Origin of the sequence: Novipirellula aureliae, assembly GCF_007860185.1 — a bacterium.
Lineage (GTDB): Bacteria > Planctomycetota > Planctomycetia > Pirellulales > Pirellulaceae > Novipirellula_A > Novipirellula_A aureliae.
In genome coordinates this window covers 57,672-115,342 of the sequence record NZ_SJPY01000005.1, presented here as the reverse complement: position 1 = coordinate 115,342, position 57,671 = coordinate 57,672, and the positions used below count along the sequence as shown (strand labels likewise).

44 protein-coding genes and 1 tRNA gene (2 of these 45 cut by a window edge) are annotated in these 57,671 nt (G+C 53.2%); 28 read left to right on the top strand and 17 right to left on the bottom strand.

Annotated features, from left to right (window positions below; all coding sequences use genetic code 11):
- Nucleotides 1-780, bottom strand: the 5' end (the start) of a protein-coding gene (locus Q31b_RS15365) for a serine/threonine-protein kinase (protein ID WP_231617653.1). Its footprint begins 2,817 nt before the window's first position; only the first 780 of its 3,597 coding nucleotides appear in the window; it begins with the start codon at nt 778-780; its stop codon lies off the left edge, out of view.
- 93 nt (nt 781-873) lie between these two features.
- The gene (locus Q31b_RS15360; protein ID WP_146600575.1) at nt 874-1,617 is read right to left on the bottom strand and encodes an RNA polymerase sigma factor; all 744 of its coding nucleotides are present in this window, start codon (nt 1,615-1,617) and stop codon (nt 874-876) included.
- 260 nt (nt 1,618-1,877) lie between these two features.
- Between Q31b_RS15360 and Q31b_RS15355 the strand changes: the two genes are divergently transcribed.
- The 15 genes from Q31b_RS15355 (at nt 1,878) to Q31b_RS15285 (ending at nt 19,042) form a co-directional block, all read left to right on the top strand.
- A complete protein-coding gene (locus tag Q31b_RS15355; RefSeq protein ID WP_146600574.1) occupies nt 1,878-2,357 on the top strand; it encodes a CBS domain-containing protein in 480 nt (159 codons plus the stop codon).
- Entirely contained in the window at nt 2,354-3,094 is a 741-nt protein-coding gene (locus tag Q31b_RS15350; protein ID WP_146600573.1) for a ZIP family metal transporter, read from the top strand. Before Q31b_RS15355 ends, Q31b_RS15350 begins: the two co-directional genes overlap by 4 nt.
- Nucleotides 3,095-3,297: 203 nt before the next feature.
- The gene (locus Q31b_RS15345) at nt 3,298-3,804 is read left to right on the top strand and encodes a hypothetical protein (RefSeq protein WP_231617605.1); all 507 of its coding nucleotides are present in this window, start codon (nt 3,298-3,300) and stop codon (nt 3,802-3,804) included.
- 154 nt (nt 3,805-3,958) lie between these two features.
- Nucleotides 3,959-4,504, top strand: coding sequence for an endonuclease/exonuclease/phosphatase family protein (locus Q31b_RS15340; protein WP_197171596.1), 546 nt, complete (start codon nt 3,959-3,961; stop codon nt 4,502-4,504).
- A gap of 62 nt (nt 4,505-4,566) precedes the next feature.
- A complete protein-coding gene (locus Q31b_RS15335) occupies nt 4,567-4,809 on the top strand; it encodes a hypothetical protein (protein WP_146600571.1) in 243 nt (80 codons plus the stop codon).
- A 409-nt stretch (nt 4,810-5,218) separates the two neighbouring features.
- Nucleotides 5,219-6,565 (top strand): magnesium transporter, encoded by a 1,347-nt coding sequence (gene mgtE / locus Q31b_RS15330; protein ID WP_146600570.1) that lies wholly within the window; start codon nt 5,219-5,221, stop codon nt 6,563-6,565.
- Between the two features lie 192 nt (nt 6,566-6,757).
- Entirely contained in the window at nt 6,758-7,075 is a 318-nt protein-coding gene (locus Q31b_RS15325; RefSeq protein ID WP_146600569.1) for a Rieske (2Fe-2S) protein, read from the top strand.
- Between the two features lie 136 nt (nt 7,076-7,211).
- Nucleotides 7,212-10,058, top strand: a complete 2,847-nt coding sequence (polA, locus tag Q31b_RS15320) for a DNA polymerase I (RefSeq protein WP_146600568.1) — start codon at nt 7,212-7,214, stop codon at nt 10,056-10,058.
- 355 nt (nt 10,059-10,413) lie between these two features.
- A complete protein-coding gene (locus tag Q31b_RS15315) occupies nt 10,414-12,063 on the top strand; it encodes a glycoside hydrolase family 172 protein (RefSeq protein WP_231617604.1) in 1,650 nt (549 codons plus the stop codon).
- A 70-nt stretch (nt 12,064-12,133) separates the two neighbouring features.
- On the top strand, nt 12,134-12,439 hold the full coding sequence (locus Q31b_RS15310; protein WP_146600567.1) for a hypothetical protein: 306 nt from the start codon (nt 12,134-12,136) through the stop codon (nt 12,437-12,439).
- 507 nt (nt 12,440-12,946) lie between these two features.
- A complete protein-coding gene (locus Q31b_RS15305) occupies nt 12,947-15,016 on the top strand; it encodes a S1C family serine protease (RefSeq protein ID WP_146600566.1) in 2,070 nt (689 codons plus the stop codon).
- Nucleotides 15,013-16,260: an SHD1 domain-containing protein gene (locus tag Q31b_RS15300; protein ID WP_146600565.1), complete on the top strand. Its 1,248-nt coding sequence runs from the start codon at nt 15,013-15,015 to the stop codon at nt 16,258-16,260. Before Q31b_RS15305 ends, Q31b_RS15300 begins: the two co-directional genes overlap by 4 nt.
- 185 nt (nt 16,261-16,445) lie before the next feature.
- Nucleotides 16,446-17,051: a DJ-1/PfpI family protein gene (locus Q31b_RS15295; RefSeq protein WP_146600564.1), complete on the top strand. Its 606-nt coding sequence runs from the start codon at nt 16,446-16,448 to the stop codon at nt 17,049-17,051.
- 52 nt (nt 17,052-17,103) lie between these two features.
- A complete protein-coding gene (locus Q31b_RS15290) occupies nt 17,104-18,474 on the top strand; it encodes a sensor histidine kinase (protein ID WP_146600563.1) in 1,371 nt (456 codons plus the stop codon).
- Between the two features lie 52 nt (nt 18,475-18,526).
- Nucleotides 18,527-19,042 carry a hypothetical protein gene (locus tag Q31b_RS15285; RefSeq protein WP_146600562.1) on the top strand — a complete coding sequence of 172 codons (516 nt, stop codon included), beginning with the start codon at nt 18,527-18,529 and terminating at the stop codon, nt 19,040-19,042.
- On the opposite strand, the gene Q31b_RS15280 is transcribed toward Q31b_RS15285, so the two are convergent.
- Nucleotides 19,039-19,947: a hypothetical protein gene (locus Q31b_RS15280; RefSeq protein ID WP_146600561.1), complete on the bottom strand. Its 909-nt coding sequence runs from the start codon at nt 19,945-19,947 to the stop codon at nt 19,039-19,041. The two genes, Q31b_RS15285 and Q31b_RS15280, sit on opposite strands and share 4 nt — an antisense overlap.
- A 386-nt stretch (nt 19,948-20,333) precedes the next feature.
- Nucleotides 20,334-24,020, bottom strand: a complete 3,687-nt coding sequence (locus Q31b_RS15275; RefSeq protein WP_146600560.1) for a secretin N-terminal domain-containing protein — start codon at nt 24,018-24,020, stop codon at nt 20,334-20,336.
- A gap of 364 nt (nt 24,021-24,384) precedes the next feature.
- On the opposite strand from Q31b_RS15275, the gene Q31b_RS15270 reads away from it, so the two are divergent.
- The 5 genes from Q31b_RS15270 (at nt 24,385) to Q31b_RS15250 (ending at nt 26,698) form a co-directional block, all read left to right on the top strand.
- Nucleotides 24,385-25,389, top strand: coding sequence for a sugar phosphate isomerase/epimerase family protein (locus Q31b_RS15270; RefSeq protein WP_146600559.1), 1,005 nt, complete (start codon nt 24,385-24,387; stop codon nt 25,387-25,389).
- Nucleotides 25,390-25,419: 30 nt separating this feature from the next.
- Entirely contained in the window at nt 25,420-25,623 is a 204-nt protein-coding gene (thiS, locus tag Q31b_RS15265) for a sulfur carrier protein ThiS (RefSeq protein WP_146600558.1), read from the top strand.
- A gap of 118 nt (nt 25,624-25,741) precedes the next feature.
- The gene (locus Q31b_RS15260) at nt 25,742-26,056 is read left to right on the top strand and encodes a hypothetical protein (protein WP_146600557.1); all 315 of its coding nucleotides are present in this window, start codon (nt 25,742-25,744) and stop codon (nt 26,054-26,056) included.
- 46 nt (nt 26,057-26,102) lie between these two features.
- Entirely contained in the window at nt 26,103-26,576 is a 474-nt protein-coding gene (locus tag Q31b_RS15255; RefSeq protein ID WP_146600556.1) for a hypothetical protein, read from the top strand.
- 39 nt (nt 26,577-26,615) lie between these two features.
- Nucleotides 26,616-26,698: transfer RNA gene (locus tag Q31b_RS15250), tRNA-Ser, on the top strand.
- A 113-nt stretch (nt 26,699-26,811) separates the two neighbouring features.
- Here Q31b_RS15250 and Q31b_RS15245 read toward each other — a convergent pair.
- The 4 genes from Q31b_RS15245 to Q31b_RS28280 form a co-directional block, all read right to left on the bottom strand.
- The gene (locus Q31b_RS15245) at nt 26,812-28,401 is read right to left on the bottom strand and encodes a tyrosine-type recombinase/integrase (protein ID WP_146600555.1); all 1,590 of its coding nucleotides are present in this window, start codon (nt 28,399-28,401) and stop codon (nt 26,812-26,814) included.
- 109 nt (nt 28,402-28,510) lie between these two features.
- Nucleotides 28,511-29,686 (bottom strand): hypothetical protein, encoded by a 1,176-nt coding sequence (locus tag Q31b_RS28285; RefSeq protein WP_197171594.1) that lies wholly within the window; start codon nt 29,684-29,686, stop codon nt 28,511-28,513.
- A 760-nt stretch (nt 29,687-30,446) separates the two neighbouring features.
- Nucleotides 30,447-30,956, bottom strand: coding sequence for a hypothetical protein (locus Q31b_RS15235; RefSeq protein WP_146600554.1), 510 nt, complete (start codon nt 30,954-30,956; stop codon nt 30,447-30,449).
- 15 nt (nt 30,957-30,971) lie between these two features.
- Nucleotides 30,972-31,208 (bottom strand): hypothetical protein, encoded by a 237-nt coding sequence (locus Q31b_RS28280; RefSeq protein ID WP_197171592.1) that lies wholly within the window; start codon nt 31,206-31,208, stop codon nt 30,972-30,974.
- A gap of 82 nt (nt 31,209-31,290) precedes the next feature.
- On the opposite strand from Q31b_RS28280, the gene Q31b_RS28275 reads away from it, so the two are divergent.
- The 6 genes from Q31b_RS28275 (at nt 31,291) to Q31b_RS15205 (ending at nt 39,445) form a co-directional block, all read left to right on the top strand.
- Entirely contained in the window at nt 31,291-31,542 is a 252-nt protein-coding gene (locus Q31b_RS28275; RefSeq protein ID WP_231617603.1) for a hypothetical protein, read from the top strand.
- Between the two features lie 67 nt (nt 31,543-31,609).
- Nucleotides 31,610-34,057 carry a heavy metal translocating P-type ATPase gene (locus Q31b_RS15225; protein WP_146600552.1) on the top strand — a complete coding sequence of 816 codons (2,448 nt, stop codon included), beginning with the start codon at nt 31,610-31,612 and terminating at the stop codon, nt 34,055-34,057.
- 259 nt (nt 34,058-34,316) lie between these two features.
- Nucleotides 34,317-35,753 carry a TolC family protein gene (locus Q31b_RS15220; protein WP_197171733.1) on the top strand — a complete coding sequence of 479 codons (1,437 nt, stop codon included), beginning with the start codon at nt 34,317-34,319 and terminating at the stop codon, nt 35,751-35,753.
- Between the two features lie 195 nt (nt 35,754-35,948).
- Nucleotides 35,949-37,439 (top strand): copper oxidase, encoded by a 1,491-nt coding sequence (locus Q31b_RS15215; protein ID WP_146600551.1) that lies wholly within the window; start codon nt 35,949-35,951, stop codon nt 37,437-37,439.
- A 77-nt stretch (nt 37,440-37,516) separates the two neighbouring features.
- Nucleotides 37,517-37,795, top strand: a complete 279-nt coding sequence (locus Q31b_RS15210; protein WP_146600550.1) for a metal-sensitive transcriptional regulator — start codon at nt 37,517-37,519, stop codon at nt 37,793-37,795.
- 201 nt (nt 37,796-37,996) lie between these two features.
- Nucleotides 37,997-39,445 (top strand): PP2C family protein-serine/threonine phosphatase, encoded by a 1,449-nt coding sequence (locus Q31b_RS15205; RefSeq protein ID WP_146600549.1) that lies wholly within the window; start codon nt 37,997-37,999, stop codon nt 39,443-39,445.
- Nucleotides 39,446-39,722: 277 nt separating this feature from the next.
- Here Q31b_RS15205 and Q31b_RS15200 read toward each other — a convergent pair whose 3' ends face one another.
- The 8 genes from Q31b_RS15200 to Q31b_RS28270 form a co-directional block, all read right to left on the bottom strand.
- Nucleotides 39,723-44,924: an ATP-binding protein gene (locus tag Q31b_RS15200; RefSeq protein ID WP_146600548.1), complete on the bottom strand. Its 5,202-nt coding sequence runs from the start codon at nt 44,922-44,924 to the stop codon at nt 39,723-39,725.
- Between the two features lie 174 nt (nt 44,925-45,098).
- Nucleotides 45,099-45,365 (bottom strand): hypothetical protein, encoded by a 267-nt coding sequence (locus Q31b_RS15195; RefSeq protein WP_231617601.1) that lies wholly within the window; start codon nt 45,363-45,365, stop codon nt 45,099-45,101.
- Nucleotides 45,366-45,401: 36 nt separating this feature from the next.
- Complete coding sequence (locus Q31b_RS15190) at nt 45,402-45,689, bottom strand: hypothetical protein (RefSeq protein ID WP_146600547.1); 288 nt, start codon at nt 45,687-45,689, stop codon at nt 45,402-45,404.
- Nucleotides 45,690-45,866: 177 nt separating this feature from the next.
- Nucleotides 45,867-47,027 (bottom strand): hypothetical protein, encoded by a 1,161-nt coding sequence (locus Q31b_RS29035; RefSeq protein WP_231617600.1) that lies wholly within the window; start codon nt 47,025-47,027, stop codon nt 45,867-45,869.
- 107 nt (nt 47,028-47,134) lie between these two features.
- Nucleotides 47,135-50,731 carry an efflux RND transporter permease subunit gene (locus Q31b_RS15180; protein ID WP_146600546.1) on the bottom strand — a complete coding sequence of 1,199 codons (3,597 nt, stop codon included), beginning with the start codon at nt 50,729-50,731 and terminating at the stop codon, nt 47,135-47,137.
- On the bottom strand, nt 50,724-51,260 hold the full coding sequence (locus Q31b_RS15175) for a four helix bundle protein (RefSeq protein ID WP_146600545.1): 537 nt from the start codon (nt 51,258-51,260) through the stop codon (nt 50,724-50,726). Before Q31b_RS15175 ends, Q31b_RS15180 begins: the two co-directional genes overlap by 8 nt.
- Nucleotides 51,257-53,248 carry an efflux RND transporter periplasmic adaptor subunit gene (locus Q31b_RS15170; RefSeq protein ID WP_146600961.1) on the bottom strand — a complete coding sequence of 664 codons (1,992 nt, stop codon included), beginning with the start codon at nt 53,246-53,248 and terminating at the stop codon, nt 51,257-51,259. The genes Q31b_RS15175 and Q31b_RS15170 overlap by 4 nt, the downstream gene beginning before the upstream one ends.
- Before the next feature lie 407 nt (nt 53,249-53,655).
- On the bottom strand, nt 53,656-54,210 hold the full coding sequence (locus Q31b_RS28270; RefSeq protein ID WP_231617599.1) for a hypothetical protein: 555 nt from the start codon (nt 54,208-54,210) through the stop codon (nt 53,656-53,658).
- A 133-nt stretch (nt 54,211-54,343) separates the two neighbouring features.
- Between Q31b_RS28270 and Q31b_RS15155 the strand changes: the two genes are divergently transcribed.
- On the top strand, nt 54,344-56,056 hold the full coding sequence (locus Q31b_RS15155; protein WP_146600542.1) for a TolC family protein: 1,713 nt from the start codon (nt 54,344-54,346) through the stop codon (nt 56,054-56,056).
- Nucleotides 56,057-56,109: 53 nt separating this feature from the next.
- Here the strand turns inward: Q31b_RS15155 and Q31b_RS15150 are convergent, their stop codons facing one another.
- The gene (locus tag Q31b_RS15150; RefSeq protein ID WP_146600541.1) at nt 56,110-56,664 is read right to left on the bottom strand and encodes an RNA polymerase sigma factor; all 555 of its coding nucleotides are present in this window, start codon (nt 56,662-56,664) and stop codon (nt 56,110-56,112) included.
- 173 nt (nt 56,665-56,837) lie between these two features.
- Between Q31b_RS15150 and Q31b_RS15145 the strand changes: the two genes are divergently transcribed.
- Nucleotides 56,838-57,671: the 5' portion of an APC family permease gene (locus Q31b_RS15145; protein ID WP_146600540.1), read on the top strand. 492 nt of this gene lie beyond the right edge of the window; only the first 834 of its 1,326 coding nucleotides appear in the window; it begins with the start codon at nt 56,838-56,840; its stop codon lies beyond the right edge, outside the window.

The following is a 57,671-nucleotide window of genomic DNA, read 5'->3' as shown; positions in this document are numbered from 1 at the left end:
CTGGCCCACCGTGGTCAGCTCATCCTCAACGGTCGGTTCGCTGGCGATACGTGCCAAGCCAAGATCCAAAATCTTGACCTCCCCATCGCGAGTGACCATCAAGTTGGACGGTTTCAAGTCGCGATGAACCATTCCGAATTCGTGAACATGAGCCATCCCCAAAGCGGTTTGATGGGCTAGTCGACAAGCGTTCTCGATCGACCACTGGCCAGTCAACCGAGACAATTTATTGCAGTCGAGGCCATCGACGATCTCCATCACCAAGAAGTGAACGCCATCGACCTCACCACCATCGGTTGCCTGGACGATTGCGTGATGACGAAGCGAACCGACGGCCTGCATCTCTCGTTGAAAACGGGCCACTCGACCGCCATCGTGTAGCAGACGAGCAGGTAAAACTTTGATCGCCACTTCACGATTTAGTCGTGTATGGATCGCTCGGTAAACGGTCGCCATTCCGCCGCATCCGATTGGCTCGATCAGCTCATAATCTCGCAGTTTGACGGATGGAACCATTGACTTGGCTGCTGATTCGCTCCAAGCTGCCACGGCACCCTGGACAGCACGTTGATACGCCTCTGACTCGATTTCATCGTTAATATCGGGCCTACGTAGTGATTCGATCAGCGTATCCGATTCGCCATCGAGAGCGGAAATCGTCGCCTCACAATGTTCACAGGAATCCAAGTGTTCCGCGATTCGATGCCAATCGTCGCCCGACACATTTCCCAAAAGATAATCAATCAGTTTGCTTTGGGTCGGGCATTTGGGTGCAGTCATCACGGTTTATTTCTCCACAGTGAATGATATATCGTACCAGATCGCTACAATTCAGATCGCTACAATCAATCACGTAAAGGTGTGACAGGAAATTTACCGATCCACATCCAACTCGGCACGCAGCCGCCGCAGCACCCTCGACTTGGCTTGCCGAACACTATTGGGCGACAAGTTCAATTCGCGAGCAACCTCGTCGGTCGACTTCTGCTCAACCACGGACAGATAGAATGCTCGCCAGGTTTGCGGTTGGAAATCGCCTTCGATCAATTGCATCGCTCGTCGATAGAGCGAATCGACTTCGCTTCGATTGATCGGTGAAGCATTCTCATCCCAATTGTCAGGCAAATTGTCAGTCCAACTCTCGGGAATCTGGCTCATCCGGTTCAGTTCAGTGGAACCGCCCCGAGCGATCTCGCGTGCCACGTTTCTACGAAAATGATCATTGATCTTGTTGCGTGTGATCGTCCATAACCAAGCGCGGAACTTGCCCTTTGCCGCCAGATCAAAACGGCGAATTGCGCCGGCAACCGCCATGAAAACGTCCTGCATGACATCGGCGGCATCATCGTGCGATAGCCCACCTCGAACCGCCCAGCGGTACACCATCACACCATATAAATCCACCAAACGAGACCAAGCGGTCTGGTCGTTCGCTTGGACTCGATGAAGGAGAGATGCCGACGTCGCAAAGGACGATGGCGTCGACTGCTTGGCGTCGCCAGGAAACGTTTGCATCGTTTGAATCGGGTTCGCGGATGGAGAAATGAAGACGCTATGATAACCGGAATCATCGATGGGGCTAGCGCGGTGGTTGATTGACCCTTGCTGGATCAACATTTTGCGGACGCTTCACCCCAGACAGCGGTAAGAAAGACCATTGGCCAGGAAGAACTCCAGTGATCGCCATGCTCATAAACGTGTGCGAAAACGACACTTAGGGTGTGCGGATGTGGGCAACTTTGGTGTCGACAAACATATTCGTTTCCTCCGTATCAATAATATTGCTGGCGGCATGATCATTGCAATGTTGCAGTAACGAAGTCTTGTTTTGCCACGCTAGGGGGCATGAGTATGATTCTGTTTCGGAGGTATCGAGAATGAACGCCGAAAAACAAAAACTGCAGACGCATGTTGAAGAATTCATGCAGCGAGACCCGCGGAAAGTTATGGAGAGCGACACCGTGTATGATGCAATCGAGATTTTGAAGCAGAATCAGATTTCGGCGGTTCCGGTTGTTGACAAATCCGATTGTCTTGTAGGAATTTTGTCGGTCAGTGATTTGCTTGGGCGTCTCCAAACAGCTAGCCAGACACTGAAAGTGGACTTTCCGATGTATGAGGACTGCTTCTGGGTTAGCGAGATGATTCAGCATACATTTGGTACCGACAAGGTAGCTACTGCGATGACGCCCGTTCCTGCAACCGCTGCGCCCAATGATACACTTCAACAGGTGGCGAAGTTGATGTTGGAAAACCATGTGCATCATGTACCGATTGTAGGCGAACAGATGAGCTTGTTGGGAATCGTTTCGAGCTTTGATGTCGTTCGTTTGGCCGCTGATGGGGGCCTAAGTTGACGACACTCGCATGGATCGTGGTCTCTAGCATCGCAATGAGTGTGATCTCATTAGTGGGTACGGTGACGCTGGTAATCAAAAAGGAGACACTCGACAAGTTACTCTTGCCGTTGGTTGCCTTTGCCGCGGGGTCATTGATTGGCGGTGCGGTACTTCACATGATTCCTGAAGCCGTAGACAAGATGCACAATTCTCTGGCGATCTACCTTTGGTTGTTGGCTGGTTTTATGCTGTTCTTGGCATTAGAGCAATTTCTGCATTGGCATCACACTCACAACGCAACAGCGGACGACACGCCTCCGTTGACCTACTTGATTTTGATTGCCGACGCAATTCACAATCTGATCGGAGGCATGTTTGTCGCCGCCAGTTTTATGGTGGACGTGCGTTTGGGCATCACTGCATGGTTAGTTGCCGCGGCTCATGAAGTACCCCAAGAACTCGGCGATTTTGGAGTCTTGGTGCATGGCGGATGGACAACAACGAAGGCATTGATCTTCAATTTCTTTTGCTCGGCGACCTTCTTGGCGGGAGGCATTTTGGCCTACGCGGTGTCGGACCAGATCAATGTTGTGTTCTTGGTTCCGTTCGCGGCAGGAAACTTCTTGTACATCGGTGCTGCGGATTTGATTCCCGAGATCAAACATCATCACAGTATCAAGACAAACGTACTTCACTTCGCAGCGTTTAGTCTCGGGATCGGTTTGTTACTTGCCGTAAGATTAGTGGGTGGGTGAATGAAACGGTTATTGGTGAGGCAGCGACAGGATCAAACGGAACCGTATTCGCACGGTCACTTGTGCGTCGCACGGTCACTTGTGCGTCGCACGGTCACTTGTGCGTCGCACGGTCACTTGTGCGTCGCACGGTGGTCGCCACCGTGAAAATCAGATAGCGCACGGTGGAAAGCCGCCGTGCTACAAAAATTAGGAGTATTCAAATGAGTACGACAACGAGCGAAGATTCGAAATTTGGGCATTGTTTATGTGACACGGATGCACATCGAATGTCACATCATTGGCAGATTGGGTTGCGTGTCATCTTGATGGGCTTAATCGTTGCGACGATTCTATTGTTTCTGTTTCTTCGCCCAGCAGCGTATCTAGCTGCCTTGCCGATCCCAGTCGTCTACGTGGCTTTGGCCTTGGTCAATTTTTGCGAACAACGGTCGCGGAGATCGGAACTGCGCAGAACTGGCCAAACGGAAATAGCCGACGAAGAGATCGAGTTGGACGCCGAAACCGCTGGCATTGCAATGGCATTAAAGATTTTCACGGCATTGGCAATAGGAACCTTTATCCTTGCTGCCGCTTTTTTTGATTGGGCGATTGTTGGTATTGCTGCTGCAGCGACTTTTCTACTCGCAATTTTGATCAATCTACCGTTCATCTTCGTTGGGATCTCAGAAGCAGAACAGGATGAACGTGAAAAGCTTGGACGGCAATAGATTTAGGGGAGCGACCACGTCCGGAGCAAGCTAGGAATTCTTTTCGTTCATGGATGTCACAAGCGTTGGCTATAACTGCTTGATGTCTGAGTTTCATCGTTCGTCTATTTTGCTTCAGCCGGGCTTGTTCCAGTTCGGACATCCTTACATAACGATGCATACAGAAGTCCGAGGGGATTTTGGAATCGGAGTGTTTTCTCGGTTTCCGATGGAGGAAGTCGACCGCTTTACATTAAACACCGATATCCAATCGATCGCCGCGACGATTCAGGTGCCAAACGGGCGCTCGTTGCGATTGTATGCAACTCACCCTTTGCCACCGATCGGTGAAGTGCAGCAGCGATTACGAAATGAGCAATTGACACAACTAGCGACTCGTATCAAGGCGTTTGGTTCGAAACAGGTGGATTCACCGATTGTATTGTTGGGTGATTTCAATTTGACACCATGGTCGCCACACTTCAATGAGCTTCAAACCGCCACTAAACTGCAACGAGTGGGAAGCCGGTTTGACCTGACTCCAACTTGGTATCGTTATCCACTGTTCCCGTTTGGTCTCGTCATCGACCATGTGATGATCAGCAACGATATCGTTTGCACTGAGCATCGAATTGGTCGGTTGACGGGATCGGATCATCGCCGTGTGAGCGTTGTTCTCGATACGTTAACGTATCAGGAGAAAAAGGCTCGGCGTCAATAAAGCACTTGACGCATTTGACATGCTTAATCGAGAAAGGTTGCCCATTTCGACACTTCTCGCTGATGGCCGCCATTCTTCCCCCCCAAACGCAGTTTGAAGAGGGGCGTGCGGTGATTGCTGACCCGTCGGAACAAGTGGAGGACGGGCAGTTGTGCGAAAAACTCGCTGAAAGCTCGTTATTCGCGGTCGACGAGTGCTTCGTCAAAAATGGAACTTTCGAGGTTGCGTTTTGCTGTGACTGTGGATTCCAGCCGCAGAACTGGGGCGGGAAGCTCCCGTCACGTAATACCGCACCTGAAAGTTAAATCTGGACAAAGCATTCGTTTCGCCATGAGGGTAAAAGTTGGTGTGATTAGCGAATAAAGTCTTCATTTTCACATAATTCGAGCAGCGAATCCTAGAAGCAGCGAACCCTAGAAGACGTCTTCGTTTGGAGTCGTTTGGAACCCTACGATTTCACAGGACCACTTTGTTATTCATCCTCGTGTCCTCCCAAACGTCGGGTTGCCCAAAGAGCCGGCTACGGAGGGCGAGGCGTCGATTGTGATTGATCTGAAATGATTTTGCGGGCAAAGCGATTTGTGGCAAGGGAGGATCGATGCGAGCGAGACGATCGTTGCGTGACTCTGTTTCGATGGTATCATCTGCACTCTCCTCCTCGAAGGGAGTTGCTCGATACTCAATTTGCTGCCCGGATATCCTCGTAATAACTCAATGAATTTAGCCGAAACCGATACTGCCGATTCCGACCTCGTCACCGCCCAAGAGAATGCAGAGGAGCTTCGGGGGTTGATTGAATCGGATGCTGTCAACGACGCCGCGGTCGTACTTGACCGCATGCCTGAAGAGGAACGGTCGGCAGCGGTTGGCGAGTTGCCGACCGAAGCGGCAGCCGATTTGATCGAGCATTTGCTGGAACAGCAGGCGGCCGAAATTCTCGAACAGCTTACTCCTGACGTTGCCGCATCGATTCTTGAGGAATTAACAAGTGATGTGAGAGCCGACTTGATTGCGGGGCTCGATGCTCAATCCGCCTTCGATATTCTGCAGGCAATGTCACCGGTGGAAGCGGAAGAGACAAAAGAGCTGTGCCGCTACGAACCGGACTCCGCAGGTGGTTTGATGGTTACTGAATTGTTGGCTTTCGAGTCGACATCGACCGTCCAAGCCGTCTTTGACGATCTCGCCGAGCACAGCGAGGAATATCGTGATATCGATGTTCAATACAGTTTTGTTGTTGATGGAAAGCGGTTGGTAGGCGTGCTGCCGATGCGAGATTTGTTTCTCGCCAAGAGATCGACTCCGCTCTTCGAACTCATGATCAAGGATCCGATTTCCGTTACCGACAGGACCCAGCTAAGCGCTTTGGAGGACGTCTTTGACAACCACAGTTTTCTTGGCATCCCGGTTGTCAACGAGTCCCAAGAATTACTTGGGGTTGTTCAGCGGTCGTCGCTTGAGCATGCGATAGCAGCACATGACCGCAGTGACTATTTGAAATCGCAAGGGATTATTGGCGGTGAAGAGATTCGTAGTCTGCCGGTATTCGAACGGGCTCGTCGGCGGTTGTCGTGGCTCAGCGTCAATATCCTGCTCAATATTCTCGCCGCCAGCGTGATTGCGATGTACCAGGACACACTTTCGTCCGTGATCGCACTGGCCGTTTTTCTGCCGATTATCTCTGACATGAGTGGTTGTAGCGGGAACCAAGCCGTCGCGGTCAGTATGCGTGAGTTGTCGCTCGGGCTGATCCGTCCGGCTGAATTGATGCGAGTTTGGGGAAAGGAGATTTCCGTGGGAGCGATCAACGGCATGTGTCTCGGCATGCTGGTTGGAGCCGCAGCGTTTTTTTGGAAGGCCGACGTGATGTTAGGAATCGTTGTCGGTGGAGCCTTGTGCCTCAACACAATGGTTGCCGTTTCGATCGGTGGAATGGTTCCCCTCTTGATGAAACGGTTCCATTTCGATCCAGCGATCGCGTCCGGCCCGATCTTGACAACCGTTACCGATATGTGTGGCTTCTTTCTCGTGTTGAGCATGGCCAGTGTACTTTTGGTTTAACGTAAGAGTTGGGAGCAAAGGAGTTGGGAGCAAAGGAGTTGGGAGCAAAGGAGTTGGGAGCATTCGCTATGCCACTTGGCTCTTCCTGCGTCTCGCGGAATCGCTCGAAGGCTCCACCCCAGCCATTGCAGCGGTTGGTTCTGGTTCGGTACACTTTCTTCAACCCATATTCCCCAACAACGAGCGAACCAAATGACGAAGAAGTGGATCGATGTTGCTGCATCGGAAGATTGCTCGGACGGAGCCGGTATCGAAGTGATTGCGGATAGCGAAATCATCGCCGTTTTCCGTCTCAATGGTGATCTATTTGCAATCGACGGCGTTTGTGCTCATCAAGGCGGCCCGGTCGCTCAGGGCAGGGTCGAACATGGCTGTGTCACTTGTCCGTGGCATGGATGGCAATACGAAATCCCGACCGGGATTCAAACGATCAATCGTAAACCGTTACAGAAAACCTTTCCTGTTCGCGAGCGTGAAGATCGGATCGAAGTCCAGGTTGAAATTGATTAAGAGACCCTGTTTAACCGCGTGTCCAGCGGGCCGCATACGTTTTTTGGATCGTAGGGGAGTGCCCACACGGTCTCACGATTTTCATGCCGAATCGCGGGGCGTTGCTCACGCGGTATAGCTTTTTAAAGAAGACTCTATGACCCTCGATCTATTTCCCGAAGACGATACCGACGACGACCAAACGGCGGAAAGCTCCGTCCCCGAGTGTGCCGAAAAAAAGCTGTTTTTGCTCGACGGTATGGCGTTGACATATCGAGCGCACTTTGCGCTCGTACGTAGCCCTCGATTTACCTCCGGTGGGGTGTGTACCTCAGCCGTGTTCGGAGTTCTTAACACCGTTCTCGATCTAATCAAACGCGAAGAACCGACTCATTTGGCAGCCGCGTTCGATACCTCCGATCCAACCGCTCGTCACGAGATGTTTCCGGAGTACAAGGCGCAGCGTGATCAGATGCCTGAGGACATCGCCATCCAATTGCCGCTGATCGATCGTTTGTTCGAAGCGATGAACATTACGACGATTCGCAGACCGGGTTACGAAGCGGACGACGTGATTGGTACTTTGGCACATCAAGCCGCCGATAGAGGTTACAAAACTTGGATGGTAACCCCCGACAAAGATTACGACCAATTGGTTACCGACGATATCTATGTTCTGAAACCCGGCCGAAAGGGAGGCGATGCGGAAATCTTCGGTGTTCAAGAGGTCTTGGATAAATGGGACATCGAGCGAGTCGACCAAGTTATCGATATCCTCGGATTGATGGGCGATGCCTCCGACAATATCCCGGGAGTCCCCGGCATCGGTCCCAAGACGGCTCAAAAACTGATTGCCAAGTACGGTTCCATCGACAATTTGTATCAGAATCTCGATGATCTGAAGGGAAAACAGAAACAGAATATCGCGGAACACCGTGATCAAGCAGCGATGAGCAAACGGCTGGTGACGATTCAATTGGATGTGCCACACAGCGTTGATATCGAATCACTGGCGTGGAAGTCGTTCGATACCGAAGCTCTCAAGGCATTCATGATCGAATTGGAATTCGATGCCATTGGTAAGCGTGTCTTTGGCAAGACGTTTTCAGCTGCGTCCGCCAGAGCAGCCGTGGTCCGAGAGAAACGGGAATCCGAGATTCAAGCTTCGTTATTTGACGAGCCTGTCGGGGAAAAGACGATTCACGATGTACCTCATCAATACATGACGATCCGCACTGCTGAACAGCGTGCCGACTTGATCAATCGATTGAAGCAACAGAAATCATTTTGCTTTGACACCGAAACCACCTCACTTGACGCTCGCGAAGCGATCCCACTTGGCATCTCATTTTGCATCGAACCTCATCAAGCCTATTATGTCGTTTGCCCAAGTGATGCCAATGAAATGCAATCGATGATCGATGAGTTTCGTCCGCTTTTCGAAGATCAATCGATCGAAAAGGTGGGCCACAACTTAAAGTATGACATGACGTTGCTACGGTGGCATGGCATCCAGGTTCGTGGCGAACTGTTCGACACCATGTTGGCTCACGCCATGAAAGAGCCCGAGATGCGTCATGGGCTCGACTACCTTTCGACGTTGTATCTCGGTTATCGTCCGATTCCCACTAGCGATCTGATCGGCCCCAAGGGGAAAGACCAGATAAACATGCGGGACGTCCCCATCGACCAGGTAGCCGAGTACGCTTGTGAAGACGCGGATGTGACCTTCCAAGTGGCGTCGGTGTTGCGTTCGGACTTGGAACAATCCGAAACGCGTGATGTTTGCTTCAACATCGAGTTTCCATTGGTGCGAGTATTGGTCGATATGGAGTATGAAGGCATCCGGCTCGATACCGAAGCGTTAGGCGAGTACAGCGACCACCTTGGCGGGGAGATCGAAGATCTTCAAAACAAGATTTTCGCAGCAACCGGGCACGAGTTCAATATCGATTCGCCCAAACAATTGGGGGTCGTGTTGTATGAAGAGCTTCAATTGGAAGACAATCCAAAGAAGACGGCCACCGGGCAATACTCGACTCGCGAAGCGGAATTGGAGCGACTTGCCAATCGTCATCCCATCATTGCTGACATATTGGACTACCGCAACGCTCGGAAGCTGAAGTCGGTTTACGTCGATCAATTGCCGTTGGCGGTCAATTCACGTACCGGTCGCTTGCATACTCGATACGATCAGATTTGGACATCGACAGGACGAATTCAATCGAACGATCCAAACTTGCAAACCATTCCTGTGCGAAAGCAACGCGGACGTGAAATCCGTGCCGCGTTCGTGCCACGTGACGAGAACCATTTGCTTCTCTCAGCGGACTATTCGCAAATAGAACTTCGCGTGATGGCGGAACTCAGCGGTGACGAAGCGATGCAAGATGCGTTTCGTAGCGGAGAGGACATCCACAGTGTCACTGCCAGTAAAGTCTATAAAGTCGAACTCGATGAAGTGACTCGTGAAATGCGAGACAAAGCCAAAACGGTGAACTTTGGGATTATCTACGGTATCTCTGGTTTTGGCTTACAACAACGCTTGAACATCCCTCGTAGCGAGGCGAACGAGCTCATCAAGAACTACTTCGACAAGTACCCCGGCGTCCAACAATACATCGACCAAACGATTGCTTTTGCTAAAGAACATGGGTACGTCGCGACTCAATCCGGACGTCGACGGTATATTCGCGACATCAATTCGCGTAACCGTACCGTCGTCAGCGCCGCGGAACGATTGGCAATGAACAGCCCCATTCAAGGTACCGCTGCCGATATGCTGAAGTTGGCAATGATTAACGTTCATCGAGCCCTCCGCGATGGCAAGTTTGAAACCAAGATGCTGTTAAGTGTGCACGACGAAATCGTCTTCGACATGTTGAAATCGGAACAGGCCGCGGTGATGCCAGTGATCGAAGCGGCAATGAAATCGGCGATGCCGATGAGCGTTCCAATCGTCGTCGAAATGGGTATCGGAAAAAATTGGTTAGAGGCCCACTGATCGGCGAAGCGATTGAGGAGCTAGCGTTCAGAATGCCACATTCCCATCCTGGAGCGCTCAAAGCATCATCCGATGGCGTCGCAGCGCCGCTGTCGAATGGGGGGGAGTGGATTTCGCTTCCGATCCGTGCATAATAAAAAAATTCTGCTACGAGCGCTTTGTCACAACGAAGAAGCAGGGTAAGCATCTTGCGTGGCCGTGGCTTCCCGCCGCAGCTTACGGAGGCAAGATGCCCCAGCCACTAGTTTGCCAAGCCAAAATCAAGCTCTGACAAAGCACTCGTGAAGCGGATTGCGGTTAGGCTATCCGCTGCCCAATGTCCTCCGAAACGATACCCCTTGAAAGTTTTCGAACAATGAAATCCTTTTTACCGATCGTAGTGTTCACGCTTTCCAGCATTGCATCCACTTCGATGACATGGGCTGCCGAAACGGTAACCATTGAGTCGCTGCTTCAAGAAATGATCGACCGTGATGCGGTTGCACGGTTTCCTGCAACCGATTTCCGACTCAAACAGGCCAGCAGTTACAACCGCGCTTCCCAAACACCGGAAGAACCCAAAGGCTGGTTCAACAACTTTGATCGGAACACGAACAATCAGCATCACAATTTCGTGCGGATGGAAGAGGTCGACGGACGGAAAGAATGGGTAGTGATGGAAGAACAAGGATCCGGTGCCATCACTCGGATTTGGGTCCCTTGGCGTGGTCAGCAGAATCCCAATTCGAAGATCATCATTCGCTTCTACCTCGATGGTGAAACCGAGCCAGCCTTGGAGGGCAACATGTTCTCTCTGTTCCAAGGCAAGGGGCTAGTGCCATACCCTTTGGCCCATGAGTCGTTACGGTCAGCGGTTTCGTTCTTTCCGATCCCCTACGCCAAAGGGTGCAAGGTAACGATGTCCGATCATCCCTTCTTCTTTCAGTTCACCTACCGTGATTATGCCGAAGGAACTCAGGTCAAAACGTTCACGAAGCAGGATTTCGAAGCTGCCAAACCGCTGATTCAGTCCACGTGCAAGACGCTGCAAAGCCCCGATTCTGGAACCCACCAAGAAGTTCGATCGGGCGGCAAGGCGGCGGATGTCCTATCGAAATCCGCCACTTTAGAACCGAATTCAGAGGCAGCGTTAAGGCTCCCCTCGGGCGAAGCCGCCGTACGGAGGCTCTCCGTGAAATTGGGCAGTTACGAGGATCCAGAGGTCACTCGCTCCGTTGTACTCAAGATCGATTTTGACGGCAAGGAAACGGTGTGGTGCCCGATTGGAGACTTCTTTGGTTGCGGTATCGGACTGAACCCGTTCCAGGGGTGGTATCGCACGGTATCCGACGATGGCACCTTGACCAGCCGCTGGGTAATGCCCTACCAGGAAAACGCTACCGTTGCAGTCGTCAATCTTGGCGAGCAACCGGTTCAGGTGGACTTGTCCGCGACTGTAGGCGATTGGGATTGGGATGATCGCAGTATGTACTTTCATGCGGGCTGGCGCGGCCAGTATCCGGTCCCGACTCGACCCTACTCGGATTGGAATTACGTTTCACTCAAAGGGCGAGGTGTTTACGTGGGGGACACCCTGACGATTATGAATCCAGTTGCAAAATGGTGGGGCGAGGGCGACGAAAAGATCTTTGTCGATGGAGAGAGTTTCCCGTCTCTGTTTGGAACCGGAACGGAGGATTACTATGCGTACTCTTGGGGTGGAATCAGTACCGATTTTTATGAGCACCCCTTCCACGCCCAGCCGTTTTGCCATCAGTACAATAAGCTGAACCGCAAACAAGACGCCGCAGAGAGAAACACGCAGGGTTACAGCACCGAAACACGGACGCGAGCATTGGATACGATACCGTTTTCCAAGTCATTGCAATTGGATATGGAGGTCTGGTCCTGGAACGATTGCGACATGGGCTACGGCGTGGGGATGTACTGGTATGGCGATTCGGAGACTGCCTCCAACCGCCAACCCGAGCCCGTCGAGGTGCTCAATGTACCGCCACTGCCGTGACTCAAACGAAGGGATCTCTTCGATAAATGCGTGAAAGAACAACGGGCGGTTCGCTTTACAAAAAAAGCCTATGATCGCTATCGAGGGGCGAGAAGAATCACGCGATTCTCTTCATCGGTCGATTCAACCTGGTAAAATCAATCCGTTCGGTAACGTCTTCGAGCCACCCTTTGTAGCCTGGGATCACTTTCGATTCACCATTGCGAACACTTCACTTTCACCTGCTACGCTGCGGGTCGCAAAGTCCGCATTTGCTGCTTACATCCAGGGCAATCTATTTGTGGAACATCGTACGGCACAGGACGCCCCGAACGTAGAGCAAACAACCGGAAGAGTCGTGGCTATCGGCCTGCTGATTTATTCGTTTAACGCTTAGCCGAAGGCGTCAGCTTTTCCATAAGCGGTCGCCTATGGCTTGGCGTTAAACAATAAGTCGAGTCAAACCGATTAAATCAGCAGGCCGCTATCGCCAAACGCCAGATCAAGCCGCACCGATCAAGCCGCACCGATCAAGCCGCACCGATCAAGCCGCACCGATCAAGCCGCACCGATCAAGCCGCACCGATCAAGGTGAGCCGAATGATTCATCGCGGCGTTGATTGGCCAAATGCGTGATCGTCTGCCGTTTCGCCCACAAGCGAGTACGATCGCCGTTGCGTTTGTCTCGCCGTTTGTCTCGCCGTCTGTCTCGCCGTCGCCCCGTATGCAAAACGCAATAGAATCAACGATTAATACCCACTCTCAAAATCTGCTACAATCTGGACGGGGGTAAGAATCTTTCGTGGCTGTGGCTTCCAACCGCAGCGTACAGAGGCAAGATGCCCCAGCGACTTTCTAGCAATCCTAAAATCAAGCTGTGAGAAAGCACTGAGGCTACTTTCCGATGCAAAACAATGAACCCGTGGAAGTAGAGATGACGAGGAACACGACTCGCGACAACCGAAAGACTTTGGTGCTGCTCGTTATTACTGGCTTCCTTCTATTCGCCCTACTCGGACTGGGGCTTGTCTCGTTTGCGGGATGGAAGCTCTACAGCATTCTTGCTGAGGGTCATTCGCAACAAACGCCATTGCCGTCTCGCCAGACTACCGCGGAAGTGGTTCACGCGGAGGTGCCGACGGTTGAAGAAGCCGATGCAGAACCCGCTTCATCGTCGCAAAGCACTCCTGAGAACGCCCCTGAACGTATTGGCAAAAGCGCTCCGATAGGTACGGTTGATTTAGCTCGTTCCGACGACCCCATCGCCTCGGATGGGACGGACATTCGTCTATCGAACGACCTTCCCGCGCTCGGGCCCAATGTTCCCGAATCACTCGAACGTACCGAATCAGCTATCAAGTATTCCTGGGACACTGACAGCAAACTGGCTTACGATTTCGAGATTGAAGCCCAATTGGGTTCACGGAAAATTGGATATCGTGGTCGCAACACATTTCAGGAAACAGGCAAGCCGCCGAAAGACTTAGCGGCGGAGCATCAACTCGACGCCGACCAGAGGGACGTCGGCACAGGAAGTGGGTTTGTGATTCATCCGCAAGGCATTGTGGTGACGTGTGCCCATGTCGTGAAAGGTGCAACGAGCATTCAGGCATTGATTGGGGAATTGTCGCTAGATGCGACGGTTATCAAACTGGATCTTGCGAATGACCTGGCCGTGCTTCGGCTCGACGAGACCGGACTTCCTTATTTAAAGCTTGCCAATTCGGATCATGTTCGGTTGGGACAGGAAATCCGTGCGATCGGTTATCCATTGTCCGACGTTTTAGGCGAATCGATCAAAGTAACCAAGGGAGAGGTCTCGGGACGTGGTGGTCCCGATGGAGTCGACGGATTGCAACTCGATGCGACCGTCAATCCAGGGAACAGCGGTGGACCGTTGGTCGATGATTCGGGACGACTTGTCGGCGTCACCAGTTCACTACTCTCTGGGGCTGGTATCTCGGAAGTTGGGTTCGCAATCCCGTCGAACAAGGTGATTGAGATTGCCAAAGAATTGGGCGTTCCCGTTGACGTTGATGATCTAGCCAATCCAATGCCAGGCCCCGACATTGTTGATCGGGTCCGTCCTGCAACCGTGTTTCTAAAAGTCACCACGGGACCTCGCGGTGTCGGGATGGTTCTACCGCGTGAACTGGAGTACTCAGGCTACTGGTTTGAAACGGCCGTCTCGAATAGTGGGATCTTTCATCCCGCGTCCACTAACAACGGGCATTTTTCAGGAAAGTTGCTGGTCGATGCGTCGGGTGAAATGCTAGACGACAGCGCCGAAGGAATGCTGCCGTTAATGCTCGGCAGGGCCTGTTCGGTTGGCATCGAAATGTTACCGAGCACGGCACCGGGCCGCACGGTTTCGAGTGCTCTCGTATTGATCCCGTTACCAGATAGCCAACCTCGAAATTCTTCGCTCGGCCCTTATGAGTTCGGCGGCTACACATCACGCAGCCGTCCACCTTGGATGCGGCATCCCCCCCCAACATCGACGACGTCCAAAGTCTTACTGGGTACCGAATCGACAACTGTCGTGCTCGGCAAAATACTACCTGACGCGATCGAGGTAAAGAAGTCTTATGCGCTGAGGGTGAATGGTGAGTCCGAGGACTCATTGCCACTCTGCGTGATTGGATCGGGAACCGGGAAATTTGATCCTCGCTCAGGCCGGATGTTGGACATGGATTACAAGATGACGATCACGGTGAATCAGGACAACGTCACACTGCAAATTCCGGTCAAAATGAACTATCGACTCGTCGCTGAATCGGTGCTGGCAAAAGAACGTCTAGCGAGTCAACAGCGGAAGCAAGCTAGAATGCAAGAATCATCGAGTACTTCGAAGAACTCCGCGTTTCGGTCGCAGCCGACGACGCCTTCCGCTGCTGTGGAAGATCCGCCGTTCCAAAGTGTCAAGGCGGTATCCGAGTCAACCAATTTGAACCTATTCGACCCAGACCAATGACGGCCGCCCCAATGATTCGAGTCTTTACGACCATCTACATCGTCGCTCTTTCTTTCGTGCCTGCTGCGCTCGGTCGAACATGGACCGACCAGACAGGCCAGTTCAAAGTCGAAGCGGAACTGGTCACGGTGCGCCAAGGCAAGGTCTATTTAGAAAAGTCCGATGGCCAAGTCAGCTCGGTGCCGCTCGAGAGGTTGAGCAGTGCGGACCTTACCTACCTTGCTGGGATCCCCAAATATGAATCGCAGGTTAGGGCCCGCTTGCCAAAAAGCAAGTTGCTGCAACCTGCGTCATCGCCAGCTCAGCCAAAGGTGACGGTCGATATCGATGAGCTGACACGATCAGGGTCGGTTGGCCAATTTCGGTCGGATCGTTGGGGTTACAAGGGGTTGGCGTTTTCAAACGATGGTGCGTACTTAGTGACTCTCGGCAGTGACAATGTCACGGTGATGGACATCGAGGCATCAACCAAAACGCTGTACAAACTCGATGGCGGCAGTCGGTCTGCTTTAACGTTTTCGCCCGATGGCAAACGGTTACTTGCCGGCGCCTACGACGGCAATGTTCTGGTTTGGCAGTTTGACGGCAAGGGCGAATTGAAACCGGAGCGTCAATTTTCGATTTTCAAAGGAGAGATCAAATCGATCGTCGTGTCGCCGGACAACCAACATGTCTTGACGACTCATTCGTCATCCGTCGCTTGTCTTTGGGATATTGATACCGGCAAAGTGCTAGCCCGATTCAACGACTTCAATTTTGGCTCGTTGGGTGCAACTCGCTTCAGTCGTTATGGCGGGCAAGCGATTGTCACCGATGGCCAAATTGCAGCAGTGATTGACATAAATAAACGCAAAATCATTCAAAGGACGTCGCTATCGAGAGGTAGTGGACAATCGGCCGCGATCTCGTCCGATGGAAGCTTGATCGCATCGGGGCGAACCTACGACATTCACTATTTCCAGACCCAATCTGGACAGCAGCCAAGTACCAGCAAGGGAAAAGAGATCGCCTGGTCCGCCTCCTTTTCACCGAGTGGGGAACTGCTCGTTAGCGGTGGTTTAGGCAAGGTTTCCATTTGGGACACGGAAACAGGAAAGCAACTTCGAGAGTATCCCATGGGGGACAGCGGCTATGTCAAATATGTCGCATTCTCCCCCGATGGTCTTCACTTTGCTGCGATCGGCGCCCCGATCGGAAAACTGGTCGAAGTTTTCCGGCTCCCCAGTCAAGAGCACGAGCACTAACGACCTCGTTGATGTTTTCTGCTGCCGTCTGGCGGCTTGCCAGTATGGTTTCTACACTGGTGGCTCGCTACGATGATTCCGTCATGAAACCCCCGACCACAATGGTGACGAGAATCGATTGGGGACCGATTTGGCGGATGAAAACAAACGACCATTGAATGAAACAAGCACGTGAGAGAAACAGGATGACGACAAAAAAAATATTAATGTTGGTCGGTGATTATGTTGAAGATTATGAGGCAATGGTCCCTCTACAAATTCTACAAACCTTTGGCCATCACGTATCCGCCGTTTGTCCTGGCAAGAAGGCGGGCGATAGTGTTGCGACCGCCATTCATGATTTCGAAGGGGACCAAACCTATTCGGAAAAAGTGGGGCATCGCTTCGCAATCCATGCAGATTTTGACTCGGTTGAGGCCAAGGATTTTGATGCCTTGGTCATTCCTGGTGGCCGGTCGCCTGAGTATTTACGCCTTAACCCAAGGGTACTCGATATCGTTCGTCATTTCTTTGCGGAGAACAAGCCAGTGGCAGCGTTATGCCACGGTGCTCAAGTCCTAGCAGCCGCGGGGGTGTTGGCTGGCCGCCAGTGCAGTTGTTATCCGGCGACGAGTCCGGAAGTGACATTGGCGGGAGGGACCTTTGTTGAACCAGCCGCGACGATGGATTCGGCTCATGTGGACGGCAACTTGGTGTCGGCCCCCGCTTGGCCCGCCCATCCGGCATGGATGCGAGCGTTCCTGGATTTGTTGGATGGCCCGATTGACGTTCATAAAGAGCCTCGTCACTAGCCCGGTTGATACCTTGCAAATCCGAGGCTAACGCCTAACGGCTCCGCATGAAATGGAAAAACTCTTAAATATGCACGGTGACCGCGAACCGGAAGATCGAACGGTGCAGCAACGGGAACCCACTTGGTTTTCGGCAATGACGGTTTGCTCTGCCGGCTTGTTCGCGATCGTTTTGTTGGCCGCATTTTTCTTGTCAAATCGCCTACCCTTTTCGGTTTCCTTTTTGACATTGCTAACGATGGCCGTTGCTACGGGCGTGTCGGTTCGAAAGTTGAATGAACAGCATATCGGGTCCCTGCGGCGGCAGCGGCAAGAGGCGTTTGAGCGAAGCGATGCCGCCCATCACGAATTGAGTTCGGTGAGAGCTTCCGCCAGCCAAGCCACAATGGCGTTAACGAAGATGCGTGACGGCGTGGTCGTTTTGTCGCCTGAATCCGCAATATTGCTTATCAATCCATGGGCTCGTCGCTTGTTAACGTTATCGCCCGATGGTTCCTATCACAATCGCTCGTTTCGTGAAGTGGTACGCATTCCCGAATTAACGAGAGCAGTCGATGCCACGTTTGCTGGGCAAACGCCTCAAAAGGTGTTGGTCGAAATTGTCGACGGCGTCGTCACTCGGCCAGTGAAAGTGCGGGTGGATCGAATCACGTCCGACGCTAATTCCAACGTTTTGATGATTCTTCGAGATGAAACCGAAGCACAGCAAATCGAGGCGATACGCCGTGACTTTATCGCAAACTTATCGCATGAGATAAAAACACCCTTGGCTGCGATCAAAGGCTATGCGGAAACAGCACAAATGGCGATTGACGACGACCCGGGGGCGGCCGTCCACTTCATGGGACAAATTCACGGTCAATGCGTCCGACTCGAACGGCTGGTCGCCGATATGATGCAACTCGCCCGCGCTCAAGCTGGTCGAGAACATCTTCATTTCAAAGTCGTGTCACTGCCGACCGTGATTGCGGAGTCATTGCGATCGAATCGGCCAATTGCTGAAGCGAATCAAATCACGCTGGCCATCGATCCCAATTTACAAGAAACCCCCGACCCGCCCTCAGTCGTCGCTGACCACGAAGCGGTTTTGACGATCGTGAACAACCTTGTCAGCAATGCCATTCGCTATACGCCGCATGGAGGCAGCGTACGATTGGCTTGTCGCGAAGAGGCAGAACATTGGATACTGAGCGTTTCCGATACGGGCGTCGGTATCGCGGCGAACGAACAAAAGCGGGTTTTCGAGCGTTTTTATCGAGGCGAAAAGACACGTGAGTTGGCTGCCGGTGGTACCGGCATCGGGTTATCGATCGTTCGTAATCTAACACTGGCACTCGGTGGCGAGGTCTCTTTAAAAAGTGTTCCCGGAAAAGGATCGACCTTCGAGATAAAATTGCCCGCTTCCACTACACTAATAGCTTGACCCTGTACTCCCCAACCCTATTTCTTTGGCAAACTTAGAAAGTCTAACTGTTATGAAAAACGTAAACCGATGTTTCGTTATCTCAGTCATGTCTACCGCATTGTTGAGCGGTTGTTTCGATGCTAGCACAACGACGGAGGATTCCAAATCGCCCTCCAATGGTGTCACAGCCGAGGAGGCGACACCGCGAGAAACGATTGGAAAGAAAACGCAAAACGTCCTCGATCTGAAGCAAGCTTTAGCGGACGGAGCGGTCTTGGCATCGACCAAAATCGAAGCAACCAATCCGCTTGGGCAAAGTGCTGATGCCTACCGAACGACCGTTGCCAAGGTCGGTGGGATGGCAGTGACGCAAGCGATTCAAATTCGAAATGCACAAAGTATCAAAGACCCCAAGCCCTTGACCTACGACGAATTCATGTCGGAGATCATCAAAAAGGGCGAACCAAACGGCATCTCGCTACCGATGTTACCGTACTACCAAGAGTACGCGTGGGACTTCGACGCGCAGGCATTGGTCGTTGTCGACTTTCCTGCGCGAAAGGAAGCTCGCGAGCAGCAACGTTAACGAATCGGCTGCGTCGCACTTGCTGGCAACACGGTGGAGGAGGACTGTCCCCTTGGCTGGGCAGTCGACGGCGCCATGAGGATTTCGTGGGATGGCGTCGACTCGTTTGCGGCGATCTGAGTTTGATTGCCGTGTTCGAAGCCATTTGGAAATTGGATCGACGGAATTTGATCACGACCGTTTTGCGATGTGCGACGACGCTTAATCGTTGTTGTCGTCAATCCGCTCGTGCGAGTGTTGACACCCGTCGATGCTTGCTGATACGCCTTGAATTGTGGCGACAAGTAGTCTTGTGATTCAGCAACCTGGTTCAGCTCCGACTTAACACCTGGCAGCATCACCATCGCGGGTATTCCTTGCACCAACTTAGGAAGTTCAGGAGTTTTGCCATCCGCTTTCAACTCCTCTGCCTGAGGTGCAACGGGTTTGAAGGATGCGACCAGCGATATCCGGCGTGGTTCGCCACCAACGGCATCCCAAGGGATCCAAACGCTATAGGACGCACCTAGATCGGTCGTGCTGAAGTGACGAGTGAATTGCTCGGGAGTGAACTCGTAGCGTTTCACAGCAGCCTCTGGGTTGGGATTATTCTCATCAAACCCATGCACAATCAATGTCCCTTCGACGGGAACGGGACGTGACCTCTCATCATAGAAGAAGATCCGACCGCCAAAGCCACGGGTCGCGGTGCGGCCGGTTTGCATGAGCGTATCAGGGGTCCAAGTGACAGCCATTTTGACAGGATTCGGATAGGGCTCCGGAATTTCTTCCTTCTTTTTGTTCCAAAACATCCGTTCAGAAAACGACTTCGTTGGCTTCTTGTCGGTAACCGAAGTGCAACCGGTTGTACCTATGAGAAACGCCAAGGCGATAGTGGTGGTCAGTATTTGAGTTGTATACTTCATGATCGATTCCATGATCGAGGAACGCGGTTCGAGTTGTTGTTATGTGGCTTGCGAATTTGCGGGATTCCTACAAAGGGTGCTACATTGATTACCCGATGAGGAGTTTTTTGGTTGCGATTACGCGTGCCAAATGCACGGTAGTTTGTCGCCCCGGATGTGAATCTGGGGCTTGTATTCCGTTCTTTTCGTAACTCCCACTTTGGAAACTGCGTAAGAACCGGCCTGGAACATGCCGTCCCAATCGAGACTTGGAGAGCTGATTGGAATCAGCTCTCCGGTCTTATACCCAGGGCCAAATACCCGGCATCGATTCAGGATTACGGATTGAACCGCAACTTCAAAACCGATGCCTAGGGTTATCAATGAGCATCATTGCCCCTTGCGATCTAATTCCCGGATGCACCGAGTCGCACTGGAGCGGCCGACTTAGGTTTTTGAATAACTTCCTGCCAAGTGGCTTGGCTCAACGCTGACGGTTTAGCCGCATTGGATTGATCCAATGGATTAGGATTCTGGACAGGTGGAGCCAAAAGTTCACCTGAACCCTGAGAGGAGGAACCATTCGGGAACGGATTCATTCGTTGTCCTGAGGCCTCCGCGGGTACCGGTATTCCTGATGAGGAGGGTGCCGTGTACATTCCGTTATCCTGATACTCATGGTACGGCTGTGAACTCGGAACGGTCCCCGATGGGCGGTTCATAACACCTGCATCGATTGCCCCAGATGGAACGCTCGAGTTCGAGTCGTTCAGAATAACCGACGGAGCGGAGTATTCAGGTGCATAGGCATCCTCGGGATAAGTCGATGTTTCGAACTGATCAACGGTAGGTTGCAAATCGGGATAAATCGTTCCGCCGGTTGTTGGTCCCCAAAGACCATAGCCCCCGCTCAGTCCGACGTCTCCGTGCATCTCGACGACGTCCGCTAGGCACCAGCTCATCCGACTCGATTCGACGGTCTTGACATACTCAAGATCCTCTTCGCCGGTGACCAACATTGGCGTCATCACAATCAACAACTCACTTCGTTCCTCGAATTCACGGTCATACTTGAAAAAGTATCCCAGTAGTGGGATGTCCGCCAAGTAAGGTACTCGGCGACTTTGATTCGTCCGTACCTTTTGGATCAACCCGCCGAATATGACGGTTTGACCGCTATAGGAAGCGACGGTTGACTGGGCCGTTGTCCGCAGGATGTCGTCGATGGTTACAGTTCCTCCGTCACCGGTAGGAATCGTCGTTCCGCTATTTTCATCTCGAGCCGAACGGGTGGCGTCAATGTCCATCACAATCAACCCGTCCGCGCCAACGCGAGGTCGGACATTCATGATCAGACCGACTTCGATGTCTTCCGTCACGACCTGAGTTCCAGAAATACCATTGTTAATGACACCCGTCACTCGTGCAATTTGGCGGCCGACCTGGACGAAGCCTTCGGTATTATCCATCGTCATGATTTGTGGACGACTAAGAATCTGTAGCCGTTCCGAATCCTGCAAAGTCCTCAGTAGCAAACTGACCGATTCACTTGCGGCACTCAACACAAATCCTCCGTACCCCAACGATCCATTTGATGCACCAACGCCAAAGCTACTAAGACCTCGGCCAGCTACATTCTCTTGTCCGAACGAGTTGACATTGGGGGTGCCGTTGCCGTTGAAGAGAAATCCAGGATCCGATGAAGCGCCCGCACCGGGGATCGCACCAGAGGCAACACCTCGGTCGAACATCATCGAATCTTGCAACCCCACTTCGCCTCCGATCTCGAAGAAGTCGCCTAAGCGAACTTCCGCTAAAAGGACTTTGATCAAAACCATCGGTGGTCGTCGATCAAGTTTGTCGATCAGGCGTCGAACATCTTCATACAGTCGAGGTGAAACGCTAAGCAGCAAGCTATTGCTGACGGGTTCCGCAACAACAATCAAATCGCGATCGGGAAGGTCAAACGGACCGAGACCGCCTTGTTGAAATTGTTGGATCGTGTTCAGACGAGTCGAACGCTGTGAAACGTAGTCTTGGATCGCAGCAGCGATATTTTCAGCATTTTGATGTCGCAGCCAAATCACTTCGGTAATCCGTTCGGAAAAGCCCTCGGTATCGAGTCTCAGTAGAATGCTCTCGACCACTTCCAGATCATCTCCAGAACCGCTGGCGATAATACTGTTGGTACGCAAATCGGTACTGAACCGCAATGGAACGAGCGAGCTTTCGCTACCGCTTGTCGTCGAAGGAAGGCCGCCCAAGTTGCCGGCTCCCACGCTGGTTCCACTCGTTGCCGCTTCGGTACCAAACAACTGTTCTAAAGCTGCCGTCAATTGCGTCGCATCGCCGTTTTCGATGGTGAATACTTTCACGAGTGAATCGATTCCGGGTGCTCGGTCCAATTGGCTTATCAGCTCGGCGATAAGCGCCATGCTGTTCGCAGGAGCACGTACAACGATCGAGTTCGCTCCGGGATCGGCGGTTACAACGGAACCGGCCAGAATACCTGAATCCAAAACCCGGCCACCCTCTGCATCGAGTGCAACGATCGACACGCTTGAGGAAGGTGGTGTAATGTTTCCGTCGCCGTCAAAGTCGCTTTCACCGCTAATCGCTTCCTGGATGATGGGAGCCAAGTCTTCGGCGATCGCGTTGTTGAGCGGGAAGATCTTGATTTCACTCTTGGCCGATACATTTTGAACGTCCAACTCGTTGATCAATCGGATCACTTCACTCATGTCGCGAGGTGCCGCAGCAACGATCAATGAATTGGTTCGGTAGTCAGCCAAAATGCGAACACGCGTTCCCAAGGCAGGCCGCAACTCGTCATCCTCGCCTGGACGAACCGTGAAGAATCCTCGGATTGTTTCCTCTGCATCCGAAGCCGATGCGTGCTTTAACCGGAAAATCCTGAGTCGGCTTGCACTATCGATCGGCTGATCCACTTTGGCAATCAAATCGCGAACGTTGTTGATCGCTTCGGTTCGTCCGATCAATAGCAAGGCATTTGGCGCATCGAGCGCTGTGATACTGACTTCGCCTTGACGAGCCGACAACACATCGCTGTAGAGTTGTGCTAATAAGGTGGCGACCGCATTCGAATCGGCATGTTGTAACTCGACCACCTCGATATCGGGCCGAGTGACTTCGCTTTGCTTTTCAATTTCCTTGATGACATCCATGACACGTTGCACGTCTCGTTTAGCACCACGGATGATGATTGTACCGAGTTCGGGAACGAACTGAATTTGCGTATCACCAATCACTCCACTGCCACCGATGGTAACCTCTTCGGTCACTTCGCCCTCGATGTTCGGAACCGTGCTGGCTTGTGGGGCTGGTGTCGAATTCCCAGCTGCTGCATCCTGTTGGAACAGTGCATTGGTCAATGAATTGTTGGCATCTACCGGAGTCAAGTGACCGTTGGCTGAGCCGTTGGCTTCGAGGTCAGCCAGGATGCGAATCGCACGCTGTACCGGTGCCGCTTCCGCATTTTCAAAGCGAAAGAGTCTCATCACGTCTGACTGGCGTTTTGCTGGCGAATCGATCGTTTCGATAACCTCTCGCCATCCCGCTTGTGCACTGTTCGGGGCCGTTACCGTAACCTGATTGTTTCGGCGATCGACTTCGACGGTAGTGCCTTGAAGCGGCGTCGCATGAAGCTGGAAGGATGCTCGCTCGCCATTGCGGCTGGTGGTGATCGGCAGCGGTGTGCCAGCGATCTGTTTGAGGTCGTCCTCAAACTGAGCCCACGAACGATGATGCAATTGGACTTTGACGGGACCCAACGCCGATGCCTGACGAACGGTCGACGATGACAACAATGTTTGAACATCCGCCGCAATCTGCTGTTGTGCAGACGCGGGGGCCATTACCACCAATTGGTGGTTGGGCGCATCAGGTGAGATAGTGATACCGGGAACCTCTCGATATCGGATGCTCAACCTTGTGGCAATTGCTTGAACTTGGGAACCGGGAATATTGAGCTTCCTCAGTTCCGGCCTGCCCGATGTTTCGGCCATCACGTTTGCTGACGCAAATCCCACAGTGAGCCAAAGGGCGGCAACAGCAGATAATGTAACATGTCGCATTCGCGAGCACCTTTCCTAGGCTTTGTCCAAAAAGGGGTCTGACCCTTGATTGGACTTTCGTTTTATCAACAGTTTTTTTAGCTTGTCGCTATTGGGTCAGACCCCATATCGGACAAAGCGTTCCTTAAGCGAATCAAACTCGTGGTCAGGATGGTCGACCTTTTTGTCAACTTTGACGACGAAACAATCCGTTCCATGGGTTTTATCGTCGATATCGCTACAATCGCTACAGTCGAAATAAGCAGAAAGCTACGGATAAACATTCCATTGCGATGGACCGTTGCATACGATCCAATAGAACGGCACAATGGGAGCCATACGTTGACCCAATCCCACCTTTCGATTCCTTACGGAGACAACTGCAATGGCGCGACCTGTCACACTATTCACTGGCCAATGGGCCGACCTTCCCCTCTCCGAATTAGCACCAATGGTTGCCGAGTTTGGCTATGATGGCATCGAATTAGCCTGCTGGGGCGATCACTTTGAAGTCGATCGCGCGATGGCAGAAGACGATTACTGCGAAAAAAAACGGCAATTGCTTGACGACACCGGGTTGCAATGCCATGCGATTAGCGCTCACTTGGTCGGCCAGGCGGTTTTGGACAACATTGACGCGCGTCATAAAGCGATTTTGCCCGATTGCGTTTGGGGCGACGGTGATCCCCAGGGTGTCAATGAGCGAGCATGTGAAGAACTGAAGCAAACCGCCCGCGCAGCTCAAAAGTTTGGCGTCGGCGTGGTCAACGGGTTTACCGGCAGTAGCATTTGGCACTTACTGTATTCATTCCCCCCGGTGCCACCGAGCATGATCGATGACGGTTTTGCCTTGTTAGCAGACCGCTTCAACCCGATTTTGGATGTTTTTGGCGAATGCGGAGTGAATTTTGCCCTGGAAGTTCATCCCACCGAAATCGCCTTCGATATCTACACCGCACAAAAGGCCCTCGAAGCACTCGATCATCGAAAAGAGTTTGGCTTCAATTTTGATCCCAGTCATTTGATTTGGCAGGGAGTCGATCCCGTTGAATTCATTCGAGCCTTCCCCGATCGAATTTACCACGTTCACATCAAAGACGCGATTGTTACTTTGGATGGTCGCAGCGGGATCAATTGCAGCCACTTGAATTTTGGTGATTCACGCCGAGGATGGGATTTCCGCAGCCCAGGTCGAGGAGCAGTGAATTTCGAAGAAATCATTCGAGCGTTGAACGAAATCGAATATGCCGGCCCCCTCTCGATCGAATGGGAAGACTGTGGCATGGAACGTTGTTTCGGTGCGAAGGAAGCATGTGAATTTACCAAGAAACTCGACTTTGCCCCCAGCAACATCGCATTTGACGCGGCGTTTGATGAAGGTAAAGCCTAGATACCAGCCTAGATACCAGGGCAATTCCCAATGATAAGCATTACCGTCAACGGTCAACCCGTTGAAATCGAAACGACGATGAGCGTCAAACAAATGCTCAACACCATCGAAGTGCCGCCAAACTATTTAGCCGTTGAAGTCAACGCGGACGTCGTTGTCCGCGAGGATTATGCAACGACGATGATTAATGACGGTGATGAAGTGGAACTCGTCACGCTTGTCGGCGGCGGCTGATCAATCGATTTTTTGCCTTGGACTTCGCAAAGACCTTGACGGTATGCCCCAAAATGCTTTAACACATCGATTATTGAGTCAACACTCCCTTTCAAAATCAACCTATCGAGGACCGTTCATGTTTCGCATTTTATTGATGGCTGCCGCTTTTGGGCTTTTGTCGTCTGGTTTGGCTACCGCGGATGAGACCGTTCGCTACCAATGTCCAGAGTGGAAAGCAAAACATATTCATGACGAAGCCAAGGCGGATACGATCGAAAAGACGCTCAAAAAACTCAAATGCGAAGTCGAGCGATCCGAACACAATGGCCATATCGACTTGAAGTATCGCTGCAAAGAATGGCACACATTGAAGCTCGATACGCATGATGAAGCACACAAGTGGGAATCTTGGCTAAAGGCATTCGGCTTCAATACCGAACACAAACACTAGGGGTTCTTTTCGTAGCCTCTTGTCCTCTTGAGTTGTCGAGATACTTTTGATTTCACCGATTACATCCGCGCGTTTGGCAATGCAAGCTGCTTCGTTAGGTTCGCAGGTTGTAGGTCGTGTGGCCGGCGAGGTCGTGGGGGGTGTCGAGAAAACGATCGATCGTTTTGAGCAAGTCCTCCAGGGACCGTCTTCGAATCATGCCGCCGAAACGGATGCAGTCGAATCCTCCTTTGCCCATACTCAACGGCCAAGTGAGGGTAAGCTGCAAAGCATGATTAACGACTTCTCGGAGGCGGTGAGAAAAGAACTCGAATCGATTGGGATCGCCGCGAACCCACCCGTCGAGTTAGCGGTCCCGTCTGATGGTGACTTGCGGGTGACGAATGACCACCCCGACGCGGCTCGGATTGAAACCGCCCTATCTGGAAACAGAGATATTTTGGATCAATGGAGACAAATTCGCAACGTTTCAGGCGTCAATCGGATCATAGTTTCCGAGGCGAGCGGTGCCTCCGCTTGACGAAATCAGTCAATGTTGTGAATAATAGTGCAATCGAACGGAGGATAAGCGAATTGGCAAGCAGGTTGATTCGAAATCAATTGCCCCGTAAGGGGTTGCGGGTTCGAGTCCCGTGTCCTCCGCTTCTGTCAAAACACCCTCAAAAACCCCGTGTTTTTGGGGGTGTTTTTTCTTGGCACACCGCGGTGTGCCACAGGTGTGCCAAGATCGTTGTCTTGAAGCCGATTTGGCTTGCTCAGTTCGCTTCTGCAAGGTTGTCACCTTCGCCTTTATCTTTCTCGATTTCGGATGTGTTGGGTTCGATCCCAATCGGCGGCAACTGATCCATCTTTCGACGCGACTCCTCGTCGCTGAGATGATAATAATGACGAACCATCTCACTGTCGGCGTGACCAAGCCATTCCATCACAATACGTTCAGGGATGGCTGTGTTGGCGCAGACGCTGCAAAAATAGTGTCGCAGACTGTGCAGTCGGCCGTCCTCGAAGCTTCGTTGGCCAGCGAATTTTTTAGGGAAACGCGGTGAGAGTTTTTCAATTACTTCTCGCACCAGAATGTTGCGAACAGTGTCCGGTTTGAGTCGGCCACCTCGCGGCCCCCGGAACACATACGTATCGGTTTGCGGTAGCGACTGGAGCAGCACTTGCAATTCGGTTCGGAGTGGGATGTGCCGACTCCGACTACTCTTTGTGGTACGACGGTCGTTTGCGCGCTGACCAGAGAATCCGCTTTCATCGGCGATCGTCAAGGTACGGTCGCTGAAACGAATGTCGGACCATTTGAGAGATGCAAGTTCACTGATACGCAGGCCTGTGCATGCGAGGGCGACAATGACACTGTATAGCCAGCCTAGATCTGTCGAGTTTGCGCAATGTTGAAGCATCGAGTTGACCTCTTCGCTGGTATAGCAGTAGGCACGCTCGCATTCTGCTTTGCGTAGTTTCAACTTCAACGGCTTCCGGTCGATGTGCCCTTCCCTGCAAAGCCATTTGAATGCCGTTTTGAGCAAATTCAACTCTCCATAGATCGTCTTTCGCGCGTAGCCTAAATCGTCGAGGTGCTTGGCATACTCCGCTAGGGTTCTTTCGGTAACCTGATTCCATTCTGAAATGCGTTCCGATGGAGCAAATTCCAAGAATTTGTCGAGAATCGCCCGATATCGCTTCCGCGTACTGGGTTTCGTGCCTCCGACCAAGATCGGACGTGCGTTGTGGGCGTCGAAGAGTTTGCGACCAGCCGACAGGGCCAAGCGTTTGTCGGCAGGATTTGATCTCGTTCGCGGTACTAGTCCCAAGTTTTCGGCCTGGATACGATCAAGTTGATGGAGATTGGCAATCGCCTCATCTCGATCTTTGGTTCCAAGCGACGTTCGTTTCAGACTGGCTCCATTGGAACGGCCATCCGCATACCAAACGCCGCTTGAACGCTGGTAAATCGGCCAGTCGAAAAACTGGCATGGATATTTTTCGGGCTCGTCGCCCTTTGATTTATGTTTAGGCATTGCTACCTCCTTCGTTAGTGTTGCGCAAGGATTCATCCACGCCGGAATTTTGCCCGGCAGCGGATTGGCGGCTTCCTCCTCGGGAATGCCGTCTGGATCGCGTGCATCCGAATCCGGTAAAGGTTGGAATGGGGTGCCGAAATTCGCAGAGTAGAGTTCGCGTTCGGGAATCCAAACGCGGTAGCCCTTCTTGCGCTGGACCTTGGTAAGCAGTCCTTGATTGAGATACCGATCAACGGTGGACTTGCTGACGAAAGCGCGTCTGGCGAACTCTTTTGGAGACAGGCAGCCTTCTGGGCGGTCTGAATTGCTTGCAATTGACATCGAATCAGATCGTTCTGAATCGTTGGTCGTTCATGCCACGACCTGGAGCAAGGAAACAACGTGGATTCCTTACTCTCTGCCGACCGTCACTTAAGCCGAAAGCTATTTTTCAGAGTTCGCCCAAGTAGTCTCTTCGGACATCGTCTCGCGAACGCAGGTAGTTGATGGCATTACAAATTTCAGCTTCATCAAGGTCCTGCTGCGGGCCGAATTCAATTTCAACTTGGTCGATGATTTCCCCATCGGTGAGCCCGTCTTCGATGAGCTGACAGATGCGTGCGCAAATCACTCTAAGATCCGCTGCCGGTAGTGGTGCTGTTGCCGTATCGAGAAAATCTGCATCCTGCTGCACCGTCGAGAAATCGACATCGTGCTGCTGCGAATTGGCTCGCTTTAGTCTTTCGCGGCACACAGGACTGATGGTCAGCCCCATGAACCCAGATAGCTGTTGGAATCCCATGACAGAATGCCAGTTCTCGTTTGAGAATTCGTGTCCGGTGATCAGGAAGAATGCTCGGTGGTACCACCTTCTGATCGTGGATTCGTCCTTACTCAGCACACGCCCGACTTCGGCGAACGACTTTGCACCATCACGATTGTATCGCCCTCCACCGAATCCCTCACTCAAATCCCACGCTCGAAGATAGTTGGAATAGTCACGTGGACGGTCTCGGCTAGGTTCAAGATTGAGTTGCTCTCGCCAATAGTTCTGGCACCGCGCCATATCTTCTTGCCATTGTTCTCGTGGAGCGACTGGGCTCACAACATAGAACGGTCCCGGCATAACCGCCTCCATTTCTGGTTCCACCGAATTGATAATCTCTGCAAACGCAATTAATGCTTCGTTCGTGTCAAGTGCGCCATCCTTGCCATCCGCGAGACGAGTGAAACTCTGGGCAACTTGACGAAGCGAATCGGACGAAAGGTGTTTTCCGATCAACCCGAGCATCATCTTTACTGTGATTGGCTGCAATGCGTTGCAATGAAACAGGCCACTGGGGTCCATCGCCGACAATTCCGCAAAGGACAGCGCCGGGTCAACTGGCTCGGAAACAACACGAATCGCATTGCATGCACTGATGACGTCTTCGATTTGCCGTAGCTCTTGCCATGAGCCTGGCGGTGACATTTCCTGCGATGCTTGATGGACCTGCCAGAGTTGGAGATACACTGGATGCCGCCGCGTTACCTCCCAACGAAACTCGACCGTCAAGCGATCGAGATGCCGCTCTGGACGTCGCAGCATTTGCCTCACGAACTCGATATCTGAAAGATTGTCAGTCAATTTTCTGTTTACCTAAGTTCTCGAAGCTGCAAGTTTGTTTCGTTCAAGCTAAAGGCCCTCAAGTATCTGGCGCATAAACGGCGGCCATTTAGATGCCGTGAATCACAATATGGAAGAGCTAAGTTCTCCTCACCATATATGCCACGTTTTCGGCTTCAATTTAGATGATTTTAGTGCTTTTGAGTTAGCCTGGACGAGGCAATACGAAGGCAGGCTATCACCTCAGATGTGTCCTTTGTCAGCTCACGCATGAAAGTGTTGCGTAGCTGGGCAAAGATACTCCCCGAGACGACGTCCAACGCAACTTTTCGGTTTTCTTTCCAGAATGCCCTTCTCTCGGGAAAACACGAATTGCCGCGTCCGTCAATAAACCAGCAGGTTAACAGAAAATGCTCGCGAAAGGGACGGCTTAGGAAAGTTTTCCGGAAGGCACGAAGAACAGAGATACTGGTTTCCGTCGAGGGATTGAGCATGCGATCGGCCGCCGATCGGCTGGGGGTATCGGAAGCGACGGTTTGCTATCACGTGGCAAACATCCGTCGGCTTCCCGAGAAGCTTGTCGAGTGGCTCGAATCAAAAGAGGCCGAAGAATTTTGCGACATTTTGCTCGAACGACGACTTCGGAAGATTGTCCAGCTTCAAGGTTCGGAGAAGAGCTTGGCGATCAACGATGTTCTATTTCGTTACCACCAGAAATCGGGCTGTGATTCTTCAATCAACAGTCTTCTTCTTATGGAGAAAGAGTTAGGGCGGATAGTGTTCAGCTCTGTACTATTCCGAAGCAGGCCGGAGCGTCGGTTTCGTTTGAAATCGCCATACGCTGTTGTCGTGGTTCCGAATGCTGCGAGCGCCCATCAATCATTTCGCCGATGATATGGTGAACACTGGAGAAAACGCCAAGCGAGCCATGCTGCATCAAGTGAACAAATGACATCGAAAACCCGTGGAATAATGTCGATCGAGATTCGGCCGCTGGTTCGTTCTCCAAAACTCCGCAAATCGCCGAAATCGGAAAATCCTTCGCGTCATCATCGGTGTCCGCGAATCTCCAGTTTGTGATCGCGGTATTGACCGCCTCAAGCCAAAACGCGTAGGCGGTGGTTTTCTCGCTATTGTGAAGCAGAAGTGCATCTCTTGCTCCATCCAGAACACCCGATGCAAAGGCTCGATGCAGATCGTCTGATTGCCATGTCCTTCCCAGCCAATCATCCAACGTCTGGCAATTCAATTTGAGGTAATCGACGTTCGGCGAACTTGGTGTAGAAATCATGGAACAACCGATCCGCTACCCAATTATGTAAAATGACTTGGGAAAACACACCGCATCGGTTCGCGCAAAAATCATGTCAAACTCCTTTGGAATGACTTCACTTTCAACGCAGTCAATATGGCGAATAGCGTGCTTCATCACGTGCGAGTTTGCTTCCTCATCCATCAGCATCCAGGAGTGGCGTGGACCGTGGCCGTTCACATCAACCGGCCATTGACGAGCAGCTTTCTTGGCACTTGCGGCAGCACTCAACGCACTTGTCCATGTTGCCGACCTTTTCGCAGCTATCTGCACACGCTTTGCAGATTTCCGCGCAGGCCCGGCAATAGAGTGCGTGGTTGTCGCTGTTGCGACTCATGAAGTCGACGCAGGCCGCACAGGCGGCGGTGCAATCGAGCATCAGTTTGACGTGCGTCTGCTCGACGTGATCGGCGCCTTCGGACAAACAGTGCCTGGTCAGCATGTCAGCACAGGTCGTTTGGCACTCATGGCAGTTTTCGATGCACTCTTTCATGGATGCGGTTGCAGTACTCATTCGTTTCTCCTTTGGAATTTTGCTAATACGGCCCCGTTGCCGCTACCTTAGCGGTATGCAACTTGCATACCACTATGGGGTATATTAGAGAATGACTTTTTGACCGACTGGAGAAATCATGGACCACGCCGAAAAGCACAAGACATCGCTGCCCGTTGCCGCTACGCCGACAAAGATCGACCCGGTTTGTGGAATGACTGTTCCGGCGGATAGCCCACGATCGACCGAGTATGACGGCGAGAATTACGTTTTTTGCAGCAATGGATGCTTGAAAAAGTTCCAAGATGATCCAGTTGGGGTGCTGGCAAAGCGATCACAGAGAGAGGCATCGAGCGGTTCGTCTTGTTGCGGTGGAGACGCAGCGGTACAGATTCGGGAAACCTCGAACAAGTCCTCGTGCTGCGGTGGTCACTCATCGACCAAGGCGAGCGATTCGCCGGCGGACCCAGATGCTATTTACACCTGCCCGATGCACCCTGAAATCGAGCAGGTTGGGCCAGGCGATTGTCCGATTTGCGGGATGGACTTGGAGCCGAAGGTCGTCTCGATGGATGACGAGGGTGAAGATAAACAGTACGCCGACATGAAACGTCGCTTTTGGGTTGGCGTTGCGTTGTCGGTGCCATTGCTCGTGATCGCGATGGGGCCGATGGTGGGTTTGCGGATCGCGGATTGGATGAGTCAAAGCGTCTTTGGCTGGTTGCAGTTGGCTCTTGCGACGCCGGTTGTGTTCTGGTGTGGATGGCCATTGTTGGTTCGTGGAGCCAAGTCGTTTCGCACGATGAACCTAAACATGTTCTCGTTGATTGCCGTGGGAACGTTGGCGGCCTATCTGTTCAGTTTGGTCGTCGTTTTGCTTCCGGGTGTGATCCCAGAAGCCTTCTTCGAGAATGGTGTCCCGCCTCTGTATTTTGAAGCGGCAGCAGTGATCATTACGTTGGTGCTGCTTGGGCAAGTGTTGGAACTGCGAGCACGCCAGCAGACGGGCGGAGCGATTCGCGAACTCATGAAGCTTGCTCCCGAGACGGCACATCGAATCACAGACGATGGCGAGGAAGACGTCTCGCTCGATTCAATCCACAAGGGCGATCGGTTGCGAGTTCGTCCTGGTGAGAAAGTTCCGGTCGATGGGAAAGTTCTTAGCGGGTCGAGCAGCGTCGATGAGTCAATGTTGACGGGCGAGCCGATGCCGGTGAAGAAAGTGGAAGGCGACGAGATCACGGGCGGGACATTGAACCAGACCGGTGCGCTCGTGATGGAGGCCATCGGTGTTGGCGGGGATACGGTTCTGAACCGTATCGTGCAAATGGTTGCCGACGCTCAGCGAAGTCGCGCCCCGATTCAGAAACTTGTCGATGGGGTCGCTCGATACTTTGTGCCGGCGGTGATCGTTTGTTCGATTCTCGCGTTCATCGGATGGGCTATGTTTGGTCCGGAGCCGCAACTGGCTCATGCGTTCGTAGCGGCCGTTGCAGTGTTGATCATTGCTTGCCCGTGTGCGTTGGGGCTGGCAACGCCGATGTCGGTGATGGTCGGCGTTGGCCGCGGTGCCAAGGAAGGCGTATTGATTAAGAACGCGGAAGTCCTCGAAGTCATGGAGAAGGTTGACACGATCGTCGTCGACAAGACCGGCACACTGACCCAGGGACGACCGGAAGTGACGGGCGTCGAGACGTTTGGTGACTGGAATGAGAACGATGTGTTGACGTTGGCTGCGGCGGTCGAAGCGCAGAGCGAGCATCCGTTGGCTCAGGCGGTCGTTCGCCGAGCGAAGGCGGATGAGTTGCAGCTTGTGGAGGCAAGTGAATTCAACAGTATCACCGGTGGTGGCGTTCGCGCTCGCGTCGATGATCATGATGTCTTGATCGGCAAAGCTGACTTGTTGGGCGAACAAGGCATCGAGGGCGTCGATGCAGGACGAGAGAAAGCAGGATCGCATCAGGCCGAGGGTGCGACGGTTGTGTTCGTGGCGATCGACAAAAGGTTGGCGGCAATTCTCGCGATTACTGACCCGATCAAGGAGAGCACTTCGGCAGCGCTAACGACATTGCATGAACTGGGATTGAAAGTCGTGATGTTGACCGGTGATGCCGAGCCGACTGCGAAAGCCGTCGCATCGAAACTTGGCATCGACGAGTTTCATGCTGGGGTTTCGCCCGAGGAAAAGCATGACTTCGTTCGTGAGCTGAAGAAGCAAGGCAAGACAGTTGCGATGTGTGGCGATGGGATCAACGACGCTCCTGCACTCGCCGAAGCGAACGTTGGTATTGCCATGGGCACGGGGACAGGCGTTGCGATTGAGTCCGCTGGTGTCACACTCGTCGGCGGCGATCTGCGTGGAGTGGCTGCGGCGGCGATTTTGAGCCGTAAAACGATGAGCAACATTCGACAGAATCTGTTCTTCGCCTTCATCTACAACGCTTTGGGAATTCCGGTCGCGGCCGGGTTGCTGTATCCGATCTTCGGTGTGTTGCTCAGCCCCATGATTGCAGCGGCGGCGATGAGTTTTAGCAGTGTGTCGGTGATTGCGAATGCATTGAGATTGCGGGCAGCCAAGCTCACATAGTTCCGGTTGGTCGATTTGCGACCAGCGCATAGGCTCGGTAGACCGTACAACTGGAACCCCTTCCCGCAAATGAGTTCGAGAAAGTCCGCTGCAAAGTATACCCCTCGCAGGTATCTTGCCGATCTAAAAGGCAAGCCGACATGCCGCTGCTCAGATCAAAGGAGTGATTTCAGTGCGATCGTTTTTGTTCAAGTCTGGACTTACAGTCATTGCGACTGCCGGAATGTTTTGTACCGCCGCCAGTGCCCAAATGCCTTCGATGGGCAGCCCGGCTTCGCCGGTCGGTCGCACATACACGCCTCCACCACCGGTTCCGGTAGCGCCCTATGGTTTAGATCAGCTCGATCCAAGCGGGCCACTGTTTCCGGGTGTTCGCATTGACGGCAGCGACTACGGCGGCACGCCAGTTCCGGTTCACGTCGCCGGCGAAATGATCGCGGAAGTGTTCCCCATGGAAAAAGAGGTCCAAGGTTACAGACTAGATGATTTCCTGACGCTGGCGGCTCAGAACAATCCCACAATCCGTCAAGCTCGACTGCAGATTTCAGCACAGACTGCGAAGGCATTGCAGGCTGGTTTGTACCCCAACCCGATCCTGAACTACATCGGCGAACAGATCGGAGTTGATGTCGAAGGCGACAAGGATTCGCCGGGCGAGTTTCAAGGCATGACGGTGAGTCAGCGTTTTGTAACGGCCGGGAAGTTGAAATTGAGTCGTGAAAAGTACATGCGTCGTGCGCATATCTCCGAACACCTCGCGATGGCTCAACAGTTCCGCGTGTGCAATGACGTTCGCATTCATTTCTTCCGAGCGTTAGCGGCTCACGAAATCGTCGAGCTGCGAAAAGAATTGTTGAAGACAGCGGAAGACGGTGCTGTCACTGCACGCGAGCTTTACAACCAAGGCCAAGCAACACGGCCACAAGTTCGCAAGTCGAGTATTGCACTTCAGCGAGCGAGGCTAGACGTGCTGTCCGCAGAGAACCACTATCGCGAATCGTTCCGACGGTTAGTCGCGATCGTTGGCGTCGACTTGACCGACGGTGTCGTATCTGGCGACCTGATGCCGCAAAGTGAACCGCTTTCTTATCAGGAAGCGATGTCTTTAGTGCTGACGGAAAGTCCAGAGCTTGCCGCTGCTCGGGCAAAGCTGGCGGCCGACCAAGTTACGGTTCGACGAGAACAAGTTGAGTGGGTGCCGGACATCGTTGCCGAGGGGGGTGCCGGTTACAATTTTGACGCGAAAGAGACCGTTGCTGCGGCCGGAGTTTCGATCCAATTACCCGTGTTCGATCGCAACCAGGGAACGATTCGTCAGGCTCAGTTGGATTACCGCCGTCAACAGGAAGAGGTTCGTCGCACCGAGTTGATGCTCGGGCAGCAGATGGCAAACGTTTATCAGCAGTATTTAACAGCACTGCAAATTGCGACCGAATACGATCGCGTCATCATCCCCGAAGCCGAATTGGCTTACCAGGAGTTGTTGGAAAGCTACAAAGCGAACCGAGTGGATTGGCCGACGGTGCTCGACGCTCAGATGGAGTACTTCGACTCACGTTTGACCCGAGTGCAACATCTTGAACAACTCCGCACGAACGAAGTTCTTGTTCGTGGTTACCTACTGCATGGTGGATTGATGGCAGCACCCGGCCCGACGCCACCTGGTCACATCGACGCGGTTGCGAAGCCTCGTTGAGAAAGATGGGGAGTCTGGTAGGAGGGGAGTCTGGGAGATGGGGAGTCTGGGAGATGGGGAGTCTGGGAGATGGGGAGTCTGGGAGGAGGGGAGTCTGGGAGATGGGGAGTCTGGGAGTCGCGTGCCTTTTCGTTCCACTATTCATCACAATTTACGCGAATCGAAACACTATCAATCTGTTAAGAGAACTTGAACATGTCGAATACTAAACAACGACGAAAATTCTTGAAAGCGGGCTCGATCGCTGCGGCAACCGGCTTTTTCACCAACTTGCTCGGCGGCAACATCGACGCGCAGCAACCCGCTTCCAGCTCCCCCACTCCTAACTCCCCCACTCCTTCACTCCCAGACTCCCTTTCTCCCCGTCTCCCAGCCTCCGAGTACGACGGATTCTCTCGGTTCAAGCCCAGTCGCGGTCTCGATCCCGATTCCGACTATTACATCGGCAAGCTGGTTCCGGGTTTTCGCAAAGCCGCTGATGGCCCTGCGCCGTTCGAGGCTCCCGACATCGCGAAGCTGCCTTACAAACTGGACAACGGTGTCAAGGTGTTCGAGCTTGTGCCGATGGCGGTTCAGCAAGAATTCCATCCCGGCGTGAAAATGAACGTCTACGGTTACAATGGCAGCATGCCTGGCCCGACGATCGAAGTCACGCAAGGCGACCGTGTTCGCATCATCGTGACCAATGAATTGCCGGAAGATACGTTCGTGCATTGGCACGGTTTTGAGCTGCCCGTTCAGTATGACGGAGCCGCCACGTTGACACAGAACCCGATCAAGCCTGGAAAGACGAAAGTATTTGAGTTCGACATCCATGAAGAAGGCACGTTCTTCTATCACTCGCATGTTGCGATGCAAGAAGCGTTTGGGCAAGTCGGATGGTTCATCGTCCATCCCAAGAAAGTCTTCGACCCGCCAGTGGATCGTGATTTCGGATTGCTGTTCCAGAATTTTCATGTTCCGCCGACGCACACGATCAGCGATTCGTGGGCGATGGATTGGAATTGGCACACGATTAACGGCAAGAGTGGTCCCTACACGACGCCGTTGGTTTGCAAGCACGGCGAACGTGTTCGTGTGCGACTGTTGAATTTCGCCCCGATGCAACACCACCCGGTCCACTTGCACGGACACACCTTTTGGGTGACCGGCCACGAAGGAGCTCGCATTCCCAAGAGTGCTTGGGTGCCACGTAACAATGAACTGGTGGGTGTCGCTCAAGCATCAAGCTTCGAGTTCATCGCCAACAACCCCGGCGATTGGATTTTTCATTGTCACATGGTCCATCACATGATGAACCACATGGTCAAACAAGTTGGACCGCGAATTCGCAATGACGCTTCGGTCGACCAGTACCTCGCGAATCTCAGCAGCCGGCCCCAAGTCGACCCTTCACGAGGCGACAAGTTCGCGACGCCAGGCTACCCACAGAAGATGCAGGGCATGGAGATGTCCAAGGAATTTATGAAGGCGATTTGGAGCCGAAAAGAGGTTCGCGGAATGCGAGCGAATTACGCGATGTCGGTCAAGGGATTGATGACTGTGCTGCGTGTCCTTCCAGACGACCTGTATGAGTTGGTGATGAACAGCGACCAGCCAGTTGAAAAAGGTGCGGTTTTTGCTGAGATCGTTCGACGCTTCGGTGACCCTGGTGAGTACGAAGCCGCGACTAAGATGATGATGTGAAGCGGACTAACCGTGGAGCCGTTTAGAGTGTAAAATTGAACGCTCAGCGAAACCAACCTCTTCAAAAGCCTCCACGAATGCTTTCAGACGACGAGAAAAAGAAGCTTAACAACCGACTTCGACGAGTCATCGGACAAGTCGAAGCGGTTGGTCGTATGATCGAGGATGAGGAATACTGCGTCGATATTCTGATGCAGTTGTCCGCCGCGACGGGAGCGCTCAACAAAGTCGGCCAGATTGTCTTGGAACAGCACATCCGCACCTGCGTCAGTGATGCGATCAAGAGTGGCAGTGCCAAGGACCGTGACGAGAAGATCGAAGAGCTGATGAAGGTCTTTCGGAAGTACGGCGAGTGAGGGAAAGTTGGGGGTGGAGGAGGTAGAAGTGAAGGAGCGACGCATCCTTGTGTAGGCTCCCACCTCCTCCACTCCTAACTCCCGACGTTTTTCCAAAAAATCGTGAAGAAACGTCGGGGGCGTGCATCCAAAGAGGTTCGATCCCACATCAGCCGGGCGAGCCTTGAAAACTCGCTCGGCTTCTCTGTTTAAGGTTCCATTATGGACACATTCAAACACCGATGGCATCAGTTGCCGATCAGCCGGCAACTGCTTGTCCTCGTCAATGCAATTCTCTTTGGGTTTGTCGTCCTGTTTCTTGTCGTTGACTACCGCGTGCGGATGGATCGGCATCTGAACGAGAAACAAATCGCGCTGACCGAAGAAGCGAAAACGATGTACGAGTCTCTGTTGGTCGCTGAACCCCACGGCAGCGAGGCAATTCAAAAATTGGTAGACAACGTCTGTGCTCGAATGAACGCAGACGATTCCCCAGGTCACCATATTGCTTCGGATTGGCGTGGGCTGCCGTACCAAGCCGTTTCGCATGGGCATGCCTCCGACGAAATGCTCCTGGCAATGCGGTCGGCTGCTGATTCAGCAGTCGACAAATCAAATGCCACTGACGCAATCGTCGTAGGGGCATTCGCTGGACCATCGGGCACTGTTTACATTTCCGAGAAACGTTCAGCGGTCGTGGACGCAACACGTCAGTCGTTGTTGATCCAGATGTTAGCGGTGTTGTTGCTCGGAGCAATTGCATCCTTCGTGGTCAGTGCAGTGCTGCGGCAATTGATCGCCAAACCGATCCAAGGTTTCGTTTCGGCGCTTCGGAGTGTTGCGGTTGGAGACCTGAGCGTCATTGCACGCACACGAAGCTGTCGAGAACTGAGCTATCTCGCCGATCAGATCAATGCGATGACCGAGGCACTTGACCACGCTCAGCGCGACCATCGCGTTCATATGGAAAAGGCGCGTCAAATTCAACAGAACCTACGACCGACGGTGAATGGACTGGTTGGAATCGACGTCGCCGAATTATTCGAGCCGGCCGACGATGTTGGCGGTGACTACTACGACGTGATTCCATTGTCCGATGGGCAATCCCTGCTCTGCGTCGCAGATGTATCGGGACACGGCGTGCCGGCCGCAATGGCGGCGACGTTGTTGAAAGCGTTTGTGTCGGAAGCGGCAAAGAAGTCGTCCAGCCCCGCTGCAATACTGACAGATGTCAATCAACGTTACTGCGAGTACGTGATGATGGGACATTTTGCAACGATGGCGTTACTGGTCGTCGATCCGAAAAGAAGGCAACTGACCTACGCCAATGCTGGCCACGAGTTTCCGTTCTTGCAGATTGGAAGCGACACGCCAATGCGATTGAACGTGGGCGATCTAATCTTGGGCGTCGAGGATGATACACACTACGATGAAGAAACAATCCCGATAGGCGATTCGGCTCGCTTAGTCATTGTTAGCGACGGAGTGACTGAAGCGTTTGATCCAAGTGATGAGCAATACGGCACCGAACGCATCGAGCAACTGATGAGCAACGTTCCGACCGTGAACGCGCACGAACTGATCCAAGAGTTCGAGGCATCGCTCGAAACATTTCGCAAAGGTCGCAAAGCGTTCGATGACACGACGCTCTTGGTCGCGCAACTTACGTAGTGCCCGTCGCCAAGGTTCACGGATAGCCGACGGTGCGGGCGATTGTGGAGTCAACGCGGGCGGGCTAGGTCTCGAACATCGACGTTCGCGATAGGTTAGATCAACGCGAGGAAGGCAACGCGTTTGTCTCGGACAATTCGCAAATGAGAGTTGGACATGTCTTCGTTTCGCGGGATGACGTGGTCGCCGAAAATCGTGAAAGTTATTTGTCCGCAGATGCAAATTGCGTCCACTATTATTGGCAAACAGTCACCGAGAGATTGGCTTGCACCAGCGATCAAAGATCAGCAATCCGTTGCTGTAGCTCGATTGCCATCGCATCTTCTGATCTTGCAACCTTTGAGACGAGGTCGAAGAACTCTTTTTGGTAATCTCCGGTCATGGCGTTCGTGTGCTCGCGATAGGCGACATCCAGAAACATGACAAGCGACTGAACTCGCCTGGTATTCGCATCTGACGACTCGCACCTCTTTCCAATTTCTTGGCACCAGGAGATGGCTTGCGGAAGAAAACAAGATCCGACTTTGCGGCTGAGCCATCGAAGAGCAGACGCTGCCGTGGTTGGGTCCTCAACCACCTCTCGGAGAAATGGCTCGATCGGTTCTCTCATTGAATTGATCAGTTCAGCGTGAGAATCATTCCAAAAGCTCTCGTACGACCGGTCCACGCACAGCAGCAATGCTAGCAATTCGGCACGAGCAGGTTTCCAACCTTCACCGACCTTTGGATCTTTCCAACCGTCGTGGTTTTCAACGTACCGGAGCATTAACAGCCAGGTCTGAGCGAACTTTGCGGCATCGACCGGCTCAGCAATAATCGGTCCCAGCCAGGAATGAATGAGTTGCTCAATCCATTTCGGAGATCTAACGCCGAGATCAAAAACTTGCCGCCATAGCAACGCAGCGTGTTCTGGATCGACGGTGTATTTGAGCTCCGCTCCGATGCGTTCCAGTATCGCGCGTTGACCATACATCGTTGGATAATCGTCATCCTGTCGGTCAATGAGCTCGCCTTCCGTCGAATATGCTCTCAGAATCTCGAGTTCGTAGTCGAGCAGAACTTGGACCGTTGCCATTCTGGCTGACCGCTGGTCCTCACTTTCTGCGCGGACACATAGAGGTGTGTTCCTGACAATAGTCTCAAGAATCGTCTCCTCGACGGGCAGCTGCTTGTAGCACTGTTTATCATCATCAAACCGACGCGAAGTTCTCCAGTTGGCCCAAAAAAACTTCGGCGGCGTGAGTGACAATTCGTCCAAAACGGGAATGCTGTCCTGGTATGTACCAGCCAAAAACTGTTCTTCGCGGCTCGTCAGCCAAGCATCTCTATCAAATCCGGCCGAGTCCCGCGGCAGCGTCGGATAGCCGGGTGGCGAATACCAGAAAGCGGATGCGGTGTCGAACATCAGTCGGATGATCCGCGGCCCCCACGGGCCAAGTCGCGTCCAACGCCCCCATGCCGCGCGAGTGATCGCACCATGCAAGTGACCGCGATGACTCACGATGCACTGAAATACCCACTTTCTGTAATCTATGTTGCCAGCATCTCTCGCGAGCAAGTAGACAGAAAATTCGGCCAGTTGATCTAAGAACTGAGGAATTGCTCCGGCTTCGATCAATTCATCTGGCAGCTCGATCATTGGCTTTTGTACCAACGTCAGAATCGCCGAGACAGTCTCATCCTCGAGTCCATTCTCAACGAGCCACTGCTCATGCCGTAACAGAAGAAGCAAAAGCAATCCGAATCGGTTGTTGCTTTGGACCGCGGCAACGACCGGGTCATCCGATTCCACGCGTTGAGCCAGAAGTTCTTTGGCAAGACTAGATAGTTCGGATTCCGGAAACTGGTTGTTCAGGTAAAACCAATGTTCAATCGCCTGAGCCTCAGCAATTGCATCCTGCAATAGTTTCCGCTCAATAGCCGGCGGCTCGCTTTCGGTTTCGACAAGTTTCGGATCGACCGTTTCGTCAAGGACGATAGGTTGTCCGACTCCTCGTCTTGCCGCTAGGGCGGATATCGCATTGAGAACATCACTCATGCGATCGGTCGAATTCACCAGGCGCTTCAGATTTTCAGTTGCCGGATCACTCCAGTCCAATTCACCAATATCAAGAACCGATTCCGCGATTTCGACAATGCTCTTTGACCGAAATCCTGCGAGAAGCCACGCTTTATGCTCGTCAAAGAACCATTCGTCATAGTCCAGCGACACATTGCAAAAACCTGGCTGTTTTGGGTTGGCCGAAATGGTTTCCGCCCACAACAAAAGAACAGGCGAAGTGAGCAGCGGTTTCAGGGGGCCTTGAAAAAGCAATGGGTGACGCCGCCCAAGGTCAAACAGGACGCCAGCTATCGCGACACACTCGCATTGTTGCAACAGCTGTGTTATCAGCTGATCGACGTTTTTGCCCGACTCCATCTGATCGCCAAGATACTTTTCCAAGGCAGATAACGCTGGCACCATGGACTCGCACGCCGACATGAGCCCTCGATTCCAGTGAAAGCTGTGTTCGTCTCCTTGCCAATCGACGCCGTGTTTCAGCGGAGATCGCACACGCGACAGTACCGCGTCTGATCCGCTACTATCAATGCTTGCCAATTGACGGGAAGCAGCGAAATTTGCAAACTCGCAGATCAGCTTGATGGCAGCTTTTGGGTTGATTGCTAAGAACGATAGGTACGGTCCTTGGCGATAGTGCTTTCCAGTCGTCGAGAAGAAAAGTCTCTCGATGCCATTTTCGTTGTAGACTACGCCACCAGCGTGATACCCCTCGTCGACATCTTCCGATCGGACCTTAATCGAAACGGCGAGAATAAGGCGTGTCGCCAGATCAGGGGCGTCCTTGAAAATTGGCCACATCGCGTCGCCATCCAGGCAAGCTTTTCGGAACGCAGCGTGAGGAGGATATGCCGGACCATTGGGCCATGGGGTTAGATCGCGAACAGGTTCGTTAAGAATCTCACTACGTTCTTTCTCCCACTCCAATGCTCTCTCTCGCGCACGTCTCGCTTGATGGTGATCTGGGTTCAAACCGGCAGCATCGAGCAGAAGTGGAGTCACTCTCTGTGGATCCTCTTCAAATGCAAAAAAGACAGCCTTGAAGATGTCTTCGCGTTCCTCATCATCTGATCTAAACCACCGTCTTTTACTCGCTATCTGGCTTTCACACACAGCGATAGCGATCTTGCTTGCCTCAGCGCGGAAGTCCCAGTGTGTAGGGGTCATTTCAAGCCACATCTGCGATATTTTCGCGGCATCATGTGGCATGTGTTCGACGACAGCCCCAACGTGCCGCTCCAAAAACTGCAGTAGTGAACCGAACGCGGCTAAATATGGCTTCGGATCACGCTGTATCGTTCGAAGAACTGAGGTCAGCTCTTCGCCAGCCGCTTCTTTACGGGCTGCAAGCAATCCGGGGACCGAGCAAATCACCATGGCTCGCCGTACGAGACGTTTGGCAAGCAGCGCGTCTGAATCAAACAATGATTCGGACAGGTTTTCCAAAAGCTCGTCCGGATTTGCAGAGAAGACAACGGCATCGAGGAATAGGTCTGAAACAGCGGTTCCTTTCCCAACATACCGGAGCCAAGTCTCTGTCGACGTATGCTGCTCCAGGAAGTGAATGCCAACCATTCGGATGGCGCGATACCATTTCGGCCGCGAGCTTTTTACCTCGAGGGCGTCAGACATCGAACTGCCCTGGTCGAGAAGCCACAGCATCCGAGACCAATCTGCGTAAATGTCGTGAGCAAAACGAAGCTTCATTTGGTTCCGCACCAAAAGTGATCCATTCACTGCCGTGTCAATCGGCCTTGCAAACGCTGGGAGGAGAGATTGAGTTGTTTCCAACTCCGATTCGTCCCCCTGTCGTCGACCAAGCTCCAGTAGCAAATTACTGACGTCCGTTCCATGTTCGACCGAAATACGGTGCTCCCAAACCCAATGAATCAGGTGGGATTCACCGATTGCGTTCAGATGACTGACATCTTGCTCGCTCGCTATCCGCAAGAATGCGTCAAGAATGATGGGGCGTCGATAAAGTGACGGAAGGTTTGGTGAGAGATAAAGACGCATCAATGATGGCCGTGACTTGATCGCTGCGAGAGCCTCAGTGGTCGAAAAGCTATCGACGATAATGCGTTTCCAAGTCTTCGCATCAACATTGTTGTCATCAAGAAATCGCAACACGCGTTGGTATTGCTCTCGCTGGCAAACCAAGACAACACGCAAAGTTGAAAGATCCTGTGCTGCTAGAACAAATTTCGCTAAGTTTCTGATCTGACTGCGATTTGCCGCTTGTTCGATGCCGTCGATCACAATGACCTTGGATCGCTCGGACGTTCCCGAAAATATCTCGCGAATCGTATATGGCGCGAACAATGTTGATTCATTGTCTGCAATCTCGCACGCCGTTTCGAGACGAAAAAAGAATGACTCAGTGAGTGAAGAACTTTTGTCGATTGCGTTTGCAACAGCCGTGGATTTGCCAACTCCTGAATCACCGAGGACAAATGCGTTGATTGGATCTTGAGAGCCCAAGTAGTCGTCGATCAAAGTGTCAACCTCGGTACGGGCGACTTCGACTTTCCCGCCAAGTCTTCTTGGTTGTAGCTGTAGGTCGTCATCAGACTTTGAACGTAAAATCTGAAACGCAGCGTTAAATCTTGGTGATGCCTTCAATTGAATGGAAGTTTTCAAGCAATGAATCAATTTGCCTCGATCCATGTCGCCGCCGGACAATCGAAGCGTCTTCGCAATATCCCAGATGTCTCGCCACAACTTTATTCCCGAGGCAGATTCTTCTCGCACGCACATTAGGCGGCAATGTTCTTGCACGGTCTGCAATGAGAGGGATGTTGTGGATCCGAAGTCAAAGTTTCGGACCAACAAGGACGCTATGAAGTTTTGCAGCGAATCCTTGCCGTCCGGAGCAACATCTGCGAGCGAGGCTGGTAGTTCAAGCCATTGCAGCCATTTCTTTGCATCCTGCAGATTTCCTGGTTCTATAATACGCGTTGTAAAGCTGTCGTTCTGCGCGCGTGCTTTCTCGACCAGGGTTTCAATTTGGGTTAGCCGTGGAGAACCATCGAACTTGGCGAACAGTCCAAGGCGGTCACGCGCAAGATCGAATGTTCGAGGCCTTCTTTCTGTCGCAATGAGGTCTGACCACGCATGGTGAACGAACTCGCGGCGCTCCGCAGTTTTTGAAAATAACGAAAAACTCTTTACGCTTACCGGAATTAGCCAATCTTCGGCCCCATTCGACTCATATTGCAACAAGAGGTCGTCGAGCTTCCATCGGTCATCTTGCTTCTGGACGCTAACCTGCACCAGTCGCGTGCCTTGCTGGTTTTGAAATGTTTGCTCCGCTAGCAGTTCGACTAGACATGCAGCGACGACGTCGACCTCAAAGAATGTACCTTTGCCAGCCGTTAAACTGGTAGGCGAGACATCAGATGCTAGTTTGGCTTGACTCATTTACAGAGTTTATCAGATCGCTAAGTATCCGAAAACGAGACAACCTCGTTTGGTTGGCGTTAGCTCTGGCGATATGCAAAACAAGAATCGGGCCCGTTGGTTTAGATGTCACTCTCCGTGCTGGACCGATTGCGAGCGAGGTGGTTCGTACGGGGGTCGTGCCGGCCGCGGTTGTCAGTGTTTATCACCAACATAGCGGCCAAGTTTGAAGCCGCTTGTTTCTGAGAGTGTTGGGCACGTTGCTCGGCATATCGGGCCAAGCTGAAAAAGTGATGCTTGGGCGACATTTTGGAAACCGATGCGGTCGACTGCTTTCAAGGCTCGATGGTGGGAACCTTCGGTGGTTAGCACGAGCGATTGGACGCTCTCTGTTTGGAGCTCATCGGCCATCTTGCTCATGATCGCCGCATCACTCGATACGGCAACCACCGAAGCGGGCATCAGGATGCGATTTTCATTTGAAGGCTTCCGCCAGCGTTAGTGGCAACAGCTGCCGCCGCCCGACGAAGGGCGGGGCGATGCCGAAGTGGAAGCCGAAGTGGAAGCAGCGGAGAACGAGATTGCTACTGGCGGTTGACAGTCAGAATCGAGGTCGACCGTCGTGTCGTATTGAATGTTGGCAGCAGCTTGTTCGGCATATTGCTGAGCGGTCATAGACGGTTCGTCCTTTCGATTGCCAACCCATGGCAGCGAATGGCATCCGGCAGACAGCGAGAGGGTGCAGATGAACGCAGCGGTGGCGCAGTATTTCCATAGCGATTTCATGACGACTTCCTTGTCGTGGGTTGAAATAAAAGGCAGGGGTGGCGTGGTGACTTCATCACTTGCGTGAATCGGCCGGCGACACCACCCCCGCGTGAGTTAGAGGGGGAGAGAGTGAGTCTGGGAGATGGGGAGCGATTCAACTCCCAGACTCCCCCTCTCCAAGCTCCCTGTCTATTCCTAGCGAATTGTTGGCGCTTCGACTCCTTGTGACTTCAACACAGCCAACCACTTTTGCGGCTCGGCTGCGATCTTCTTTGCGCAACCGGGACAGCAGATGTAGATCGCCTTTCCATCCGCGTTGACTTTGTAAGGCCCACCCATCGCATCAAGCGGTTCGTCCATCACGGGACATTTCTTTTGTGCTGCGATGAATGTTGCGTCGGCCGCGGTGACTTTGAAGACACCTTCCCGCACCGCTTCCGACCCGGCCGCAACACTCCCTGACTCCTTGTCTCCCCCTCTCCCCATCTGCTCTCCGTAAACCATCGCCAGATACTTGGCTGGCTCGGCTTGAATCTTCTTGATACATCCTTTGCAGCATAGATAGATCGGCTTGTCACCAACCATCACTTTGATCGGTGTGCCCATGCCGCCGAGCGGTTCATCCATCACGGGACAAACCTTTTGGGCCGCAATGGCCGCTGCGTCGGCTTGGGTTGCGGTGGTAACGGTGATTTGCGGACGTCCGGCGGCATACTTGGTCGGATTTGACTCGACCTCGCTAACACAGCCTGCACAGCAAACGTAGAGCTTCTGTCCGTTCACATCGACGGCCACTGGATCGCCCATACTACCAAGTGGCTTGCCGCTGACGGGGCAGATTTTCTGAAGTGCGATCGCTGCTGCAGCGAGTTGCTGTTCGCTCGCGGGCACCGTTGCAACTTCATTGAAGCTAACAGTGTTCCCGCCGGAGGCCTTTATGCCGACCAACTGAATATCGACGTCGATTTGTCGGCCAGCAAGCTGCGAAAGGTTCACCGGAGCCGTCAGTGCTCCTTTGCCATCGGGAAGCAAGTCGTAGCGATAACGTTTCGCGTTGCCTTCCACTCGCACCGAGACAGCACCGCGTCCCTGATCGACCGAGACTGGTTGGCCAGCGCGGTCGAAGACGAACATTTGCAGCCCGCCTTGGGAAACGATCGTTTCGATTTGCAGGTTGCCGGTTTGTTTCAAGCTGCCACCATGCGGTCCCGCTTGAGTTACTTCGCGAGCCTGCGTCATGCCCGGCATCGCGTGGTTGTGCTGAGCGTGATCGTGCTGCGATTGAATCGTTTGCCCAAACACGCTCGATGCGGTCATCGCGAGTGAGAAAGCAGTGATAATAAGTGTTCGTTTCATGGGAGAGCTCCATTGTGAAAGTCAGGACTCCATCCGTTGGGTCCGTCGGTGAGGTTGTGAATGTTAGATGCCCGAGTTGTTGATTTCTTCATGGGCAAACGAAAACTTTATGCTGCTTTCATGAGTTCCTCCTCCGGCATCGCTTCGGTACCTTCCCAAAGCTCGTCATGAAATCCGAAACGCATTTTCAATTCCAGGTAGCCGCAATAAAGCGTCGGCACGATGAACGAAGTAAACGGTTCGGCTAACATGCCACCGAACACGGGAATCGCCATCGCTCGGGCAACGTCAGCTCCACGGCCTGTCGCGATCAACACTGGAATCAACGCGGCAAGCGTCGTCACCGTGGTCATCATGCAAGGTCGAATGCGTTTGAGTCCCGCTTCGTAAACCACGTTGCGAATGTCTTCGACTGATTCGATTTTGCGTTTCTTCAAGAGTTGATGGATATAGGTCGCCATCACCACGCCATCGTCGACCGCGAGACCGAACAACGCGATAAAACCAACCCAAACTGCCGTGTTGAGTTCCACGCCCATCGTTGCAACTGCGATCATGCCGCCAGCGAAGGCGACTGGGATACCGGAGAACACGGCTAACGAAATCGAGAGGTTTCGGAACTCCATGTAAAGCAACATCAGATTGATGCAGATCACCATCGGAATGATCCACATCAAGCGTCGATTGGCTTCGATTTGATTACGGAAGCTGCCGACGGCTTCGAGGGAATAGCCGGCTGGCAATGACAACCGATTCGGGTCAGACGGAGGCAGCGACTGAGCCTCGCGGAGTTGTTCCTCGATCGCGGAAACCGATTCCAAGTCACCCTTGCTACCATTGGTCATGAAAGAAACGTGAGCGACGAGTCGACCGTTTTCGCTGTTGATTGCACCCGGACCCCAAGTCGTTTCCAGCCTTGCTAGTTCTTCCAATGGCACGACGGCCCCCGACTGCGTGACAACGGGCAAGCGTTTCAAACCGTCGATCTGTTCACGAAGGTCGCGGTTGTACCGCAGTCGCACGGGATAACGCTCTCGTCCTTCGACCGTCTTGATCAGATTCATCCCGCCGAGTGCGGTTTCGATGACTTGGTTCACCATCGACGAACTCATCCCGTACCGCGATGCCGCCTCACGATCGACCGTGAACTCGACGTAGGGTTTGCCAAGCACGATGTCGGGATTAACCGTACCGGCGTTGATCAGCGGTGACTTCTTCAATTCAGCCGAAACATTCATCGCCGCGTCAGCCAATTCGTCAAGCTGGTTTCCGTAAACTCGGATCGCCATCGGTGCCTTGATGCCGGACTGCAACATCACGACTCGGCCCTCGATCGGTTGTAACGCCGAAGCCGGCGTGACACCGGGCAATGTGGCGACGCGGTTGATTTCGTCCCACACGTCGCGAGCGGTGACGCCTTCTCGCCACTCGCTTTCGGGCTTGAGCATCACGTAGGTTTCGACCATCGCGGCTGGCGCGGGATCGAGTGCCGATTCGACGCGACCGATCTTGCCAAGCACATCTTTGACTTCGGGAATCTGACCGATGAGAACGTCTTGCGTCTGCAGCACCTGCATCGCTTGCGAGAAGCTTGCCGCTGGGTAGAGCGTCGGCATGTAGAACCAGCTTCCCTCGTCCAACGCGATCCAGTCGTCACTTTGCAAACCGATGAAGACGTGTTTGGCATCGACGTAGCCGGGGAAATCATTCAGTTCGGCACCAAAGAAGTTCGCGACCTTTTCAACTGGACGAAGTACGGTAGGCATTCCGACGTAGGCTCCCACGCCGATGATCAACAGCACCAACGGAAACGAAAGTGCGAATGCTTTGTGATTGAGCGCATGTCGTAGTCGCGCTGCGTATATCCAGCGAACGAAGCGGCTGGAAGGAATCTCTTCGATCGGCCGAATTCGTTCTCGCATCAACTGCCATCCGCCAATGAACCCGATCGTGGCCGCGATCGCGGTCACAATCCATGTTTCTAAGCCGAAGCGTTCTGCGAGTCGTGATCCCCACAGGAAATGGGACGCGGCACCGAGCAATCCGGAGAGAGACAACGCGGCAACCAGCGCGGTCGATTTTCGACGCACGCTGCTCCGCAACATCAATCGACACAAGGCGGGCACAATCGTGATGGCAGCGATCATTGCTGCAGCAATCGCGAATGTCTTCGTGTAAGCCAACGGCGAAAACAGCTTGTAGTCGCGACCGGTCAAAAAGAAGACCGGCAGGAAACTGACGATCGTTGTCGCCACGGCGGTCACGACGGCCGGTGCGACTTCGACCGTTGCTTCGTAGACGACCGCTGCGCGAGCTCGGGAGTCTGGGAGAGTGGGAGAGTGGGAGTCATCAGACATAGCTTCTCCCTGACTCCCCCTCTCCCCATCTCCCAGACTTGGCTTCTCCCCATCTCCCAGACTCCCACTCTCCCACTCTGCCAGATGCTGGTAGATGTTCTCCGAAACAATGATCGCCATGTCGACCATCGTGCCGATCGCGATCGCAATCCCCGCCAGCGACATGATGTTCGCACCGACGCCGACCACTCGCATCGCAATGAACGACATCAGCACAGCTGCCGGCAAACAGATCGCAACGACGAAACTGCTGCGAATGTGCAATAGAAACAAGAGGATGATGATCGCCGTGATGATGATCTCGTCTCGCAACGCGTGCGTCAGCGTCGCCATCGTTTCGTCGATCAGTCCGCTGCGATCGTAAACGCCGTGAATGGTCACTCCTTGCAGCGATGGTGTGATCGCGGCGATCTTCTCTTTCACTCGGTCGATTACGACTCGCGGATTTTCGCCATATCGCATCACGACCACGCCGCCGACCGCTTCGGCTCCGTTGTAGTCCAGAGCACCGCGACGAAAGTCAGGGCCAATCTGCACATTGGCAATGTCACGGACGCGAACGGGAACTCCGTCACGCTGCATGATGACGGTGTCTTCGATGTCCTCGACCGCTTTGTCTTTGTCACCGCCAGAGCCAAGGAACCCCTTGCTACGGACAATGAACTCCATGCCGGTCGTTTCGACCGTCTTAGCACCGACGTCCAAGTTCGATCCATTGATCGCCATCGCCAACTTATCGAGCGATACGTTGTGAAATCGAAGCTTGTCGGGATCGACTTCGATCTGATACTGCCGAACGTAACCGCCGATCGACGCGACCTCGCTGACCCCTTCGACCGCCTGCAACTCGTACTTCACGACAAAGTCTTGCATGCTGCGAAGTTCTGCGAGCCCCATGCCTTCATCGGGCGGTTGTAACGTGTAGTAGTAAACCTGTCCCAATCCGGTCGCGTCCGGGCCAAGTTGTGGCACGACGCCATCGGGCAACTGTGACGCCGCACTGCCGAGTTGCTCAGAAACTCGACTGCGTGCCCAATAGAAGTCAATTTCGTCCTTGAACGTGACCTGAACAAAGCTGTATCCGAACATGCTCTTGCCACGCACCGACTCCGCACCGGGAACAGCGAGCAGCGAAACGCTCAGCGGATAGGTGACCTGGTCTTCAATGTCCTTTGGCGAGCGACCCGGCCAGGGCGTCAACACGATGACTTGGTTCTCGCCAATGTTAGGAATCGCGTCGATCGGAATCGACTTGAAACTGATCCAGCCGGCAACGCTCAATCCGATCGTCAGCAGTACGACCAGCCAAGGTTCTTTAACGCAAAAGCGGATTAGGACGTTAAGCACTGCCGTCCCCTTCTGATTTCGAAGGGGAGTCTGGGAGATCGGGAGATGGGGAGAGAAGCTTGTGTTGGTCAACCACGACGTATTCGTCATCCGTCCGATAGTCACTCCCCTGCTCCCCTGCTCCCCGACTCCCCGACTCTCCCTTGCTCTTCAAATCGCACCAGTTCGACGAACCGTGAATCATCTTCACGATCATCCGAAGAATTTCTTCGTAGTATTCGTTGGCTTTTGCCGCAGTTGCTTCGTCCAAGTAGCCATGCGCGGCTGCGTAGTCCAGCCAGACTTGCGTTTCTGCTGCTTCCGCCTCGGCGATATTCAGTGTGCTACAGAAATGCTTCTCATAACGTCGCTTTCGCCAAGCCTCCGCAATGTTCGCACTCACACTCCGCGACGCCCGCCTCACTTGATCCGTCAACGAGTACATTTCCTCACGAGGAAACGCTTTCGACAGTTCAAAAACCCGTTTTCCCGCCGCAAACGATTTCTGATAGACGATCAATTCACGATGGTTTCTCACTCTCTCTTTCATTTCACGTCTCCTGGATGCATACCAGCAGCAAGCTGACGCTCGCCACTTCCAACTCCCAACTCCTTCACTCCCAACTCCTTCACTCCCAACTCCCTCACTCCCAACTCCCTCACTAGCTCCCCGCACGTCAGCATCTCACTGCCCCAATACGGGTTCTGCAAATCGCCGCCGGGCTGCATCCAGTCGCCACCTCCACCGGGAACCATCGGACAGTAGTAGTGCGTTAGCTTCACGGCCGTCTTCGGGCCACGAGCAACCGTCGCCGCTTTCAACATCGCGTGACTGACGCCGCGGTAAGCTTCGCGAGCGGTTTCCAAAGATCCATCCATGCGAGACGCCGCACGGCGGGCAATTGCGAACTTGCGTTGGGCATCGTCGGGGACGCCAGCCGACATTTCCAGTTCGCGGAGTCCTGCAATCAGAGTGTTCAAGGCGACGGGCGGAGGCGTTTGGTCGGCCGCCATCGCACATTGAATCTCGAAGTAGGCGTCGTAGGTGCGATCAAGCGTTTTACCAGCGTCGGTCGCCAGCATGACCGGGATGGAATTGGGAAGCTCAAGCGGTCCTGGCGAATAGCTCGGTGCCTTCGTCGGGTCCATCAACGATGGGTTTCCGGCGAGCTGCATTTGTGAGTCGATCAAGAAATTGCCACCTATTGCAACCGTCTCGCCAGCCGAAAGTCCTTCCACAATCACTGCTTCTTTTCGATTCATGGGACCGACCGTCACTCGGCGAATCTCAAAACGACCGGGTTCGGTTTCGACATAGATCACGCTGTTTTCACCAGCCAGAAGCACGGCGTCGCGCGGCACAGTCACGACTTGCTGCATCGGCAAAGGCTCTGATGCGAACCCGAGCTGCGACGTCGGCACCAAATCCATATCGCAAAGCGGACACGTCCCCGGTTCGTCGCGGATGACTTGCGGGTGCATTGGGCTGATGTATTTGTTCGCCAGTGCCGGATCGTAAACTTGGTCCATTGGGATTGCTGGCACGGTGACCCTAGCAGTCGCGTAGTCGCCTGGTCGCAGTTTGCCGTCGAAGTTCATGATCTCGACACGGACGCGTACCGTTCGAGTCTTCGAGTTCACGGTGGGGTCAATGAAAGCGACGCGGCCCGTGAATACTTCGCCGGGCATCGACTGAATTTCCGCTTCAACTTGTTGGCCGAAACGAACAGCCGATGCGTCGTCGGGAAACAGATCAAGCATCAACCAAACACTGCTCAGGTCGGCTACTCGGTAGAGCTTGTGTCCCGTTTTGACGTAGTCGCCTTCAACAGCCGACTTCTCGATCACTGTTCCACTCTGCGGTGACTTGATACGGATACGCGACATTGGCTTACCCGACCTCCCCAATTGGTCGATCTGACTTTCCGTCATACCCAGTTCAGTCAAATTCTCCCGAGCCATCTTGTTCAGATCGCCGCCAGAGATTTGAAAGCGACCAATCTTGCCATCGCTGTTCATGCTTGTGATGAACTCGGTTTGTGCGGTGTAGAGTTGGGGGCTGTAGATCAACGCAAGGTCGTCGCCTTCATTGACTTTCACACCGGCGTAGTTCGCGTACATCTTTTCCAAGCGGCCGTCGATGTACGCACTGATGGTCGACAGTTGGCTTTCATCGAAGTCGATCGAGCCGATGGTGCGGATCGTTCGATTGACTTCGCCCATCTTCGACATCGCGGTTTGAATACCGACCAATCGCCGTGCGGATGCTTCGATGGTGACCGAGATACCATCGCCGCCACCGCCACCTGTCGCTTCGACCAGTTCCATCGCACAGACGGGGCAGCGACCTGGTTCTGTGGACGGTGGCGTACACATCATCGGGCAGATGTACCGTTTGTCTTCGCCGCCACCGGCTTCTGCGATTGATTCGCCTTGGCCGTCCGAAAAACCATCGGCAGTCAACCACTTCGTTCGCTGTGCGACACCGAGTAAGAAAAACACAAGACCGGCGACGATGACGACCGTTGCTGCTTGCACACCAGTGCGCATGAGCCAGCGAGCTCCGCTCGTCGAAGAGGGGGAGGTGGGAGAGGGGGAGTCTGGGAGCGGAGTGGAGGAATCGTCGGCAGTGCTAACCTCTCCATGACTCCCTTTCTCCCCATCTCCCAGACTCCCTTTCTCTCCATCTCCCAGACTCAACTCATTCTCCTTCACTCCCAAATCCTCCACTACTTCACTATCTCGTTTTCCGTTTCCACTCATGACTGAACTCGCGATCATTGCCGCCACGCAAACGCGGTCGGCAAATCAAAGGGTGACGCGATCAAATCGCGTAGGGATTGCATCTGGAAAGACTTCACACGGAACGTGCGCGCAGCATCATTCGCGTGAAAGCCAACTTGAACACGAAGAGCGACGCGCGCAGCTCTCCTATCGAGACAACGCTAAATGCGCCAGATGCAAAGAAACCGCTGAGAGAAATGCGGTGAGTGATCGCCGATCGGCAATCGTGACATCAATTGATCTGGACGAATTGAAAGTCCAGCCTCGGATGCAACGTGATCCAAGTACGCAATCACGACTAATTCACGAACCTGGGGGACAGGTACGTGATGTGGTGCCGGTGCTAGTGGTTCTGATCGAATGCCACACATGCACGATGACAACGCAACTTGGTCCTCAGCCAATTTCTCGTCGTCGGATTTCGGTGGCTCAGGAACGACATCGGAGATTTCGCCGAACAATTCATCGTGCGTGGGGCGTTCAGTTTTCTTCGTGCAGCAACTGTCGGCGTCCTTTTTGTTGCCACTACAGCAACCGCACAGATCGCCGTCCGCTTTCACTTCACAGCATTTGCATGCGTGGCAGACCGTTTTGGCCTCGCAGCACTGACCTTGAGCACAACTTCCCTGCGCAGCAACCAACACCATTGGCTGAATCGCGATTGCAGCGATCAGACAAAGATTAACGGCGATGCGAATTAGGGGGGAGTTGCTCACTGTGACCTTCCGAAAATTATACCCATACCCGGTATGTGACTAATATCGGTTATCTGGCCGAAAAGTTCAATAGGAATTAACCGGTTAGGTAAACTTTGACAGCTCAATTATAACTCATCAGGACACCAGCGTCATGAATCGGCAATCTTTTTCACTCGGGACAACCCGAGCAAAACGCTTGCTGCTAGCAGCATTGGTTGCCGGGTCGGCGACCGGTTGTGCCTCCCAGCGTGGTGTTCAGGTTGGAAAATCCACTATTCCGGCCGCCGTATCGAACCCGGATTCGGTCGCGATCAGCGACGTCGACTGGCAACAAGTCCTTAGCGGGCCGGAAACAAGGGGCGTTCAGCCCGCCGCCTACAACGACGGGATAGTAATCGCATCGCCCGCTATCTTCGATCAACCACTCAAGGAAGAGGGTAAACGAAGTTTTGGAGACTTTCTGCAACTCGATCCGCCCAAGGAAGATGGGGAGAAGGCGAGCCAGGGAGATGGGGAGAAGGAAGAAGAGGACAGAGGGAGACAAGGAGACACGGAGAGCGATGAAGATGAAGGAATAGTCACCGACTCCGAGGCTTCCGATCGCCCAGACTCCCAGACTCCCACTCTCCCTGACTCCCCCTCCCCCAACTCGCCTTCTCCCAACTCGCGTTCTGCTCCCGTCGAGTACTTCGTTGCCGAAGCACTGTCGCGGCATCCAAAGATACTCGCAGCTAGGCAGCGCGTCGCTGCAGCAACCAACGTCATCCCGCAAGCTAAGGCATTGCCTGACCCGTCATTCAACAATACTTTCTGGCCATTTCAAGACCAAGCTCTGCAAACCGCTGGCGGCCGTGTCGGTCACCAGATGTCGATCAATCAAGCAGTGCCCTATCCAGACAAATTGAAAACGAAAGCCGTAATCGCGAGTCGTGAAGTGCTAATCGCCCAAACCGAAGTCGACGCAATCGAGCGAGAGATTGCCGAATCGGTACGTTTAGCCTACTACGAAGTGTGGTTTGCAACGCGAGCGATCAAGATCATTGACGAGACAAAAGAGCTTGTGGCCGACTTGACCGACGTTGCCGAAGCACGCTACCGCAGCGGCGGCTCGCAACAGGATGTTTTGCGTGCCCAACTCGAAACCGACCGACTTGATGATCAGCTTGTCGCACTTCACAAACAAAAAGAACTCGGACAAGCGGATTTAGCGACATTGCTTCAGCAGCCAGTGGCGATGATGCCAGAAGCCAGTGCCGAGCTATCAACAATCGAGACTCCGCAGCAAATCGAAGCATTGATCGCCTTGGCCGAGCAGTGCAACCCGAAGCTACGCGGCCTCGCATGGGAAATCCAACGCGATCGTGACAAGCAAACGCTGGCATGTCTACAAAAATATCCTGACTTCAATGTTGGAATCAATTGGAGTTTGATTAGCGACGACCATAAAGTCCTCAGTCCTGTCGCCGACGGTCACGACAATGTTAGCCTTAGTTTTGGAACAACACTTCCAATTTGGCGAGATAAAATCAACGCAGGCATTCGTGAGGCATCGCACCGAACCAGCAGCACGACCCGCCGACTGGAAGCGGAACGCGACGAGCTTTACGGAAAAATTCGCCGCCTGATCGTCCAAGCCGACGCCCTGGTCGAGCAACGCAACATCTACGAAGATCGCATCATCCCGCGAACCGAAGACACACTCAGACTGTCAATCGCCGACTACCGAGGCAAACGCACGGACTTCTTCACGCTGATCGAAACCTACCGCGAGCTGCTAATGTTCGAGACCCAGCTCGCCCGCATCGACGCCACATTAGCGGGTACGATTGCCCAGTTGGACCGAACAGTGGGTTGCCCTCAATAAGAAGCAAGGGAGTTTGGAGTGAAGCAGACTGGAGAGCACAGATCCCTCCTTCTTCACTCCCAACTCCCGTCTATCAACGTTCGCAACTCCCGGCGTGCCCGGTTCAACCGCGAACCGACCGTCCCTTCGGGAATTCCAAGCGTAACGGCGATCTCCTGGTATGACAATCCGCTTTCTTCCTTGAGCGTGAAGATCGCTCGCAGTTCGGGATCGAGTCGGTCGAGGGCGGTTCGTACCGTCGCCGCACGCTCGTATTGTTCGACCTGATCGATGTGTCGAGCGGTCGGTTCGACGACGAGTTCTTTTGTTCGCCGGTGCTTTTCACGACGCAGATGCTGCAACGCTTCGTTGGTGGCCAGTCGGTATAGCCAAGTCTCAAACTTCGACTCACCGTTGAATTGATCGAGCTTGGTGAACGCTCGGACAAACGTTTGTTGGGTCAGGTCGTCAGCGTCCTGCTGGCCGACCATCCGAACCATCAAGCGGAAAACGCGATCCGATGTCGCTTCGTAAATCAGTCGCTGCGCAGTACGATCCCCAGCCGCTGCCGACTGGACGTCTTGCTGCGAAAGGTAATGGGATGCGGATTTTGCACGCGGCGGCTCCATCACACCATTATAACAATACCCTACCAGGGTAACAGCCTACAGCCTACAGCATGCTGGCATGGTATTTGCGAAGCCGATTGTAGTGTTGCCTTCTAGCCGCCACGTCTTCAAAGAAGTTGGCGGCCAGAAGCCACCATTACGATGAATTCCGTCCTACGACAAAGCGGCAAAGTATGAGCGACGAAAAATCGGGCAAGAATCAGTACAAAGAAAACAGTCTCTCCTTAACCGGCTCGGTTGCGATGGGTACGGGCGTGATGATTGGTGCAGGAATCTTTGCTCTAACTGGGCAAGTGGCCCAACAAGCGGGCGGTCTCTTTCCATTAGCGTTTCTTGCTGCCGCCGTTGTCGCCGGATTCAGCTCGTACTCGTATGTAAAGATGGCGCAAAAGTATCCATCGGCTGGCGGCATCGGCATGTTTTTGATGAAAGCCTACGGCAAAGGAACCATCACGGCTGGCATGGCGTTACTGATGTACTTCTCGATGGTGATCAATGAAAGTCTCGTCGCAAGGACCTTCGGGACCTACACGTTGCAACTGATGAGCGTGGAGGACACGACGTTTTGGGTTCCCGCTCTCGGCGTCGGATTATTGATCTTTGTGTTCCTGATCAACATTCTGTCTACAAGTTTTATTGGGAAGTTTTCGATGGTGACGGCGGTCATCAAGATCGGCGGCATTCTGATTTTTGCGGGAGCTGGTTTGTACGTTTCCGGGTTGTCTTTCGACGCCGTCGGGGTAACGGAACGAACGACAAGTACGAGTTTTCTATCCGCGACGGCGCTAGCACTGCTCGCCTACAAGGGATTTACCACAATCACTAACAGCGGATCGGAAATCAAAGAACCGAAGAAGAACATCGGGCGTTCGATCATCTGGTCACTATCGATATGTTTAGTTGTCTATCTGCTCGTCGCTTTGGCCGTGTCTGGCAACCTAAGCGTTTCGCAGATCATTGAGCACCGCGACTATGCGTTGTCCAAGGCCGCCGAACCAGCGTTTGGG

Excerpts from the sequence above, each read along its gene's own strand:
- Q31b_RS15260 (WP_146600557.1), top strand. The coding sequence starts at position 25,742 with ATGTTTCGCATTTTATTGATGGCTGCCGCTTTTGGGCTTTTGTCGTCT.
- Q31b_RS15220 (WP_197171733.1), top strand. The coding sequence starts at position 34,317 with ATGGGCAGCCCGGCTTCGCCGGTCGGTCGCACATACACGCCTCCACCA.
- mgtE (WP_146600570.1), top strand. The coding sequence starts at position 5,219 with ATGAATTTAGCCGAAACCGATACTGCCGATTCCGACCTCGTCACCGCC.
- Q31b_RS15360 (WP_146600575.1), bottom strand. The coding sequence starts at position 1,617 with ATGTTGATCCAGCAAGGGTCAATCAACCACCGCGCTAGCCCCATCGAT.
- Q31b_RS15210 (WP_146600550.1), top strand. The coding sequence starts at position 37,517 with ATGCTTTCAGACGACGAGAAAAAGAAGCTTAACAACCGACTTCGACGA.
- Q31b_RS15305 (WP_146600566.1), top strand. The coding sequence starts at position 12,947 with ATGCAAAACAATGAACCCGTGGAAGTAGAGATGACGAGGAACACGACT.
- Q31b_RS15175 (WP_146600545.1), bottom strand. The coding sequence starts at position 51,260 with ATGAAAGAGAGAGTGAGAAACCATCGTGAATTGATCGTCTATCAGAAA.
- Q31b_RS15300 (WP_146600565.1), top strand. The coding sequence starts at position 15,013 with ATGACGGCCGCCCCAATGATTCGAGTCTTTACGACCATCTACATCGTC.
- Q31b_RS15155 (WP_146600542.1), top strand. The coding sequence starts at position 54,344 with ATGAATCGGCAATCTTTTTCACTCGGGACAACCCGAGCAAAACGCTTG.
- Q31b_RS15275 (WP_146600560.1), bottom strand. The coding sequence starts at position 24,020 with ATGCGACATGTTACATTATCTGCTGTTGCCGCCCTTTGGCTCACTGTG.
- Q31b_RS15290 (WP_146600563.1), top strand. The coding sequence starts at position 17,104 with ATGGAAAAACTCTTAAATATGCACGGTGACCGCGAACCGGAAGATCGA.
- Q31b_RS15225 (WP_146600552.1), top strand. The coding sequence starts at position 31,610 with ATGGACCACGCCGAAAAGCACAAGACATCGCTGCCCGTTGCCGCTACG.
- Q31b_RS15295 (WP_146600564.1), top strand. The coding sequence starts at position 16,446 with ATGACGACAAAAAAAATATTAATGTTGGTCGGTGATTATGTTGAAGAT.
- thiS (WP_146600558.1), top strand. The coding sequence starts at position 25,420 with ATGATAAGCATTACCGTCAACGGTCAACCCGTTGAAATCGAAACGACG.
- Q31b_RS15355 (WP_146600574.1), top strand. The coding sequence starts at position 1,878 with ATGAACGCCGAAAAACAAAAACTGCAGACGCATGTTGAAGAATTCATG.
- Q31b_RS15335 (WP_146600571.1), top strand. The coding sequence starts at position 4,567 with ATGGCCGCCATTCTTCCCCCCCAAACGCAGTTTGAAGAGGGGCGTGCG.
- Q31b_RS15200 (WP_146600548.1), bottom strand. The coding sequence starts at position 44,924 with ATGAGTCAAGCCAAACTAGCATCTGATGTCTCGCCTACCAGTTTAACG.
- Q31b_RS15310 (WP_146600567.1), top strand. The coding sequence starts at position 12,134 with ATGATCGCTATCGAGGGGCGAGAAGAATCACGCGATTCTCTTCATCGG.
- Q31b_RS15190 (WP_146600547.1), bottom strand. The coding sequence starts at position 45,689 with ATGAAATCGCTATGGAAATACTGCGCCACCGCTGCGTTCATCTGCACC.
- Q31b_RS15235 (WP_146600554.1), bottom strand. The coding sequence starts at position 30,956 with ATGATTTCTACACCAAGTTCGCCGAACGTCGATTACCTCAAATTGAAT.
- Q31b_RS15315 (WP_231617604.1), top strand. The coding sequence starts at position 10,414 with ATGAAATCCTTTTTACCGATCGTAGTGTTCACGCTTTCCAGCATTGCA.
- Q31b_RS15205 (WP_146600549.1), top strand. The coding sequence starts at position 37,997 with ATGGACACATTCAAACACCGATGGCATCAGTTGCCGATCAGCCGGCAA.
- Q31b_RS15215 (WP_146600551.1), top strand. The coding sequence starts at position 35,949 with ATGTCGAATACTAAACAACGACGAAAATTCTTGAAAGCGGGCTCGATC.
- Q31b_RS15325 (WP_146600569.1), top strand. The coding sequence starts at position 6,758 with ATGACGAAGAAGTGGATCGATGTTGCTGCATCGGAAGATTGCTCGGAC.
- polA (WP_146600568.1), top strand. The coding sequence starts at position 7,212 with ATGACCCTCGATCTATTTCCCGAAGACGATACCGACGACGACCAAACG.
- Q31b_RS15150 (WP_146600541.1), bottom strand. The coding sequence starts at position 56,664 with ATGGAGCCGCCGCGTGCAAAATCCGCATCCCATTACCTTTCGCAGCAA.
- Q31b_RS15285 (WP_146600562.1), top strand. The coding sequence starts at position 18,527 with ATGAAAAACGTAAACCGATGTTTCGTTATCTCAGTCATGTCTACCGCA.
- Q31b_RS29035 (WP_231617600.1), bottom strand. The coding sequence starts at position 47,027 with ATGAAACGAACACTTATTATCACTGCTTTCTCACTCGCGATGACCGCA.
- Q31b_RS15340 (WP_197171596.1), top strand. The coding sequence starts at position 3,959 with ATGCATACAGAAGTCCGAGGGGATTTTGGAATCGGAGTGTTTTCTCGG.
- Q31b_RS15345 (WP_231617605.1), top strand. The coding sequence starts at position 3,298 with ATGAGTACGACAACGAGCGAAGATTCGAAATTTGGGCATTGTTTATGT.
- Q31b_RS15270 (WP_146600559.1), top strand. The coding sequence starts at position 24,385 with ATGGCGCGACCTGTCACACTATTCACTGGCCAATGGGCCGACCTTCCC.
- Q31b_RS15280 (WP_146600561.1), bottom strand. The coding sequence starts at position 19,947 with ATGAAGTATACAACTCAAATACTGACCACCACTATCGCCTTGGCGTTT.
- Q31b_RS15245 (WP_146600555.1), bottom strand. The coding sequence starts at position 28,401 with ATGTCAATTGCAAGCAATTCAGACCGCCCAGAAGGCTGCCTGTCTCCA.
- Q31b_RS15195 (WP_231617601.1), bottom strand. The coding sequence starts at position 45,365 with ATGCCCGCTTCGGTGGTTGCCGTATCGAGTGATGCGGCGATCATGAGC.